This window comes from Pseudoalteromonas sp. SG43-4 (assembly GCF_014164325.1).
Taxonomy (GTDB): Bacteria; Pseudomonadota; Gammaproteobacteria; order Enterobacterales; family Alteromonadaceae; genus Pseudoalteromonas; species Pseudoalteromonas distincta.
In genome coordinates this window covers 1-57,671 of the sequence record NZ_JACJFB010000016.1, presented here as the reverse complement: position 1 = coordinate 57,671, position 57,671 = coordinate 1, and the positions used below count along the sequence as shown (strand labels likewise).

Genomic DNA, 57,671 nt, shown 5'->3' with positions numbered 1-57,671 from the left:
CCCATAGCTCATTCACATAATGTTGAAAATTAGCTTTAAATACGTCATCGGTTTGATAGCTGCCCTGCATATTGTCATTAATGGGCGTTACGTCTATTGAAACATAAATAGAATCTAGCTCGCCTTTGAGTAAGTTCCGACAAACGTGATCTGTTTTACCGCTATACACTAAACTTGTATTTAGCATGGCATCAAATTGGTTGGCTAGCACTTCAAGCGCAAAAGCAATGCCACCCGCTTTGGGTTTTAATAAGTGCTTAAAAGGACTTTGCTGCAGATTATGCTTAGCTGGCGTAAAGCGTGTGCCTTCAACAAAATTAACGATGGTAGTAGGATAGTGACGAAAATTGCGACAGCTGTGCTTTGTGCGCTCTACATCCAACCCTTTCAATTTTGGGTTTTTAGCAAGCTGTGCTTTGCTTACCCGTTTCATAAACGGCATACCCATAGCCCACGCACCAGTGCCAATAAAAGGCACGTATTTTAATTCATCTTTTAAAAAAAACTTAGGGGCTGGTAATGCATGTAATGAGCTAAGCACGGTTATATCTAACCAACTCGTGTGATTACATATAAGTAAATACCAACTTTTTGAATTTAAATCGCCAGTTATATCAACCACAATATTAGGACAACCTAGCCACAAGCCAAACCGATTGCCATTACACCACCCTCGATAAGCGCTGTGCAATAAAGAGTTAACAACAGACAAAGGCAGTAATAACTTAATAAGCCCTAGTACAAATACTAGCGAGCCAAAAAGCATTACATTAGAAAACAATACGCAGCCCACAATTAAGCCGTTAAGCCAATTTGGTAACCACTTTTTTAGCATAACTGTAAGCTCATATTTTTGCCTTTTATTTGGGGTGTTTTTCGAGCGATTGTAATGTTTGCTCTTTATTTTCCCATAAACGATTTAGCTCGCTTTGAAAGCGTACTCTAAATTCAGAATCGCCGGTGTAGTCACCAATAAGCTCTTCGCTTACAGGCCTTACATCCACGTGTACGTTGATATTTTTTACCTTACCACCTGCAAAATCCATGAATGTAGGAATGCCATCAGGGTAATGAATTGTAACGTTAACCACTTTAGTAATTTGCTCGCCCATCGCTTGCATTACAAAAGCGATACCGCCCGCTTTTGGTTTTAATAAATGTGGAAACGGGCTATTTTGGCGCGCGTGCTTTTGTGTAGTAAAACGAGTGCCTTCTACAAAGTTAACCACACTTACTGGCATCTCTTTAAATTTTTCGCAGGCTTTACGCGTGGTTTCTAAGTCTTTGCCTCGCAGCTTTGGATTCTTTTTTAATTGGCTTTTACTCGTGCGAGTCATAAACGGAAAATCAAGCGCCCACCAACACAAACCTAGAATAGGCACGTAAATAAGCTCTTTTTTCAAAAAGAAGTTTAAAAATGGAATTTTACGGTTAAACACGCGCTGCAATACTAAAATATCGACCCAGCTTTGGTGATTTGCAATTACTAGGTACCAATCCTTTAGCTTAAGGTCTTCAAGGCCAGTTACATTAAGTTTAGTTTGCGTAAATAACTTTTGATTTAAGCTATTAAAGGTTACCCAAATAGTTGCAAATTGCTTTGCAGCCCAGCTCATAACCTTTTGTAGAGGCTTAATAGGTATAAGCTTTATAAGCCCACAAATAAAAATAGGCACAAACCAAAAAAGTGTGTTTATTGTGTAAAAAATAATACTAAATACACCGCGAATAACTGACATTACTTCCATTCCTTTAAACATTGCGCAGCCACTAATACTGCGCTTTCAGTTGCTTACAAATTAATCTTCAAAATAGGTATAGCCTTCAAGGCCTGCATTAAGCTCAGCTAAATAACCTTCTTTACACTGCGCTGATACATCAAGTTTATTAACTTGGTACGCAAAGTTGTCAGCTAAAATGGCGCTATCATAGTCAACAAACTTTAATACATCCTTAACGCTATCACCTTTTATGGCATTGGTTAACACATAACCTTCATCGTTAAGCTCTACATGCACAGAATCAGTGTCACCAAATAGGTTATGTAAATCGCCTAAAATTTCTTGATATGCACCCACCATAAACATAGCAATGTGGTATTGCTCACCGTGTTTATATTCTGGTATTGGTAGGCTGGTTTCGATACCTGCGCCTTCAACGTATTCGCGGATTTGCCCGTCAGAGTCACAGGTAATATCTTGAATAATCGCGCGCTGAGTCAATGGTTGAGTTAAGTTTTCGATTGGCATAACCGGAAACAACTGCTGAATACCCCATACATCAGGCAATGACTGAAATAATGAAAAGTTAACAAAGAGTTTATCGGCAAGCTTTTCGTTTAAATCGTCGAGGACTTCACGGTGCGCGCGCGCATTATTACTAAGCGATGCACGTACACGATGTAAAATAGTAAAGTAAAGCTGCTCTATTTTCGCCCACTCTAGCATGCTTACTAAGCCATGCACGTACTGATCGTGCGCTTCGCTAAATAAGTGCATAGCGTCGTGATAAATCTCAAGTGCCATACGCGGGTTTAAACGCTGTAAACACTGCCACATTTCATCAAGCACTAACGCGCTATTTTCAAGCGGTGGCTCTGGATTTAAATGATTGGGCGCTTTTTCTACGTCAATTACATCGGTAATTAATACCGCATGGTGAGCGGTTAAAGCGCGCCCCGATTCGGTGATAATGGCCGGATGCGTAAGGTTATGCTGATCGCACACCTCTGCAAATGCATTCACTACATTACGCGCGTACTCTTCTACGGTGTAATTCATTGAACACGCACTGCGTGAGCCAGAGCCCTCGTAATCAACGCCTAAGCCGCCGCCTACATCAACGGTGTTTAACGGTACGTTTAATTGTGTAAGCTCAGCAAAGTGGCGTGCACATTCACGCAAAGCACGGTGAATATCACGAATGTTGGCAATTTGAGAGCCAATATGAAAATGCACCATTTGCATTAAGTGCAGCTTATTATGCTTTTTCAGCACTTCAACAGCACTTAGTACTTGGCCTGCCGTTAAACCAAACTTACCTTTTTCGCCGCCCGTGTTTTGCCACTTGCCTTTGCCTACTGAGTTTAGGCGAATGCGAATACCAATAGCAGGTTCTATGCCTAGGTTGTCTATTTCTTCAAGTAGTGTGGTCAGTTCTGAAAGCTTCTCTACCACAATTTTTACGCTGTGGCCCATTGCTTGACCAATACACGCTAGGCGTAAAAACTCACTGTCTTTATAGCCGTTACACACTATTGTAATTGGCTCTTTTGCTACACCCAAAATAGCCATAAGTTCTGGCTTTGAGCCGGCTTCTAGGCCAACAAGTCCGCTTGGATGCGCTAATAGTTTACTTACTACAGAACGTTGCTGATTTACTTTAATTGGATAAACACAGGTATATTTTCCGTTATATTCACGATTTGCTCGCGCTTGCGTAAACGCGTTAGTGAGCGTATCTACACGATTTTTTAAAATATCGGTAAAGCGCACTAAAACCGGCAATGTTAAACCTTGTTGTTTAAACTGCTCAGTTAATTGCGTTAAAGAAATGGCCGGTTTTGTTTGGTCGCCATCTGGGTAAGCCACCAGTTCGCCTTGTGCGTTAATATCAAAATAACCATCACTCCAATGAGCAACGTTATAAGTGGCGCGTGCTGTTTCTAAACCCCAGGTCATGGCAACTCTTCTTTAGTCAATTAGGTATAAAGGCGCATTTTAATACGTCACTATCCACTAGGCTAACAAAAATTGAACTTTCACTCACTCCTAACTAACTTTATTCGTCAAATCAGTTAAAATGTCATTGAGCAAAACGCCAAGCACTGGCAGAATTGCCCCTTTTTCATACTCAACCTAAAAAAGTGTAATAGTAACTATGGCAAATTTAGATCAAAGTAAGTGGTTTACTGAAATTAGCGACCGCGATGGCAGCGCATTTTCATTACGTATTAATAAAAAGTTAGATGAAAAACAGTCTCCTTTTCAAAAGGTAGAAATGTTTGAAACCACAGACTTTGGTAATTTAATGATCATCGACGGGTGTACTATGGTAACAACCCGCGAAAACTTCTTTTATCATGAGATGATCAGCCACCCTGCACTTTTAGCGCACCCAAACCCTAAAAACGTCGTTATCATTGGCGGCGGCGACTGCGGTACTTTACGCGAAGTATTAAAACACCCAGGCGTAGAAACTGTAACGCAAATAGATATAGACGAAGTAGTAACGCAAATGTCGTTAAAATACTTCCCAGAGCTTTGTGAATCTAACAACGACACCCGTGCAACGGTTATGTTTGACGACGGTATTAAATACATGCGCGAAGCTGCTGGCGAATCTATCGACGTGGTTATTGTTGATGGCACCGATCCGGTGGGTCCAGGTGAAGGTTTATTTAATCATGCGTTTTACACAAGCTGTTTAGATGCACTGCGCCCAGGTGGTATTTTAGTACAACAAAGCGAATCACCTCTTATGCATATGCCATTATTAGTTGAAATGCGCGAAGCAATGCTAAGCGTAGGCTTTAACGATTTACAAACACTGCCATTCCCGCAACCAATTTACCCAAGCGGTTTATGGTCGGTAACACTTGCACGTAAATCACAAGCATTTGACGGTTTTAGAGAAGACGGCGCAGCACAAATAGCTGAGCAAAGTGAATACTACAACAGCGGTATTCATCATGGTGCACTCGCTACACCTAACTACATGAAACGCGCTTTTGATAAAAAATAATACTAATTCACTTTAGGCTTTGTTGACTTCTCAAGGTTAAAATTGCATTAAAAAAGGGACTTTTAAAGTCCCTTTTTATATTTATAATGACTATTCAAACTGAACTCGAGCTAACAAACAACATAAGTACAGTTATATTTTAAAACCTTAAAGAGCTATCTAACCAAATAATCAGCTTATTTAAACTTTAAATCGATGTACTAAGTGATTTAGCTCATCAGTCAATTGTTCCATTTTTTTAGATACATCCTCAGTAGTTCGAGCAAGCGCCCCCCCTTCTAAAGTTTGATCGTTTAATGATGATAGGTTTTGACTTATTTCATCTGCAACCGTTGTCTGCTCTTCAGTCGCTTGCGCTGTTTGCATCGCCATATCATTTACTTTAGTAGACGAGCTTTGCATTGCATTAAGCACATCATTAGTTTGACTAAACGAGCCAACCGCATCATCTGCAAATTGCTTACCTTCATCTATCGCTTTAATTGATTGTTCTACGCTCGTTGCAAATTGCTCTATCATTTTTTGAATATCGTTTGTGCTTACTTGCGTGCGTGTAGCCAATGTTCTTACTTCATCTGCTACCACAGCAAAACCTCTGCCATATTCACCAGCTCGCGCGGCTTCAATAGCAGCATTAAGCGCCAGCAGATTTGTTTGCTCTGCAATTGCACGAATAACCTCAAGTACTTTGGCAATGTTATCAGAACTTTGTTGTAGTTCTGTAGAGCGCGCCATAGCTTGCTCCATATTTTGCGACAAAGAAATAATACGAGAACTAGAGTGCGCAACCGCTGTTAGTCCTTGCTGAGCTAAATTTAACGATTTATCAGCTTCTGTTGATGATTGCTGAGCAACACCTGCAACTTCTCTACTTGCTACACTCATCTCATGCACTGCACTTACTATTGACTCAGAGGCTTGGCTGAGCGTTTGATTTACAGCATTGTTTTTATTTGCAACCTGACTTAACTCACCTCCTAATTCACTTAGCTCTTTTGATTGCTCTAAAATATCGCGAATTAATTGCTGTAAGTTGTCGAGAAATCGATTGAACTGCGTTGCAAGTTCAGAAAACTCATCTTTAGACGTTATAGCGATCCTGCCAGTTAAATCGCCATCACCAGAGGCTATATCGTTAATACGAGAAGTTACATAGTTAATTTGCTGTGTTAATTGCTTAGGAATAAGGTAACTAAACCAACACGCCACTAATAAAATTAATATGACAAAAATAAGCATAGTTAACTTAGTTGAAGCAATTGTGTCTGATAGTTTTTGAACTTCTTCAACCGATGTTTGCTCTGCTAATTCACCAGCTTGATCAAGCGTAGCTCTTAATTCGTCAAATGCTTTTTCTGATTGAGACTGTTTTTTTAGATTTGTTTTATCATTCATATAGGCCAGTGAAGCGTTTAACCAAGTATTATAAGTATCATCAAAACCGCGAAGCCCATTTATAGCTTTTGGATAATCCGATAACAAAGCTAAGTACTGCTCTAACCTTTGCGTTACTTGCTCAGCATTTTCTTTATGCTCTTGCAAATAAGCTTCTTTATTGTCGTTATGTGCGACTAAATTTAACTCAGCAACCTTTGCTTGATACAAATCCCTGTCTGCACTCAAAGCAAGAGACACAGCCTTAATAAATTTATCGGATTGCACATCTAATGCATTTTTTTGTAAGTTAATTAAGTATGAATACCCAATAATTAACGACAAGATAGCAATACCTAAAATAACAATAGGAAAAGAGACTTTGACGCGGATACTATTCAAATTCATTACTTACTCCAAAAAAAACCATATTTAATACCTACCTTTTTGATAATAAATCTAGTTTATAAAACCTAAAATCGCCATTGAGCGTTTAGCATTATTTGCTGCTGCGAGATTCGTTCATTAAATCCAATTGGCTCTCTATTTTTTGCAACACTTTTAAGTGCAGAACCTTCAACCCCTATTTGTAGTTTATTAGTGAGCTGGTAGCGCCATGTTGCGGTTAAACCTTCCCCATTGCTTGCATTAGGATCAAACGCAGTAGTGTCGTTATCTGTCACTTTAAAGTAATCGTAGCGTACAGAAACTCGATGCTTGCCTTCTTTATGGCTTAACATTAAATAATGGCTGTAAAAGGCATTATCTATTAAAGCATTAGCGCCCATTTCGGTTTTACCATTAAGTACCTGTGCTATAAAGCGGGTTTTATTATTAAACTTATAAAGCCAAGCGGCGCTTGTAAAGCGAGTATCCCAAGCATACTGCCCTGTACTAATATTAAGTGTGGTTGGGTCACCGTTATTGTTGTAATAATAAATTCGAAATTGTGATTTTTTTAAGTAATCCCAGTGTACGCCAGCGTAATAGCCAAAACGTCCGTCTACTTCTTCAAACGGTAAAACCTGATTAGCTTGCCAGCGTAATTCATACGCATTTAATGCCGCTACAGGCGCAAATTTAACACTTTCGCTAAATGTAGTTTGCCTATCGTGTAATGCAAAACCACGCCAAGCAAGTAAAGTACCGGCAGGGTCATTGCCTTTAAATGTAGCACCTACAAAACTAAAGCTATGAGCGCTGTTAAAACGTTTTGCTGGGCGCTTAATAGTTATCTCTGCGCCAACAGTGCGTACTTCCTCGCCAATCCAGCTATTAATAGCTGAGTTTGTATAGTTATAAGGAGAAGTCCACCCTATATCAGGGTTTTCAAGCGACATAAGTGGATAAAAGCCCCCTACACGCACATGCCATTTATAGTTGCTGTTAGATAGCGGCTGATACTTTACATAAGCTTGCGTAAAACCAAGGCCAACGTCAGGATCTTGATTCGCATTTAACACCCCATGAGCCGACCAACTAGATGCTAAATCAACATTAAAATCTAAAATACCTTGGGATAAAATAAGTTCGTCGCTTTTAGTATCGTGTCGATATAGCCCAAGGCCGCCCTCTTGGAAGCTACGTGTATCGTCACCCTGCACGGCTCTAATTTGTATCAAGCCTTTTACTTGTGCATACAATGCATTACTAAAACATAAAGCACCGGCTAAAAATATCAGCCTCGTTAAGCGATTAATAGTCATCAAATTCATCCGTAGCAAAGTCAATTTGCTCTGCAATTTCCTGCTTTACCTTATAAGTGATCGGGTTAGTAGCCACAGTAACAGTTTGAGATTCAACCTTACTAATATCACTAAACCCAGAATGCCAAACACTTAATGTGTATTCGCCTACATTGGCATTTAAATCAACATGACCATTTTCATCAGTGATTGCAAAAATAGTACTATCGACCACCACAATATAACCTAACATCCAATCATGAATATTACAGCCAAGCTCAACAACCCCTGTTTGATCAAAAGTAATGGGCGCTTTTGGGTGCTCCTTATATAGCTTTAATTCAAATGTTTTAGCTTTAGAAAATGAATAAACATGATGCATGATTGAGTCCGCATTCGGAAACTCCACCTTTGCATTTTGTGGGACAACTAAAATACGCGGCTTAAATTCTCGATTTTGCTGGGTCATCGCATAAGGTGCTTCTGGAGGAATAATGCTAGAGGAGTCTCCTGCAGTTAGCCACACAACAGCATTAGGTAATGGGCTATTATTAGCATTTTTAATTGTTATATTTGCTGCAAAAACTCCAGTACTAACACTTAGTAAAAATACACAAAGTAAGCTTTTTATCATTTTCTTGTCGCTATTATCAATTTGTTTACATTATAGACCGATTAAACCACTAAATTCTTTCTATTTTTTAAAACATTGAATACGTATGTAGGCAGTCGTATTAATCATCAACAGTCATTATCCTTAAATGTCACCACCGACTCATCTAAGGACACACCATGAGAATCCCTGCACTTGTGCTTTTAGCCTTTGCTAGTAATAGCTACGGACAAACTGTAGAGCTAAAATCGCCAGACACACAAATAACAGTAAGCATCTCTGACGAAAACAACACGCCAAGCTACGCAATAAAATTTAAAAACAAAGCGGTTATAAACAAATCTTTACTGGGGTTTGAATTTAAAACACAAGCGGCCTTTAGCGACGGTTTTAAAATTAAAAGCATTGAACAACAAAGTGTTAATACACAGTGGCAACAACCTTGGGGCGAACGCCAAAACGTTGTTGACGAATATAACGAAGTAGCCGTTACCTTTACAAAAAACGAGCCAAATAAAGGTACCTACACTATTCGATTTAAAGCATTTGATAGTGGTGTTGGATTTAGATACGAAGTGCCACAACAAACCGGCTTCGAACATACAGAAATAACCAAAGAGCTGACTGAATTTGCAATAAACAATAGCCATGATGCAACAGCATGGTGGATACCTGCTCGTGGCTGGAACCGCTACGAATATGTTTACAACACTACTCCACTTAACGAAGCTCCACTAGCTCACACACCATTTACGTTTAAAACAAGTGACGGTACTCATATTAGTATTCATGAAGCCGCTCTTGTTGATTACGCGGGTATGGTGCTTAATCAGCGCCGTCCAGGCACATTTACAGCAGACTTAACCCCTTGGTCAGATGGTATTGCCGTTAAAAAGCAAGGCGCTTTTAAAACACCATGGCGCACCATTCAAATAGCCGACAGCGCTGTTGGCCTAGTTAATTCAGATATAATACTAAATTTAAACGAGCCTAATAAACTCGGTGACGTGTCGTGGGTTAAACCTGGCAAATACGTCGGTATTTGGTGGGGTATGCATATAAACACGCAAACTTGGGGTAGCGGTAAAAAACACGGCGCCACTACGCAAACCACAAAATACTATATGGATTTTGCAGCGCAGTATGGTTTTGATGGCGTACTCGTTGAAGGCTGGAATATTGGCTGGGATGGCGATTGGTACTTTAATGGCGATGTATTTAACTTTACCAAACCGTACGACGATTTTGATATAGCAGCGCTGACTCAATACGGCGAAGAAAAAGACGTACAGCTCATTGGCCATCACGAAACATCAGGCAATGTAAGCAACTACCGAGACCAAATGGAAGATGCCTTTACACTTTACGAAAAATCAAACGTCAGCCAAGTAAAAACAGGTTATGTAGCCGATGGCGGAAATATAAAACGTATAGACAAAAACGGTATTGCGCGCCATGAATGGCATGACGGCCAATTTATGGTTAACGAATACCTTCATAACGTAAAGCTTGCGGCTAAACATAAAATTAGCATCAATACGCACGAGCCAATTAAAGATACAGGCCTGCGCCGTACTTACCCAAACTGGATCGCGCGCGAAGGTGCACGCGGGCAAGAATATAATGCATGGGGTTCGCCTCCTAACCCCCCAGAACACGTACCAATGCTTGCCTTTACCCGCATGCTCTCTGGCCCTATGGACTTTACGCCAGGTATTTTTGATATGAGCTTTAATGGTTTAGGAGGCGATACAAACCGCCCACAAACTACACTTGCCAAACAACTTGCACTTTATGTTGTGTTGTATAGCCCAATTCAAATGGCTGCCGACTTACCTAAAAACTATTTGGCTAAGCCCGACGCATTTCAATTTATTCAAGACGTACCAACAGATTGGCAGCAAAGTATTGCCCTTGATGGCGAAGTAGGCGACTTTATTGTATTTGCCCGTAAAGAACGTAAAAGCACTAAATACTCAGGAAATGATTGGTACCTAGGTGCTGTTACTGACGAGAAAGCCAGAACAATTCAGGTAAAGCTCGACTTTTTAGAGCAAGGTAAAAAGTTTGAAGCGCAAATTTATCAAGACGGTAAAAACGCAGAGTGGAAAAACAATCCGTACGATATAGCTATCGAAAAACGTATTGTAACTGCAAACGATAAACTTACGCTTAAACTGGCCACCAGTGGCGGTACTGCTATTCGCTTTAAAGCACTTTAGTACAATAAAACCCCTGCATTTATTGTGCAGGGGTTGATACCTTGATTGGCAAATATACTTGTGCACTTAAACCGCCTTCTGGGCGGTTTTCTAGCTTTACTTTACCGTCGTGCATATCAACAATGCGTTTAATAATAGCAAGGCCTAAACCACTGCCTTCACTTCCGCGAGCTGCATCGCCTTGTTTAAAGGGCTCAAACACAGACTCTAGTTCGTTTTCAGGAATGCCGGGGCCATTATCGTTTACAGCGATAACTACATACTTTTTGTTTGAATTAAAGTAGCTAAGTACTTCAATATCGCCCTCAGAATAACGCAGCGCATTACCAATCATGTTGGTAATTACACGTTTAATAGCTACAGAGCTTAAGGGTATATTGCCTATATTTGGATTACTTTTAAACGTAATAGTACGTTGATGCTGAAGCTCAGAATTAACAACCTCGGCAACTAAAGCATTTATATCTTCGCAGCTTAGTTCTTCACGTTTATGGTGGCGTAAATACTCAATAAACTGATCGATAATCCCGTTCATATCTTCTATATCGTAAATAATACCTTCACGAAGATAGTCATCTTCATCAACCATCATTTCGGTGGCTAAACGGATACGCGTAAGCGGCGTACGTAAATCATGCGATACACCAGCCATTAGTAAACGGCGGTCGTTTTCAAGTGCGGCAATTCCGCGCGACATTTGATTAAACGCGCGCGTTACTTCTATTACTTCTGTTGAGCCTTCTTCTTCTAACTTGGTAGAAAAGTCGCCTTTACCTACTTTTACTGCAGCTTGTTGCAGTGCTTTTAATGGCCTATTAAGGTGCCTTGCAAACAACCACCCACCCAGCACACTTAAAAAGCCAATACTTGATAAGTAAAAAGTTAAAAACTCTAAGTTATTCTCTTTAAAACCTTTAAGCGGTACTTTTACCCAATAACCTGGCGCTTGTGGTGCTTCAACCCAATAAATCAATGGATCAGTTTGGCTAATACGTACACGAGAATAACCACCAAGTTGCTCAGTCATGCTACGCGATAGCATAGAATATTCGCGGCTTTGCCCAAGTCCTTGACGCATTGCTTCGCGCTGCGTCATCACTTCAATGCCGGTAATTTCAAAAAACTTTGCAGATACTTCGTCGTTTATTTCAACGCCATCTTCCCAGTCAATAAATACCGTTTTAATTTGCTTAGCAAGCATCAAGTTAACCTGCTCAATGGTTGGTTTTACAACATAAAAACTAACCGTAACATAAGACACTATTTGATTTATGAGTAGCAGAGCCGCCACTAAAAAAACAGTTTGTCCAAAAGCACTGCGCGGAAACATGCCCATAAATATTACTTTTCACCGTCGGGAACAAACACATACCCCAAACCCCAAACGGTTTGAATATAACGTGGATTAGCAGCATCTACTTCAATCATGCGTCGAAGTCGCGACACTTGCACATCAATACTTCGCTCAAGCGCACTGTAATCACGCCCACGCGCTAAGTTCATTAGCTTATCGCGGCTAAGTGGCTCACGCGGATGCGAAACAAGCGCTTTTAGCACTGCAAACTCACCACTGGTAAGCGATATTGTTTTATCCCCTTCACTCATTTCGCGCGTTGCTAAATTAAGCGTAAATTTACCAAAAGCGATTAAGTTTTCTTCAGCAGCAGGTGCGCCTGGCACTTCTTTTGCGCGGCGACGTAAAATTGCTTTTATGCGAGCGAGTAGCTCACGTGGATTAAATGGTTTTGGAATGTAATCGTCAGCGCCAAGTTCAAGGCCAATAATGCGGTCTACTTCGTCGCCCTTTGCAGTAAGCATAACAATAGGAATTTCATTTTCTTTTTGGCGTAGACGGCGGCAAATCGATAAGCCATCCTCGCCTGGGAGCATTAAATCGAGAACCATTAAGTGAAAGTTTTCGCGCTCTAGGAGTCTATCCATTTGCTCCGAGTTTCCTGCGGTTCTAACAATAAAGCCTTGCTCTACTAAGTAACGTTCAAGCAAACTGCGTAAGCGCATATCGTCATCAACAACTAATACTTTTGTGGTCTCGTGTCCCATAATCTCTTTCTTATTTTTATATCCAATTACTAGTTAATATAAATGAAAAACTTAATAATCAAAAACTAATTACTTGCTTAGATTGTTACTGAACATTTCAAAGCTTCCTTACTCGTACTTTATTAAATTTTACGCTCGACAAATTTTGGCAAATTTAATAACGTGCACACCATTAGAGTTAATAAAGAATTGGCCATGAAAACAAATTTAGTTACCCGCGAAGGTTACTTGCAATTACAACAAGAACACGATCAACTATGGAACGTAAAACGCCCAGAAGTAACAAAAATAGTAAGCTGGGCAGCCAGCCTCGGAGATCGCTCTGAGAACGCAGACTATCAATATAACAAGCGATTGCTGCGCCAAATTGACCGCCGGGTACGCTACTTACGCAAACGCATACCTGATTTAAAAATTATTGACTACTCTCCCGTGCAAGATGGAAAAGTATTTTTTGGTGCATGGGTTGAAATTGAAAACGAAGAAGGTGAAGTTAAAAAGTTCAGAATTGTAGGTCCTGATGAAATTTACGACCGTAAAGATTACATATCAATAGACTCACCTATGGCGCGTGCGTTGATTAAAAAACAAGTAGATGACGAATTTGAAGTGACCACACCTCAAGGAAAAAAGCAGTGGTATGTAAACAGTATCGATTACCAAAAAAAGAAATAAAAAGTTTTGATTCAGATCATGTTAACTTTTGATTGTGTAAATTAAAGCAATAAGCTATAACTGAATTATTCAAGTTGATTTGTTTAATTTGAAAGCAGTTAATTAAGGTCGTGATTATGTCAAACATGGTACAGCGCATATTTAGTAATGCCGTATTGTTTGCACTTTTAATGAGTGTAAGTTTGACGCTGCATGCCAGCAACACTGACGTAAACCTTGATAACGCTAAACTATCTAATCACTTTATTACTTGTGATATTCCTGACCAAGCAAACCTCGATTTTGACGTGGACTCTCACGTTAACACTATTACCTTTAGGTCGCCTCAACCACTTCCTAATGTCGTAGATTCTTTTTATAAGAGCACTAATCTAAACAGACCTTTTAGCACTGCATACCAACGCGGACCACCTAGCTATTTAATTTAATTCATTATTTTACAACTTAATTAAATTTTATAACTACTAAGGTGACTACTATGTCTAACTTTAAAGAATTACGTACCCAAAATATTTCTCATGGCGTTATTGCTAGCACATTTGCAGATGATCAACCATTAATCGATTTATCTTCTCCAGCGCTAAAAATGGTGAATAACTTTACTCAAAAAACACCTATTCGTGCAGAGCATGGAACAACGATTACAGAGGCACTTAAACAAGTAAGTGCACAACAATCTGACTTTGTTTTAGTAACAGACGAACACCAAAAATTAATTGGCCTAGTTTCTAGCGCCGATTTACAAAGCTCTAAAATTACTATTATTGCAGAGCGCTTAAATATGCAACGAAGCGAAGTAAGCTTACGTGACATTATGACACCAGTTAACCGCCTTACAGGTGTAAGTATGCAAAGCTTAAGCTACGCATGCATTGGTGATGCGCTGCAAACGATGGAGCATCAGGGCACAATGTTTTTATTAGTTACAACAGCGAGTAACGAAATTTGTGGTTTAATTTCAGCTCGCCAAATAGCTAAAACATTACATATTCCTGTACATATCTCACCTATTGCTCACTCTTTCAGTGAGGTATTAGAAAACATTGAGCACCCTCACTAGGGCGCTCTTTTAGTTGAATTGATTTGCTCCCGACCCAACCATCTTAAAGCAAGTAAAATAGCTTGCTTTAAGAGCTTTTCATTACTACCTCCTGTGATATTATTCAAGCAATTAACAGCGCCAGTAACACGCTTCTGGTCTTATTTTATTGTATAAAAAGGTTTTTGCATGAGCGATATCTCTGCACGTTTAGCCGGTGAGTTAAACGCACAGCAGCAACAGGTTGTTGCTGCAACAAAGTTACTTGATGAAGGCGCAACTGTTCCTTTTATTGCCCGCTACAGAAAAGAAGTTACAGGCGGCCTAGACGACACCCAATTACGCCTTTTAGAGCAGCGTTTATCGTATTTACGTGAACTAGAAGAGCGCCGTAGTTTTATTTTATCGACAATCGAATCGCAAAATAAATTAACGCCAGAGCTAAGTGCCGATATAACCAATGCACAAAGTAAAACAGAACTTGAAGATTTATACCTACCATATAAAGCTAAGCGCCGCACTAAAGGCCAAATAGCAATTGAAGCTGGTTTAGAGCCTCTTGCAGATGCACTATTTAAAGATGCTAACCTTGACCCAGAGCAACAAGCGGAACAGTTTGTAAGTGCTGAAAAAGGTTTTGCAGATACAAAAGCGGTACTTGAAGGCGCTAAATTCATCTTAATGGAACGCTTTGCTGAAGACGCAAAATTACTTGCTAAATTTAGAAGCCACATTAGCCAAAATGGCGCAATTGAAAGTACTGTGATTAAAGGCCAAGAGCAAGCCGGTGCAAAATACCGTGATTACTTTGAGCATCAAGAACTTCTTAAAAAAGTACCTTCTCACCGTGCGCTTGCAATGCTTAGAGCTCGAAATGAAGGTGTACTTCAGTTAAATATAAACCCAGAGCCTAGTGCAGAAAATTCAGCACAATTATGTGCAAACATGATTGCTGAGCATTACCGTTTAGATATTAAATATAAAGCGGCAAGTCCTTGGTTATTAAACGTTGTTCAATGGGCGTGGAAAGTTAAGCTAGGGTTACACCTAGAGAATGAGTTTTTTGCAGCAATGCGCGAAAAAGCTGAAGCCGGTGCAATAGATGTATTTGCTAAAAACTTAAAAGATTTATTAATGGCTGCACCTGCAGGCCCTCGTACTACTTTAGGTCTTGATCCAGGCCTTCGTACTGGCTGTAAGATTGCCGTTGTTGATAGCACAGGTAAATTACTAGCTACACAAACTATTTTCCCTCATGCACCACAAAATCATTGGGATAAATCAGTGCGTACGTTAGAGCAACTTTGCCGTCAGCATAAAGTTGAGCTAATTGCGATTGGTAACGGTACTGCATCACGCGAATCAGATAAGTTGGTTGCAGAGCTTATCAAAGCAAACAGCGAACTTAAACTTAGTAAAATTATGGTTAGCGAAGCAGGTGCATCGGTTTACTCAGCTTCTGAATTTGCAGCTAATGAATTTCCAGATTTAGATGTTTCTATACGAGGGGCTGTCTCTATTGCACGCCGCCTTCAAGATCCTCTTGCTGAACTTGTTAAAATTGAGCCAAAATCAATTGGTGTTGGCCAATACCAACATGATGTATCGCAAAGCCAATTAGGCCAGAGCCTTATTTCAGTAGTTGAAGACTGTGTAAACTCAGTAGGCGTAGATTTAAACATGGCCTCGGTACCCTTACTTACACGCGTATCTGGCTTAAACAAAACATTAGCGCAAAATATCGTTAATTATCGCGATGCTAACGGCACATTTACTAAACGTAGTGAGCTTAAAAAGGTTGAGCGTTTAGGGCCAAAAGCATTTGAACAAGCGGCTGGTTTTTTACGTATTAACAATGGTAGCGATCCACTAGATAACTCATCAGTACACCCTGAAGCTTATCCTGTTGTTAAACGCATTTGTGAACGCAATAGCTTAGATGTCAGTAACCTAATTGGTAACAGCGACTTTTTAACTAAACTTGCTGCTAACGATTACACTGACGAAAAGTTTGGCTTACCAACCGTTACCGACATTATTACTGAGCTTGATAAACCTGGTCGAGATCCTCGACCTGAATTTAAAACAGCTGAGTTTAAAGCCGGTGTTGAAAAAATTAGTGACCTAAAACCAGGTATGATTTTAGAAGGCGTGGTTTCAAACGTTGCTAATTTTGGTGCGTTTGTTGATGTAGGTGTTCACCAAGATGGTTTAGTGCATATTTCAGCAATCACGAATAAATTTATATCAGATCCGCGTGAAGTTGTTAAAGCTGGTGATATTGTAAAGGTTAAAGTTGTTGAAGTAGACGCTGCACGTAAACGCATAAGCTTTACTATGCGCTTAGATGACGATATTGACACAAGTAATAAGTCAGCAGCTCCAGCTACGCAAAAGCCACAAGCACGTGCTAATAATTCGCAACCTCGCGCTGCAAAGCCTAAACGTGACAACGGTAATGCGTTAATGGGCAATGCATTTGCCGATGCGTTCGCTAATGCTAAAGTAAAAAAATAATACTTGTACAACTAAGCTAAAACGAAAAAAACCGCGTAAGCGGTTTTTTTGTGGTTATGTTTTGCTAATTATTAACTTAACGCTGAAAAACTACTTTGGCTCGCTGGCGATGTAGCCATTTGATAAAAGTTAGCAATACGCCCCGCCCGTGCTTCAACATCGGCATCACGTGTTTGCTCGTCACTTTTAGCTGTTTTTGTATCGCTGCTTTCATCGCTAGAGAATGACGCTTCAAGTTTACTTTTTGCGTCTTCGTCGTCTTCTTTTTCAGGTTGTGCAAGCTCAGCTTGAGCCGCTGCTAGCTTTTGCGTAGCATCTGCAGCAATAGAGCGATCAGCTCCTGAAGGCTCTGCAGGCGCTAATGCGGCAGCGCGTACCGTTTGCATTTTGTCTATAGTCGCTTGCGGGTCACCCGGAATTTCTGATACATCTATTTGTACTTCTCCGCCAACTGCGTAGTTAGTACCATCTGGGCCACGTTGATACTCATAACTTGGCGAGCCAGCATATTGCCCGCCTACAGAAGCGTGTGCTTGTTCGTGTATTCGTACTTCAGTATCCCGTGCTTTTAGTTCTGTAATTTGTTGTTGTTCTTGTTCTAATTGCAGCTCTTCTTGCTCAGATTCTTTTTTCTCAATTGCTTCACTTTCTTGCTCAGTGCCCTCAGGGTTTTCTGAGTTTCCATCGCGCTGCTGAACTGACTTTTCGTCTGCTATTTTTCCCGTTGCGCTATACGTCGCACCATCGCTACTACCTGGCAATTTTGCTTTTTCAGCATCACTTTGCGCTTTGGTTTCTGTGTTGCTTGCGCTACTAGATGCGGGAGCCGGAATAACTTCGCGTAGTTGGTTGTCACGCCGTGCGGTTTCCGTATAAACATTTGCGGTGTTTATATTAATAGACGGAAATGGCGTGACAATATTCATAATACTAAACTTTAATATCGATTAACGTGCCAAGTACATCATCGGCCGTTTGAATTGATTGCGTATTTGCCTTGGCATTAAACTCTTCAACTTTTAAGTTAACAAGCGCTTCATCAACACGAGCTGGTTGTGCTACTGGTGCAGTAATCGCTTCTTCAGGGCGTGCTGCCGTAAGCTGACGTTGCTGCGCTAATTGCGCGTCATCTTGTTGTTCTATACTGGCACGGTTAATCTCAGCACTGGCTTTTTCAATACCTTGGCTAGCTCGGTTAAACCCTTCTATACCACTATTAAATACTGATCCGATTGGCATATTAAAACCTCCACCAAATAAACATTGTTTAATTATCGCTCAGGTTCTGCTCAAAATAAAGCTTTAAACAGCGCTATTCTTAGCTCTATTTTAAAGCATTGATTTAACGACAGATAAAAACTCACTTTTATGAGAAATAAATGGTGCATGAGATGCTTTATCTAGTACTTCATATTCAAACTCAGTATTTAGTGCTGACATTTTGCTAATTGCTTTATAAGGTACTAAAGCATCAAGCCGGCCAAATACTCCTCTAATAGGGACTGGGCAATGAGTAAATAAGTCACGTAAATCGTCGTTTTGTAAAATATCTAAACCAGCACTCAGGGCATCGCTTTGGGGTGCGCGGTACTGATTTAGCAATTGTTTAAGCTGCTTTATATCATCGCGCGCCGACTCGCTACCCATTGCTTGAATAGCTAAGAAGCGCTCTATTGTTTTTTCTCGATGATTAACTAACTGCTCTTTAAACTGCGCCAATACATTCGCTTTTATTCCAGGCCAGTTATCTGCCTCAGCAAAAAAAGGAGTCGATGCTATTAAAATAACCTTAGATACTTTTTCAGGCCAATGCTTAGCAATATAAAGTGTAAGTAAACCACCTAACGACCACCCCATTAAAATGCTCTTCGGCTTTAATTGCTTACTTAAAATTTCTGCTGCATCATGCAAAGTATAAGGGCTTGGGCATACATCGCTATTACCAAACCCAGGTAGGTCAAGGCTACGTACATTTCCTGAATATAAAAACTCAAGTTCTGGCTGTACTAACTGCCATACGCCCTGATTCATTCCCCAACCATGTAATAACACTAACTCATTTTGCATATTTGCTTAACCTTTACCAAACTTAGGCTCATCATAACGTTTAGAAAGGCGATTGCAATGCAAGGAGCGAGTCTGTGAAACAAGCCGTTTTAAATTGGTTATTTCCCTCTTATTGCGTGCAGTGTCAAAGCTCGATTACGACCTCTTTAGGGCTATGTGATTATTGCCTTGAAGATTTACCATTGTTTGATTTTAGTAAGCATACGAGTTTATTGCATCGACCTGATATTATTGAGATGTTTCCTAATTGCGAGTTTGATAAATTATTTGCATGCGCTTTTTATCAACCTCCCTTTGAGCATTGGCTTAAAAGGCTAAAATTTAATAATCAAATTCATTATAAAAAGGCATTGCAGCAAATTATACAAAAACAGTTAACGCAGTTTTTTGAGCAAAGCCCTAACTTGCCAGATACCTTTATTATTTTACCTCTTCATAAAAGCCGCTTTATTACTCGCGGATTTAATCAGGTAAGCCAAGTATGGCAACCCTGTTTAGCTAATTACGCCCCACTAAGTAATGTTCTTATTCGCGATAAAAAAACACAAGCTCAGTCGGAGCTATCCCAAGCAAAGCGTATAAGAAACTTAAAAAATGCCTTTATTTGTACACAAGACATGGCAGGTAAAACAGTCGCTATTGTTGATGATGTGATGACGACAGGGGCAACATTAAACGCAGCTACTAGTGCACTAAAACAAGCAGGCGCTAAACAAGTGTGGGCTTTTACAACTTGCTTAACGCCTATTTAATTATTAAAAAGTATTAAACCAATCCGCAATAATACTTAATCATTTTGCGGGGCTAAACGTGTCGCTACCTGTGTTAAAAAATTCTCATTTACGACTGCATGGATGCAGAAGGTAGAGCAATCCAGGAGCAATTGCCGAGAACAACTAATTAGCGAATTTTTTGCCTAGCTATCAACACGTTTTTCCATCCTCAAAGTAGATTACTTAATTAAGCGAATTGGTATTATTCGCCATTTGCACGAAACGTATGACCAAAAAATAACGCATTGCTTAGTAGTCGACTAGTCCCATACCAGTAACCCCTAAATACAGGATCGTCGGTCATGCCTATTACTGTACCTCGTCCATATGAGTGCGCAATTAAGCCAGCACCACCAGCAACTTGCTCAACATTCACAGCATCGGTAAAACCCGCTAACAATGGCTTTTTAGTATAGGTAAGTACATTTACAAACGGTGCATCGGAAGCTTCTAGCAACCAAGTACTGTTTTTGAATACGGGCAATGTATTGCGTTTAAGTGAAAATGTAAGTGGGTGAGTTAAATCTACATTAGTATTAAAAATAGCTCCTGCAATGCGTTGACGTCCTGCTAAATGGTCCTTATCGCCATAACTTAAACCTGTCGTTTTAAATGCACTCGCTACATCTTGTCTTGATAGATAGCTTGCTTTGAGTAATTGCTGATCAGCTAAAAATTTAGCTCCGCCTTTGTGACCCCAAATAACGCCGCCTTTTTTTACCCAGCTTTTTATAGCCACTTTGTCGGTATCAGATAAGCTGTTGTAGTTACCATGAGCAAGTACTATATGGCTGTAATTACTGAGTTCAATAGAGTTTAAACGCTCCATTTCAACAATTGTTGGCGCAACACCTACAAAGCGATCGAGGTAATACCATACTTCCCCAGCTTCGTACTGGCTTACGCCTTTACCACCTACCAATAATACTTTTGGCTCGCTAACAACCGCCATTGTACGAGACCCTAAATCGGCTCCTTTGCTTGTAAGACCTGAGTTAATAGGCTTGATTGCAATTCCAAACTCGTTTTGTGCTTTATTTAATATTCCAACCCAATCATTATTCGTTTGTAAGCCTGCTGGCACAATAATACTACCAGCATCAAAGCTTACTTCACTTGAGTTTGATTTGGCTGTTAATGGGCTTAGCGCTACACGCGCTTTAATACCTTGCTTTAAAAGGCTGTTTAGCATTTTAGGTGCTAGGTAATCATCCCACGAAAAGCCAAACGCATAGCCTTGCTCAAGTGAAGCAAAAGAAGGTTTTACCGCTTTTTGCCACGGTGTACTTGCAACCTCTAAACCCCAACTGCTTTTTACTTTTGCAAAAGGTAAGTTAAACGCATGCGCTAAAGTCCAGCCAGATACGTCATAAAAGGTGTTATCAGCAAAGTTTTTTTGCTCGCTAAAAATAGCTTTTATTAGGCGGTACTGTGGCTGGGCTAAGGGCACAAAGTAACTATTGGTTGTATAGTTGTTGCCATTTGCCTTGAGTGATTTAGTAAGCGAAAAAGCATCTATTTGATGTTGTTTCAACAACCCTAAAAAATCTTTAATACGAGTGTTGTCATCCGCGCCCTCAATTACATAACCTTCAAAGCTTTCATCACTGGCTAAATCAGTAGCTTGATTATAAAACTTAGCTTGGTAATCAAGTAATGCTTGGCGGTTATCAACAGCGGCTTTAAAGGTAGATAAACTCGTTAATAGTTGATTTTTAATAGTAAAGGGAAAGCTCAAAGGTCCATTTATAGTGTCTTGGATATGCCCGCGAGAACTTGCTTGCTCAAATAAAATACCTACACCACCATTTACGTCGGGATAAGTTGAGCCTTTACCGTAATAGAAGTCGTCAAAGCTTTCTTCGGTAAAGTACAGTGCGTTGTTTTCATCTAACGTTTTTGCGTGATAGTTAGCAATCGCTTTAGTTAACGTTACATTTTCATCCGGTGTTATTGGGTGTTTACGACTAGGGATACCTGGCTGAAAAAAGTAACTGCTGTTTGGTCCCATTTCATGAAAATCTGTTAAAACATTTGGTTTCCACTGATGAAATTTAGCAATACGCGCGCGCGATTCAGGATGTTGTAGTAATAACCAGTCACGATTTAAATCAAACCAGTAATGATTGGTACGACTGCTTGGCCAGTTTTCAACATGTTCACGAGTTTTAGGGTCGCTTGATAAATTCATACCTCGGTTACTGTTGGCCCAATTAGCAAAACGAGCAAGTCCGTCAGGATTAAGCGAAGGGTCGAGTAAAATAACCGTGTTATTTAATAACTCATCTATTTCAGCGCCTTGTGCAGCAGCTAAGTAATACGCCACCAGCAAAGATGAGTTACTACCTGATGACTCATTACCATGCACACTGTATCCCATCCATACAACGGCAGGCTGTTTTGTAGAATTAGCATCTGATCCATCGTTACTTAAGCGTGCTAAGTGAGCTTGGCGTGTCTGCTCTATGCTTGATAACTTATCAGCTGCTGTAATTGTTAGCATGACAAGGGGGCGTTGTTCATGTGTGCGGCCAATCACTTCAAAATTTATACGGTCGCTTTTATCAGCAAGTATTTCCATATAACGTACGAGCTGATCATGTCTCACGTGCCACTCTCCTACTTCGTAACCGAGTACTTGCTCAGGAGTAGGAATTGAAGGGTCAAATTTTACATCTTGTTCAAAATAATACGAAAGTGGCTTAGCTACACTTGAAAAGCTAAGCAACACCACCATTAATGTTAATACCAAACGCATATAAATCACTCAAAAAATGTTCGTTGTTTGCACGCTACCATTGCTTAAAATAGATGCCAACTTTTTACGCTCAACACTAGCCGCAACACGATGAGCGGAGTATGATACGCAGTATCCGAGTAATTTAGTCAAGTATAGATGGTTTTATGATTTCTATTTCCGAAACAGCGCAAGCGCATTTTGCTAAACTATTAGCAGATCAATCACAACAAACCAATATTCGTGTGTTTGTTGTAAACCCTGGTTCATCACAAGCGGAATGTGGTGTGTCTTATTGTCCAGAAGACGCTGTAGAAGCGAGCGATATTCGCCTAAACTTTAACGGTTTTGATGCCGTTGTAGATGCAGAAAGTGCTCCATTTTTAGAAGAAGCTGAAATCGATTTTGTTACCGACAAAATGGGTACTCAGTTAACGCTAAAAGCACCAAATGCAAAGGCGCGTAAAATAGGTGACGATGCATCGTTAAACGAACGTGTACAGCACATGCTAGAAACCGAAGTAAATCCACAACTTGCTAACCACGGTGGTCAAGTAAGCCTTGTTGAGATTACAGCTGCAGGTATAGCTATACTTCAGTTTGGTGGTGGTTGTAACGGTTGTTCTATGATCGATGTAACACTAAAAGAAGGCATTGAAAAAGAAATGATAGCTAAGTTTGAAGAAATCACCGGTGTTGCTGATATAACAGAGCACGAAGCGGGCGATCACTCTTACTATTAGGCCTTGTAAATGCTAAAGCAGCTTATCTATCGCTTAGGGAGCAATCCTAAGCTGAGCTTAAAGCGCTTTTTTCGCGGCTTAGCACTGTTTGTGCTAGCCGTGATATTCATATCTATTGGGTATTACACCCACTACAGCTTACAAATAATTGGCGTTATAATTTTACTCCCCGCATTATTTTTTGCTGGTTGGGGCTACTGCGGTATTTTTGCTAATCGTTTTTCACAAGTTTTAAAAGATATGGGCCCTAAACACCACGACCCCGATCTCTGGAAATAAACCATTTATTTAATCTAATAGCTGATTATTTATTTTTAAGTGGTGATATTTAATTATTAATGTAACCCCGCGCATTAACATAAAACAGCTCATAGCCAGCCATAACCCGTTATTTTGCAAGTCTATAAACACCCAAAACACACCAAAAAAGCCAACTCCAGCTGAAAGCATCATACTGTTACGCATGTTCTTTGCTCGCGTAAGCCCTACAAAAACACCATCAAACAAAAAGCAACTCATGGCCAAAATTGGTAATACTACTATCCATGGTAAATAATGCGTTGCCTCTTGAATAACCTCTGGCACATTGGTTAAAAGCTTGATTATGGTGTTGCCAAATAATGCAAAAAATAGGCTATATAACACACCAAAAAGCATACCCCAAAATACGCTTATTTTAACCCACAGCTCTATGTTTTTAACACTTCCTTGGCCTTTCGCTTGCCCTACTTTTGCCTCAGAGGCGTAAGCAACGCCATCAAGAGCAAAGCTCACCAACATTAAAAAATTAAGTAAGACAGCATTAGCAGCTAATGTAGTTTCGCCTATACGCGCCGCGTAAAATGTCATAAAACTAAAGCATAATTGCAGTATTAAAGAGCGAATAAATATATCTCTATTCAAACTCAATAATTCAGCCATTTTGCTAATACTCAACCAATTCGGTACATTTAGATCAATGTCTTGTTTTTTAGCTAGTTTAGCCACTAAAAACAGTGCAAATACTAGTGCTGTATAGTCAGCAATAAGTGACGCCCATGCAGCGCCTGCAACTGCCCAATCTAAATAAACAACAAAATAAATATCGAGCACTATATTAACGATATTAGTGACGAGTAATAAATAAAATGGACCTCGACCATAATGCACACCAAGCATCCAACCCAGTAACACTAAATTACATAATGCTGCTGGAGCACTAAAAATACGAATGCTAAAATACTGATAAGCTTGGTTAAGTACGTCGCTATTAGCTGCGGAGAGGTAAGCTATAGCGTGCTTTATTAATGGGGATAACACAATTAATAGCACGGCCACTGCGCTTGCAAGCAATAGGCTTCGTTTAAGTAAGGCGGCAAGTTGGGTTAAATCGTTTTTTCCGTATGCTTGTGCCACGAGTCCCGTGGTGCTCATTCTTAAAAAACCAGCAAGCCAAAATAAAATAGATATAACTGCAGAGCCAAGGGCAATTCCAGCTAAGTAATGAGCGCTTCCTAAGTGCCCAATTACAGCAGTATCAACAATTCCTAACAACGGCACTGTGATATTTGATAGTATCATCGGACCCGCTAACAACAGCAAGCTTTTATGGTGTGCCTTATTATGTATAAGAAATTGTTTCATTTAGTGTTATTTATCCTCATTAGTATATCTGTGCGGGCTCAAGCAGCCGTTATTTTACAGTATCATCATGTTAGTGAAACCCTACCCGCTGTCACGAGCGTTAGCGCAAATACATTTACGGAGCATTTAAGCTATTTAAAAGAGCACAACTTTAACGTTATTCCTCTTAATGAGTTAGTTAGCGCGCTTCAACAAGGTGAAACTTTACCTGATAAAACACTCGCCATCACCTTTGATGATGGTTATAACAATAACTATGAACAAGCCGCACCTATTTTAGAAAAGTTTGGCTACCCGTACACTATCTTTGTAAATCCTAAATTAATAGACGAAGGTATGAGTTACGTAATGGGGTGGGATAAGCTCAAAGAATTATCTAAAAAAGGGGCATTAATAGCCAATCATAGCGGACAACATGATTACTTACACCTTAAGCTTGAAAACGAAACCGATGCACAATGGCAATCACGTATTAAGCAAGATATTCTTAACTCTCAAAAGCGCATAAAAGAAGAAATAGGCCACAACTATAAATACTTAGCATACCCGTATGGTGAGTTTAATAACGAGCTGCAAGCACTCGTGACAGAGCTTGGCTTTGTAGGTATTGGCCAGCACTCAGGCGCTGTAAATAAAGATTCTAATTTTAGCCGCTTGCCGCGTTTTCCTGCATCAGGCTTTTACAGCAAGCTAGAAACCCTTATTACTAAGCTTAACTCACGCGCGTTTAATATCACCAATTTAACTTATCAAGATAGCGTTACACAGCAAAATCCACCCACGCTCACAATGGAATTTAAGATGGGTGATTTTCATAAGAGCCAATTTGCCTGTTATGTATCAAGCGTAGGCCAAGCAGATTTAAAATGGATAACTAAAAATACTGTCGAAATCACCTCACCAAAGGTGCTTAATAAAGGGCGTTCTCGTTTTAATTGCACGGCCCCTTCTATTTCAAGCCCTGGTGATTACTTTTGGTTTTCGCAGCCTTGGGTAATTGAAGCGCCTAAACCTTAACGGCCTGATGTAAAAGCCGCTGGGTTATTTTATCCAGCGCAACTATCTCGTCAGCTGCATTTAGCTCAGCAGCTGCTTTAGGCATACCCCATACCACAGACGAATACTCATCTTGAGCCAAGGTATGTGCTCCGTTTTGTTTTAGTGCAAGTAAACCTTTTGCGCCATCACTCCCCATTCCTGTTAGTATGGCTGCAACTACGTTTTTAGCCCCAGTTTCAACTAATGAGTTAAACAACACATCTACCGCAGGTTTATGTCTGTTCACCGGCTCGCCATCATCAAGCTGGCAATACAAGCTAACACCTCGTTTTTTAATACTTAAATGAACCCCACCCGGTGCTATATAAGCCCAGCCTGCGCTAAGCTTATCGCCATGTTCAGCTTCTTTCACATTTATCGTGCATGTACGATTCATTCGCTCAGCAAATGAAGCGCTAAACACAGGAGGAATATGCTGAGTAATTACAATTGGCGGGCAATTTTGTGGCATTTTAATAAGCACTTCTTTTATAGCCTCAGTCCCCCCCGTTGAAGCACCTATCGCTATTACTTTATTAAGTAAAAACTGAGAATGAGTATTAATAGGCTCATTTGTGACGACCGTTTTTTTATAGCTTCTTACTCTTGCTCCAGCAGCTATTCGCACCTTTTGTTGGACAAGTGATGCATATTGGCTCAATTGCTCTCTTACGTTATTAGTAGGCTTAGCTATAAAATCAACAGCCCCTAATTCGAGCGCTTCTAGTGTGATAGGAGAGCCTTTTTGTGTCAGTGTTGAAATCATCACTACTGGCATTGGTCTTAATCGCATTAAGTTTTTTAAAAAACTAATACCATCCATTTTTGGCATTTCTACGTCGAGCGTTAATACATCAGGACTGAGTTTTTTTATCATTTCGCGAGCTTCGTAGGGATCCTCAGCACTCCCCACTACTGTAATGTCTTTAGCTTGTTGTAATATTTCAGTGAGCAAACGCCTAATTAAAGGGGAGTCGTCAATTATTAATACTTTAATCATGCATACTCCTAAAACAGCTCTATATCGGTTACTACTTCTTGCTTTTTAAGGTTTTGTAAGTAACGGACTTCGCGTTTTTCAATCGTATTATTATGTAGGTTTTTAAGTTTTTTCATGTGAACTTTACCGGTGTTCGGATGAAAAAATATTTTTCGCGGCCACGGGCCCCCCATATCATGGGCAACTAGATTTAATGCCTCTTCTTTAATATACGCTGCTGCAAAACTAATATTACCCAGCCCTATATCAGTCATCGCACTAATAATTTTCCCCCCGCCAAAAAGTTTTACTTTTAGGTTACACCGAGACGCGCCATTTTTTAAAACTTCGTTTATAAGATACTCCATAGCCCAATTACCGTACCGACAACTTAAACTATGCGCATTTTTAAGTTCTACTCCCTTTTGAATTGGTAACATAAAGTGATTCATCCCGCCAATACCAAGTACTTCATCGTATACACAAGCCGCAATACACGAACCCAGAACTGTAGAGATCAGTTCATTATTTTTAGAAACATAAAACTCACCCGGAAGTACTTTAGCAACAACGCTACCTCGGCCCGAATCCCAATATCGTTTAATATGTTCAAAGTTAGGTAATACCGGCCTGAACTCAGCGTGCATTTTGTCCCTTTTGGTACATAGTTTTCCCTAAGTTTTTGAATTGCGAATGCTCTTTACCCATACTTTCTGAGTGACCTAAAAACAAATAACCTTGTTCATTTAATATATTGGCGTAACGCTTAAAAAGCTGATCTTTTGTTTCTTTATCAAAGTAAATAACAACATTACGACATAAAATAAGATCAAATGATCCTTTCATTGGCCAGTCTTGTAATAAGTTTAAACGCTTGAAAGAAATAGACTCTTTTAGTTTATCTCTAACTTTATAATTTTCACCGTCTTTGCTTTTTAAAAACCAACGCTTAAGTTGCACGTCATCTAAGCCATTAACATTCGCTGCGGTGTAAATACCTTTTTGTGCTTTTGCCAATACATTAGAATCTAAATCGGTTGCTAGTATTTTTACATCCCAATTGCTCGGAAATGCGTTATTTAAAGTCATCGCCAAACTGTAAGGCTCTTCCCCTGTGGAGCAACCTGCAGACCAGATTCTTACTCGCTTACTGTTTTTATTTGCCTTTAAAAGAGCAGGTACAAGCTCAGATTTTATAAATTCAAAGTGATGTATTTCACGAAAAAAAGACGTTAAGTTCGTTGTTATTGCATTAATAAAGGCATCAAACTCCTGATCTTTATGACTATTCAGATACTCTAAGTAAGCTTTAAAATCAGTTAATTTACGCTCCCTAATACGTCTTGCTAAGCGTGAATAAACCATCTCTCGCTTATGATCCCCTAATACAATTCCACATGCGCTGTAAACTAAACTGGCAATTTCCTTAAAGTCGCGGTCGGTACACAAAAACTCTTTCATTGTCCGCTCCCAATTAAACCTAATGCTAACAAGTAGTGCCTCGCTGTAACTATTTTATTAGACGAGGCATAAAAAGGCTAAATATTAAAACTCTTCCCACTCATCAGCTGAGTCTACAAAGTTATCGCCCCTTGGCTTATTACTCACAAAACGGCTTTGCGGCTTATGAGATAGTTCAGGAGTTCGCATAGTTGATGACATCATTGTCATCTCTTGCTGATCTACTGAGAAAAAGTTAAGTAATCGGCGCATCTCATTAGCTTGCTCAGCCATAGACTCACCAGCAGCAGAGGCTTGCTCTACTAGAGCGGCATTTTGTTGCGTCATTTCGTCCATTTGAGAAATAGCTTTGTTAACTTGCTCAATACCCGCACTTTGTTCTTCAGATGCCTCCGTAATATCAGAAATCATTTGCGTCACTCTTTGCACCGACACAACAATCTCTTTAAGTGTAGCGCCCGACTCATTAACTAATTGAGAACCATCAGCTACTTTGCCTACACTATCTCGTATTAACTCTTTAATTTCTTTCGCTGCGCCCGCAGAGCGCTGCGCTAAATTACGAACCTCACCTGCAACAACCGCAAAGCCTCGACCTTGCTCACCCGCTCTTGCTGCCTCTACAGCGGCATTAAGCGCTAATAAATTCGTTTGAAACGCGATTTCGTCTATTACACCGATAATATCTGCAATTTTTTTGCTCGACTCATTAATTGCCGACATGCTCGTAACTGCTCTATTAACAACTTCACCACCTTGAATCGCTTTTTCACAGGTTTCTTCTGCCAAGTCGTTTGCTACTTTTGCGTTATCAGCATTTTGACGAACGGTACTGGTCATTTCCTCCATACTTGAAGCTGTTTCTTCAAGTGACGAGGCTTGCTCTTCTGTACGTTGGCTTAAATCAGCATTACCTTGAGAAATTTCTTCTGCACCACTGGCTACTAACGTTGCCGATGAATTTATGCGATTAATCACTTCTGTTAATTTATCTGCCGTAGCATTTGCGTCGCGTTTAAGTTTATCAAATGAACCTTTGTATTCTTTTTCAATACGTTTTGATAAATCACCACTTGCCATCGCATCGAGCATATTGCCAGTGTCGGCAACGGCATCATCAACTATTTTAACTAAGCTATTTAATCCTTGAGCCAAACGTAAAAAGAACCCTTCCTTCCCGTCTTCTGCAACTCTTGTATCTAATTCGCCATTACCTGCAGCACCAATAAGCTCAGCGATTTCTTTTTCAAGCGCAACTTCATTGGTTCTATCTTCCCACTCAACAATGGTGCCTAAATGCTTTCCGTCTTGACTGATCCAAGGTGAAGCAATCAAGGTAAAAGTGACACCTGCTAACAGTAGCTCGGCTTTATAGGGCTTATCTAGGTTTTTTAATAAATCACGTTGATGATTAGGGTGCTTATGAAAATCATCAACACAGGTGCCAATTAAATTATCAACAGAAAAGCTTGGCAATACGGTTTGTAATTCTTTTTCGCGGACTTTTAGCATTTGCTGAACACGGTCGTTCACAAATACTATTTTAAGGTTTTCATCAGCAATCATTACGTTTGCTTGGCAAACTTTAAGCGCATTTGCTAAATCGGCTGCTTTGCGAGATGCCTTTTCAAGCTCTTTTTGTTCAGTTATATCAGATGCATATTTAATCACTTTAAACGGCTTGCCGTTCATATCATAAATTGGATTATAAGATGCTTGAATCCAAACCTCCTGACCCTGCTTTCCTATTCTTAAATATTCCCCTGAATCAAATTCACCGCGACCTAGTTTGGCCCAAAATTCTTTATATTCGATACTATTTGCATGTTCGGGATCAATAAAAAGCCTATGGTGCTGGCCTTTAATCTCGCTAAGTTGATAGCCAAGCGCATTTAAAAAGTTAGCATTGGCATCAATAATAGTGCCATCTAAATTAAATTCGATAACCGCTTGAGATTTACTTATAGCACTAATTTGCCCTGAAGCTTCTGCTGTTATTAACTTTTGCTCAGTCACGTCGGTGGCAAACTTAACTACTTTTAATACTTGCCCTTGCTCATCAACAATTGGGTTATAAGTTGCTTGGATCCATACCTCAGTTCCACCTTTAGCATTACGCTTAAACTCATCTGAGATAAACTCGCCATTACGCAGGCGTTGCCAAAAGTTTTTATAATCGTTGCCCTGAGCTTCATCTGGGTCAACAAACATCGAGTGATGCTGACCTTGAACCTCCTCAAGACGATAGCCCATCGCGTTTAGAAAATTCATATTTGCAGTAATTATTTTTCCGTTAGGTTCAAATTCAATCACCGCTAATGATTTATTCAATGCGTCTACAATTAAATCATTACTTGATTTTGACTGCTTTGGATTACTAAACCATCCCATGCTCATCACCACCTTTAAGTTTATTATTCATTTAGTTTCTATTTGCTAAATATTCATTGTTTTTTGCAGGTCAATTAGCGCTACCATTTTTTCACCAACATTCACCAACCCAGCTACATATTCACAATTACTCGATTCAGACAAACTAGGAACCGCTTTCGCATCTTGCTCCGCAATACTGTAAACATCAGAGACGGCATCAACAGCAACACCTATAATTTTACTACCTAGTTCAAATTCTATTTTGACAACGATAACCACCGTTAATGGTCCATAGTCGACACTTGGTAATCCAAAGCGCAACCGTAAATCAATAATTGGCACTATTGTTCCGCGTAAATTAATAACGCCTTTTACAAATTCAGGTGCATTGGGCAGTACTGTAATTTCTTCCCAACTGCGAATTTCTTGTACTGTTAAAATATCAACGCCATATTCTTCATCAGCCATAATAAAAGTTAAAAACTGTTTTACACCTTGCTGTTGCTGAAGATTTAATTGGTTACTTAACTGGCTTTGATCTGAGCTCATAACGCCTCCAAAGTGGCTTGCGTTTCAATAGTTAGTTCTTGGCTACCTGGCTTTTTTAAGCCTGAGAGCTTTATTAAGCCGCTAATGTCCACAATCAGCGATACACGCCCATCTCCTAAAATGGTAGCACCCGATACGCCATCCACTTTATGGTAGTTTGCCTCTAAACTTTTAATAACAACCTGCTGTTGAGACAGTAAATCATCAACTAATAAACCCACCTTTTGGTTATCTGTTTCTACAACAACAAGCAGCGTTTTATCGAGTGATTCAATAGCATTTTTATGATTAAAAATATCGTAGAGTCTTAATATAGGAATGTATTCGTCTCGAAGCCTCAATACATCAAGGCTTTTACCCACTCGACTCACTTTTGCAATATCAATTTGCAGTGACTCCACAATAGAAATGAGCGGAATAATATAAGTATGCTGAGCCACCTTAACTAATTGCCCATCTAAAATAGCGAGAGTAAGGGGTAATCTAATAGTAAACGTAGAACCAACACCGGGCGCTGAGGTTACTTCCACTGAGCCATTTAATGATTGGATATTTCGCTTAACAACATCCATCCCAACTCCACGACCAGATAAGTCACTTACCTCATCCATTGTCGAAAAGCCGGGCATAAAAATAAGCTCATTTATTTCATCGTCACTGAGATGGTTATCAGCTGAGATTAATTCGTTAGCGATGGCTTTTTCTTTTATTTTTTTTGTATTTAACCCTTGCCCATCATCCATTATTTCAATAACGATGTTTCCACCCTGATGAAATGCATTTAAGGTTACTGTGCCAACGGGATCTTTACCTGCCGCCAGTCTTTGCTCAACAGTCTCTAACCCATGATCAAGTGAGTTTCTTACTAAATGCACCATAGGGTCAGATATTTTTTCCATTACTGTTTTATCAAGCTCGGTTTGCTCTCCAATCAGCTTTAGCTCAACCTGCTTATTTAGCTTTTGCGCTATATCTCGCACTAATCGAGGAAAACGACTAAATACAAAATTAATTGGGAGCATACGAATACGCATCACATTTTCTTGTAAATCACGCGTATTATGTGCAAGTTGTGCTAAGCCTTCTTGTAGTAAAGTGATTGTGGCTGGTGTGATTTCTTGTTCGCTGAGTTGATTTAGCATGGCTTGTGTAATAACAAGTTCACCTACCATATTTATTAACGAATCAACTTTATCAATGCCAACACGTATAGAGGTAGATTCTGGTGCACTTGTAGGTTTTTTATCTTTATTAGCAACGGGTTGCTGTGGCTTACTTGGTAACTCAGCTACTTTTATTGAATCGGGTTCTTCAAGCTCAACAGCTTTAGGTATCTCATCTTGATTAGGTTGTATTGGCTCATCATTGCCAAATAAGCCGCCACATAATTCAACTTTTATATCGGCATCGTCTTCAACCCATTCAAACACTTCTTTTATGGCTTTTTCATCATGGCTAGTGCTTAAAAAAAAGCGCCAATGTAAAAAACATTCATCACTACTTAAATCGGTGATTTCTGGAACTTCATCGTAAAATACTGTGGTTTCTAACTCACCTAGCTCTTCAAGCTCACTGATCATATACAGTGGCTCGTTTCCTGTTTTAAATAAATGATGATGAGGTTTAAAGTCTATTTGATAGGTATTACTACTTGTTTGCTCGCCAAAGCTTTGAGGTTTATTTTCTTGTGTTTCGTTTTTCATTCCAAGTACATGTTCAAATTGTACTTTTAACAAATCTGCTTCGGTTAAATCTGGCTCTTGTTCACCTTGAAGTGCAGCAAGTAAAGCGCGTAAGCAATCCACAGCTTTGAGTAATAAATTAACATGCTCGGTACTAAGCTCTCGTTCACCTTGGCGAATTTGATCTAGTAATGTTTCAAGTACATGAGTAAAGTCAGCAACGGAGCTAAAACCAAATGTCCCACTGCCTCCTTTTATTGAGTGAGCAGCTCTAAAAATAGTGTTGATAGTTTCTAAATCTTCCTCACCTGGCACTAAGTTTAATAGCTCAGCCTCCATGGTATCTAGGCCTTCAAAACTCTCTTCAAAGAAAACTTCAAAAAATTGACTTAAATCTATACTCACACTGCGCTCCTTAGCGAATAACTTTTTTAATTACCGCTAGTAGCTGATCGGGATTAAATGGTTTAACAATCCAGCCTGTTGCCCCAGCAGCTTTACCTTCTACTTTTTTTTCTAAACCCGACTCAGTTGTAAGCATCAGTAATGGTGTAAATTTATAACTAGGCAAAGTACGCAGCTCTCGTATTAATGTAATTCCATCCATTATTGGCATGTTTACATCTGAGATCACGGCATCAAAGTCTTGCTGCTTGGCAATAGCGAGAGCTTCACTGCCATCTTTAGCTTCGGTTACATCAAACCCTGCGGTTTTTAATGTAAAGCTCACCATTTGACGCATCGATGCTGAGTCATCAACCGCTAAAATTCTTTTCATATATACCCCTAACTTTTACTTTCGGTTGTTAAGTATTGGCTTAAGCCAAGTTTATTGATTGTATGTGTTAAGGCCTCGCTACTGCCTACCCAAATGATTTTGTGCTGTATGGTAAGTAGGTGTTTTTGTAAGGCGCATAAAAGTTGAATTGAGGCAGTATCAGCAGAAATCACATCGTTAATATCAAGACAGATATCATCGTTGCTATTGAGTTCGTGCAGTAAATCTTGATGTAGTGTTTCAACTTGCGTAATAGCAAGTTCGCTTGGAAGTTTTAGCATTTAGTAGGTGCATTCCCTGTCAATTCAATTCATAACAAAAGCTTAGCCCTAGTTATTAAAATTGCCATAAAATGCTTAATTAAATTTAAATCGTCGTTAAAAAACAAAAAAAGGAGCCTAAAGCTCCTTTCAAATTAGTAAAAAGTAAAAACTAGTTTTTGTAGTAATCAGCTATTTTTTTAAACTCTTCAGTTAAAGTAGTCGCATTAATTAATGGCACACTACCTTGTTTAAATTCTGGTTTAAAAATAGCTCTAACGGCTCCATTTTGATCAACCATAGCGACCGAGGCACTATGATCAACAGCATATTCTGATTCACTACTATCGCTAATGGCGTAAATTAAACCAAGCTCTCTAACAACAGGAAAAAGGTGTTTATGTTCCCCTGATACAGCTAAAAAGTCAGGGTTAAAGTAATCTATGTATTGCTTTCGTTTAGCTGGCGTATCGCGTTTTGGATCAACCGATAAAAACCAAACTTGCAGCGGATAATCTGCTTGTAAATTTTTATAAACAGCATTTAACTTAGCAAGTGTTAATGGGCAAATATCTGGACAGCTTGTGTAGCCTAAAAATACTAAATTCCACTGTCCTACAAATTGTTGCTTAGTCACTAATTCGCCGCGCTGATCGTTTAACGTAAAATCAGACAATGGCTTTGCATTTTCGTAAACTAATGCATCTACATCTGGTGGACTATTTTCATTTGAACATGCTGATAAAAACAAAACAAAAACAACAATTAATCCAAGCCATAACTGCTTCATAAAGGGAGCCATTTATCTATAAATAAGATTACAAAGAGTACCATTAAATGAATAATCGAAAAACGAAATAAGTCCATTGCAGTCTCATCATTTCCAGCAATTTTTAATTTGACGGCTTTATATATAAACACTGCATTTAATACACACGCACCTATTAAATATATTAATCCAGACATACCAATTAAATAAGGTAATACGCAAACTACAGCGAGTAAAACGGAGTAGGCAACGACGCACGTTTTACAAAAGTCGATTCCATGGGTTACTGGTAACATAGGAATTTTAGCGCGTTCATAATCACTTTTTCGCGCTATAGCCAGCGCCCAAAAGTGTGGCGGAGTCCAGGTAAATATTATCATTACAAGTAACCAAGGGGCTGCTGCCATTTGGTTTGTTTCTGACACCCAACCTAATAATGGAGGCATTGCGCCAGCCAACCCACCTATAACAATATTTTGCGGTGTAGCACGCTTTAAAAATGATGTATAAACAAATGCATAACCTACCAATGCAAATAACGTTAATATAGCGGTTAAGGTATTAGCCCACACCATTAGCATAATAAAACCCGCAACCCCAATAACAGCTGCAAAACTAAGCGCATGTGTTTTACTTAAACGCCCTTTAGCCACAGGACGATGACGAGTCCTTGCCATTTTTGAGTCTATCTCACTATCAACCACATGATTAATAACCGCTGCAGCAGCAGAAAGTAGCCCTATACCTAACAAGCTAATAAACTGTACAGCCATACCGCGCCCTACATCAGGAGCCAGCGCTAAACCAACCCAAGCTGTTAGTACCAGCATGGCTACCACTTTAAATTTACTAATTGCTAAGTAGTCTTGCAGCAAATTATGAGTACGCGAAATTAGCGATTGAGTATTAACGGGTAGCAGTATTTTTTTATCAATTATAAGTGCCATTATATTTCCCCTTTATGTGCGTGATTTTAGGTAATAACACAACCTAACCATGCTTAATAATAGTATGGCAGCCATCAAGTTATGCGCCAGTGCAACTCCCAACGGAATATGCCAATGTACTAAAATAAGCCCTAAGCTAATTTGGCAAAGCAGGGTAAGCAATACGCTCACCACGCAATTTTTAATTTTTTTAGAGTACGCTTGGCTGTATATTTTCCACATAATTAGCGCCAGAACGATGCAAGTAACCAGTGCCCAAATGCGGTGTAATAAATGAATAGACATACGCGCTTGCTGCGATAACACACCAAATTCATAATTACTGTGCTCAAGTGGTAATTGAAATACGCTACTCAATGAAAACGGTTGTGCGTAATTACACAATGGCAAACCACTACAATGAGGAGCGGCGTAATTTGCAGCCAGCCAACCACCAAGTGCAATTTGGATAATCAATACACTGAGCGCAACTAAACTTAAACCAAAATAGCGTTTTGCGCCGCTATCGCCACCCATAATAGGTTTTGCGGTTAGCCGTAAATATAAAAGCGTTATAAGTGACAAAATACTAAAGCCACCTAATAAGTGGCCCATTACAATAAGCGGCTGAAGGTTCATGGTTACTGTCCACATACCAAGGGCAGCCTGAAACACCACTAGTAGAAGTAAAGCCAAAGGCAATTTAACTGGCGTAGTTGGATATTGGCGCTTTAAAAAAGCCAACACAAATAAACCTAAAATAAGTAAACCTAAAGCACCTGCAAAGTAGCGATGAATCATTTCTTTCCACGCTTTTGCGGTTTCGAACATCATATCGGGGTAGCTTTGAGCTGCTAAGGCTATGTCAGCCTCATGCTTAGGTACCGTTAAAAAGCCATAACAACCAGGCCAATCGGGGCACCCTAATCCTGCATCACTTAAGCGGGTGTACGCACCTAAAGCAACTACAATCAAAGCGAGTAATCCTGTTATTAATACTAAGTTTTTATAATTTTTATACATCAGATACTCCAACTTAAGCTCAACTTAATTAGCTAGAACGAGAATAGTTAAGTAATTTTTTTAGATCTTTTAATAACCCTTTTTGTACTAAACGGTTTTCTTGTGGCTCGACCTTAAAGGGATATTCAAGTACCACTAACCCCATATGATCAATTAAATATAAACTTGCAGGGTTTAAACTCTGTTGTTCGGTAATAATTTTCCATGGTAGATTTTTATTGTCGGGGCTTCCCATTACAGCCATATCAACCTTGCCTTGGTTTTTACCAAGTGCCACATATAAGTTATTAAGTGCATTGAGCTGTTCGCTGCATGGGGTGTTACATTCGTTTGAATAATTAAGTGCGATAGTCCATTGTTTGGGATTATTTTGCGGCCAATTTTTAAGTTTTATTTCTTGGCTTAAAAACTCGCCATTATTAGTAATTGCAGTAGGCAACCAATCAAACTTTAATGCGCCATATGCCAAAATTAATGGGATAGCGCAGCAACCCACAAACAACAAAAGGGGATTATTTTTCATTATGTGTCCTTTTTTTACTCGCAAAAATAGCCACAACAGCACATGCAACAGCAATTAAAAACCATTGCAAAGCGTAGGCATTATGCTTTTGAGGGCTCATAACAACGGCCTCATAATGAGGTGTTGCAATCTCATCACCAGTACCTTGTCTGTAAGCCATAAAATTAATTAATGATTGCTGGCTTTGAGTGCTCAGCATATTCAAGTCGATAGATTGGATTCTTGTAGGTAAGTCGTTATTTGTCGTTTTATCTTCAAGCGTAAAGCTACTTAAGTTATTTTCTTTTATTTGCGCTTTAAGAATAAAAACACCTGTAGGCAGAGTAACCTTTGGCAGTGCATCTCTAGATATAGGCGCTTTTACCCATCCTAAATTAACTAAAATCACTTTTTCTTCGGTGTCTGGCTTTAGTAAAGCAAGTAGGTCGTACCCTACTTGTCCGTTATAAACTTGATTATCTAAAAGCCAATATTGGTTTTGTACAAACCGCCCTTTTAACTCAACCAATACACCAGTTTTGTTCCAGCTATCAGGCAAGTTAAGTAATTGAGACCAGCTCATCACACCACGAGTCTGTTGCTTAGCAATGGCGGTTAGTTGTTGCTGCTTTTGCTCACCTCGCTCCAACTGCCAAAACCCCAATCGCACACACACAAGTACAACAACCACAACCATACAAAGTGTGATTAGTGAGCTAAGCTTTTGTTTGTGCCATAAAACTAACTGCATAAAGGGTCAACTCAGTGATTATTAAAATTATTATCGTACTGTTGTTAATATTTATACTTTTTAACTTATTTAGAGCATTGTTTATTATGGTGTCAGGGAAAACAGGGGGACGACCAATGTCTCACTTTTTAGGTCGTCGCGTATTGTTTTCGGTCGTTGTTTTAGTTGTCGTTATTGCAGCGCTTAAACTTGGTTTTATTAAAGCAAATAATTCGCCAATAAACGCTACAGCACATATACAAATACAAACAAACACAGCCACACCACATCAACAAAGTGCCAATACCAAGCAGCTGCTTGAAAAGCAAAGTGCTTATCTTTAGTAAAGTGCCCTTTTAATATCCGTAAAAATATTACAAATAAAAGTACGGTTCCTAGCGTTACATGCATGCCATGAAAACCAGTCAATAAAAAGAACGTATTACCGTAAATACCCGCATCTAGCGTTAGATTAAGGTCATTATATGCATGCATGTACTCCTCAACTTGCAGCCCTAAAAAGCAAACACCCAGTAAAATAGTAGCGCCTAAAAAAACCTTAAGTGGAGTACGTTTATTGTTTTCCATCGCTACGTGGGCAAAATGTAAAGTAACTGAGGAAGTAAGCAGTATTAAGGTATTTATAAGTGGTAAGCCTTGCCAGCCCATAGCCTGAGTAGTTTCGCCAGCAGGTGTTGAAACTAGCGGCCAAACAGCTTCAAAAGTTGGCCATAAAACCTCGTTAGTCATTGCATTATTGCCTGCACCTCCAAGCCAAGGTACCGACAATACCCGTGCATAAAAAAGCGCACCAAAAAAGGCCATAAAAAACATAACTTCAGAAAAAATAAACCAGCTCATACCTTGTCTAAAAGAGCGATCCATTTGTGCTGAGTACAAACCTTGGTCTGACTCACTAATTACATTTTTAAACCAGCTAAACAACATATACACAAGCACAGCAATACCGGCATAAAGCAGATAAACCCCGCTACCACCTTCTTTACCTACACTCATAACAGTCAAGCCTGCCCCTACTGCAATAAAAAACAATGCAACTGCACCTACAATAGGCCACGGGCTTTGCTCAGGTACGTAATAATGCTCATATTCTTGATTCATTTTATTTACTCCTAGTTTCACACTAGTTTAAAAAGCTAGTTATTACTTGCCACCAGCTGTTCACTAATATCAAATACGGTATAAGATAAAGTTAATTCTTCAATGTCGCTTGGCAATGCGGTATCAACATAAAAAAGTAATTTAAATTCAAGCTCTTCCCCTGCTTTTAGAGGTTGCTGATCAAAGCAAAAACAAGCTATTTTATGTAAATACTTTGCCGCTTTACCTGGCGAGACTGATGGTACAGCCTGCATTACTTTATCTAGATTGCTGTTATTTTTAGCACTAAACATTACTTCACGCATTGCACCGGGTTTTACCACTACACTGTATTCTTTTGATTTAACTTTAAACGGTGCACCACTTTGTGCGTGAGTAGTAAAGCTAACGCCAACTTCTCGGTTTTGTACTATTTGTGTACTTTGCTCTGCTTGCTCAAGCGAAGGCTTTCCATTAAGCCCTGTTACATCACAAAACACGTCATACAAAGGTACTAAAGCAAAGGCAAAGGCAAACATGCCTATGCAAATAAGTACCAAACGTTTGAGTAGCGGTGCATGTGTCATTACTTAATAACCGGCGGCGTAGAAAAAGTATGATATGGCGCTGGAGAGTCAACTTCCCACTCAAGGCCTTCTGCCCCTTCCCATACTTTTGCAGGCACTTTATCACCGCCACGCGCGCATTTAATTACCACAGCTACAAACAACAATTGCGATAAACCAAAGGCAAACCCACCAATACTTATGATTGCGTTAAAGTCGGCAAATTGAAGAGCGTAATCGGGAATTCGACGCGGCATACCAGCAAGCCCTACAAAATGCATAGGAAAAAACAGTACGTTCACGCTCACCAGCGATAGCCAAAAATGCCATTTAGCTAACGTGATATTAAACATATTGCCCGTCCACTTAGGCAGCCAGTAATAAGCCCCTGCCATTATCGAAAATACAGCCCCTGTTACTAATACATAATGAAAATGCGCTACTACAAAATAAGTATCGTGATATTGAAAATCAGCAGGTGTAATTGCCAGCATCAATCCCGAAAAACCACCCAAGGTAAACAGCACAATAAACGCAATACTAAAAAGCATTGGCACTTCAAAAGTTATTGAGCCTTTCCACATTGTGGCAACCCAATTAAATACTTTTACTCCTGTAGGTACCGATATAAGCATGGTCGCGTACATAAAAAACAACTCGCCAGCGACCGGCATCCCAGTGGTAAACATATGATGAGCCCATACAATAAAGCTCAATAGTGCTATGGAGGATGTGGCGTATACCATTGAGGCATAGCCAAAAAGTTTTTTACGAGAAAAGGTAGGTACTATTGTAGATATAATGCCAAAGGCAGGAAGAATCATAATGTATACTTCGGGGTGACCAAAAAACCAAAAAATGTGTTGGAACATCACCGGGTCGCCACCGCCTGCGGCATCAAAAAAGCTGGTCGCAAAATACTTATCGGTAAGTACCATAGTGACAGCCCCTGCAAGCACTGGCATTACGGCTATTAATAAAAAGGCAGTAATTAACCACGTCCATACAAATAAGGGCAACTTCATCCATGTCATGCCTGGGGCACGTAAGTTCACTATGGTTACAATCACATTGATTGCGCCCATTATTGAGCTAATTCCCATAATATGTACGGCAAATACAAACAATGCAGTATTATCATTACTGTATGTTGTGGACAGTGGTGCATAAAAAGTCCAACCAAATGCAGGCCCCCCACCAGGCATAAATAACGATGCCAATAGGATTAGAAACGCAAACGGTAAAATCCAAAAGCTCCAGTTATTCATTCTTGGCAATGCCATATCTGGCGCGCCAATCATGAGTGGTATCATCCAGTTAGCAAGGCCTGTAAAGGCGGGCATAACCGCACCAAACACCATAATTAAACCATGCACTGTGGTCATTTGATTAAAAAAGTGAGGGTCGACCAACTGCAAACCTGGTTGAAATAATTCAGCTCTGATCACCATGGCCATTGCGCCACCAATTAAGAACATGGTCAGCGAAAAAATTAAATATAAACTACCTATATCTTTATGATTAGTTGTGTAAAGCCAGCGTTTAAAACCTTTAGCTGGGTGATGAGCATGATGAGCTTCATTGGCGTTAGGTTGTTCTACTATGCTACTCATTAGTTCGCCTCCACTTTGGCATCAAGTGCCGTCTGTATTTGACTCGGTTGAATAACATCACCCGTATCATTACCCCACGCATTACGTTTATAAGTAATAACCGCAGCTAATTGCTTTATAGATAACTGCTTGGCAAAAGCTTGCATTGCCGTACCGGGTCGTCCATGGATAACTACATCAATGTGATCTTTTATATCGCCAAGCACTATCGGGCTGCCTTTAAGTGCAGGAAATACGCCCGGTAACCCCATGCCAGTAGGTTGATGACATGCAGCACAATTAGCCATATATACTTGTTCGCCTAAAGTCATTAATTCTTCTTTTGGGAGGGTTTTATCAAGTAATGCGGCATCTGCTAATGCTGCTTTTTGTTTAGCCTGCTTTGCATCTGTAAGCCATGTTTTAAAATCAGCCTCAGATTTAGCGACCACCACAACGGGCATAAAGCCATGGTCTTTACCACACAACTCAGCACATTGGCCTCGGTAAGTACCTTCTTCGTTTATGTTCGTCCATGTTTCGTTTATAAAGCCGGGGTTCGCATCTTTTTTAACTGCAAAATCAGGTACCCACCAAGAGTGAATAACATCGTCAGAAGTCATTAAAAATCGTACTTTTTGATTTATTGGCAGTACAAGAGGCTTATCAACCTCAAGTAAGTAGTTAGGATTTTTATCTGCAAGATTCGCGATTTCATCTTGCGGGGTAGATAAAATAGAGTAGAACTCTACATCTTCGCCCATATATTCATAATGCCATTTCCATTGCGAACCCGTAATTTTAATAGTGAGATCAGCTTTGCTGGCATCTTCCATTGCAATTAGGGTTTTAGTGGCTGGTACTGCCATAGCAATTAAAATAACAAACGGAATTGCAGTCCAAAGTATTTCTACTTTAGTGCTTTCGTGAAATTGGGCAGGTACAGCCCCTTTAGATTTACGGTGATGAATAAGTGCCCAAAACATAATTGCGAACACTATCACCCCAATCACACAACATATTATAAATATGGTCATGTGCAGCTGATATACATTATTGCTTATATCGGTTACGCCTTTGCGCATATTGTATTGGCTGTTAGCCAAAACTGGGTGCGAAAAAACACATAATATAAGCCACAAGGTAGAGGTCAGTTTACCCATGTGACGGCTCCTTTGATGCTATTGCGAATGCAAAGCGAAGAGGCATACGGCTTAAACGCCAATTCGTTATTTTTATTTTTTTAGCCAATCTTATTTAATATTGATTGGTTTTGCTGCGCCAACAACGAGTTTGTGTATATTGTGTGTTCTCAAAACTAAAAAGCTGTGAGTTATTATTAGCTCAGCACATTAACAATTAGCTAAAAAACGAACAACAAGCAAGTTTTAGTATAAAAAACAATCAGGTGATATTGAATAATTAATAAAAATCGGTAATCAACTGGGCAACAGGAAGTTCAAAATATGAGCAAAACAAAGGGGTTTAACGCATTCGGAGGGGGAAAATATAAGTGCAAAAAAGTTTACAGCTTAAATAGTCAGTGGGCTGTTTACGCCCTATTTTTAGTACAAATTTTAAAACAAAAATGCGTACTAATTAGTACGCATTTATAAAACTGCTTCTTTAAAAGCTATTTTTAAAGTCACATCCAATCAGCGTTTCTTATAACGCCAACGGCTAAGCCTTCAATATTAAAAGACTCATTCTCAAGATCTACTTCAATAGAGTCAAAATCGTCGTTTTCAGCATGAAGTAATACTTTACGACCCGCTTTCTCAAGACGTTTTACAGTTACGTCTTCGTCTAGGCGGGCAACAACAACTTGTCCGTTTTCAGCGGTTTGAGTACGATGTACAGCAAGTAAATCACCATCCATAATACCAATATCTTTCATGCTCATACCGTTAACGCGTAGTAAAAAATCTGCAGCCGGTTTAAACATTAATGGATCGATTTTGCAGTGACTTTCAACGTGCTCTTGCGCCAAAATAGGTGAACCAGCAGCAACACGCCCTATAAGCGGTAAACCTAATTGTTCTGGCTCTTCTTCTTCAATTAATTGAATACCACGGCTTGCACCTGGTTTCATTTTAATTGCGCCTTTTTTAGCAAGTGCTTTTAAATGTTCTTCAGCAGCATTGGCACTTTTAAAACCTAATGTTTGCGCTATTTCAGCACGTGTAGGAGGCATACCAGTGTCTTTAATAAAAACTTTAATTAGTTCGAGTATTTGAGCTTGGCGGTTCGTTAATGGTCGCATACAACTGGTTTTCCATACAGTACATTTAACTGTGAGTATATACAGTTAAATAAAAATCGCAAATTTAAATTAAGCCTTAAAATAGCTAAAGTAATTTCACTTGTGTACATTTCAAGGATATAACTAAAGCTAAGTTTATAAATGATTAAAAATGCAAAGGAGACATTATGAGTATTTGGTACCAGCCCATCACCTTAGAGCTGTGCAAGCAGTTAGAGCAAGGCGTTAATGGCCAAGGAACATTAATGAAAACTATGGGGATAGAAGTCACAGAAATTGGCGATGATTATTTGGTTGCCACAATGCCGGCAATTCCTGAGCATCATAACCCGATGGGGATGGTACACGGCGGTGCTAACGTTGTACTTGCCGAAACAGTTGCCAGCTATGCCGCTAACTTTGTTGTCGATTTTACTAAATTTTACTGTGTAGGGCAGGAGATTAGCGCAAGTCATTTAAAAGCATCTCGCAACGGCACTTTAACAGCCACGGCTAGAGCATTTCATATAGGTAAACGTAGTTCAGTATGGGAAATAAAAATTACAAATAGCCGCAATGAGCTGTGCTGCGTATCAAAAATGACCGCAGCAGTCGTAGAGCGAAGATAGTTACTTTTCGATTGGGTAAATGGTAATTTCCATACCCGCACCAATCGCAGATATACGCAATAATGTATCTGCATCTAAGGCTTGATTAAAGCACTTAGGAGAAGTCCCTGATTCAAAACCAATATCAAACGTTCTACGTGAACAGCTTAACCATTGCTTTAGCGCGTTACGCGAACACGATTCAATAAGCTCACATATATGGTTTATGGCTTTATCAGGTGTGCTCACCTCACCTGTAGCTTCAATACGCGCTAGTTGACGGTATTCGTCTTTGTCATAATGTAAAATCGTCGCGACTTTTTTCAAGTCCGCCACTAGCAAACTAATATCTTGCTTTGATTCAAGCTCAAGATCTACATTTAAAAATTGAATTTCCGACATCGTTTCGTATTTATCCTCTAATAATTTCATTGCAAACTTTAACGCAGTTTTACCGTTATACCAAATCAACTATGCTCTATTAACCACTTTATATGGATATTTCGCAGCTTTTAAGTATTTTTTAGCATTTAAAGCTAGCTGGATATCAAATATTCAGCTCAATTAAACAGATAAGTCATGTTAGGAATTTAAGTGTAATCTTTTTTATTTTTAACTGATTACAGTAAGCTATAGTTTAAACTGCGACAAAATGTCGCAGTAACTTATCCTATTAATGTAATAAACTAGCCTCTAAAAATAATAAGACTAAAACATGAATAAAAAAATATTTAAACATGCTCGCAAGTTACATAAATGGTTAGGTTATTTATTAGCACTACAAATTTTAGCATGGTTACTAGGTGGTTTAATTATGAGTGCAATCCCTCTTGATAAAGTTCATGGGGAGCATCTTGCAACACGTACTCTTAATAACCCATTTACGCAGGCTGATTATGTTGCCTCCCTTGACGATATTGCCTCTCAGGTGGTTAATCCAACACAAATAATTTTTGAGAACTTCTTAACTACACCACTTATTACTGTGTTTAGTAATAACGAGCAGCAAAGCTTCAATGGAATAACAGGCCGACCATTTGAACCGCCAACTAAAATACAAATTACCGCAAATGCTAAAGCACACTTACTTATTGACGCTCAAGTAACAAGCGCTGTACTACTAAAGCAAGGTATGCGAGAAGTTGGATATAAAACCAATGTTTGGCAGGTACAATTTGACGACACATTTAACACAACACTGTACTTGTCAGAAAATAACGGCAAAGTTGTTACCGTTCGCAGCACGCTATGGCGAATATTCGACTTTTTTTGGATGTTACATATTATGGATTACGATGAGCGAGAGAATTTTAATAATCCACTGCTTATTAGCTTTTCAGCAACCAGTGTACTTTTTTGTTTAAGTGGAATATTACTACTTATACAAAATATACGACTAAAACGATTTATCCGAATTAAAAATAAGAATAAATCAAAGTAGTCATATTGGTTTTTGAGAGCTAGCGCCCACTTATCAAAGAGTAAATAAGCCTAGGGCTTATTTTATTCCAAGTGCTTAAATCGACTCAAATGTCGCTTTAACATTTCGTTTTCGAAAATCAACTCATCACGCTCATCCAGCAATTGTAAAACTAAAGCTATTGCCGACCAATCTAACGAAAAGTCATGTTGGATACGGGCCGCTTTTTTAACTAAGGTCACTGCAGATACCGTAAATTGCCACTGCGTAACATGATCCCCCTCAATTGGAACCGCAATATTATGCTCAACTAGCTCATATAAAATTGCTTCACTAATATCACTGCTCAAACATAGCTCTTTGCTAGTAAGTAAATCGTCTTTTTGTGTCACGATAATTTGCATTATGGCTTGCTCCAGTTATTACGGGGATCAAAGTGAGCTTTTTTGGCTAATTCTTCCCACAGTTTTTTACTGGCATCATCAACAGATGTTGGATTAACAATTTTAAGCACAGCAAATAAATCACCTTTAGCTTTTTTACTCATTAATCCCTTACCTTTAGTACGCAAGCGTTGACCAGACTGACTATTAGAAGGAATAGTTAATTGGATGTTTCCTGTCAACGTAGGTAAATTTAGCTTTGTACCAAGAGCCGCTTCCCATGGTGCAAGAGGGACAACTATATTTAGGTTATGACCCTCAATATCAAATAATGGGTGAGGCACTAAACTAATTTGTAAATACAAGTCGCCATTTTGCCCATTCGCTGACCCTAACCCGCCTTGCCCTTTTAGTCGAATTCGCTCGCCATTTACTGAGCCTGCAGGAATTTTCACTTTAAGTGATTTTTTAATTTCAGTAACACGGCCACTGCTGTCTCGCTGTGGTAACATAAACTCAACAGGCTTCACGGTATCAACTAAAGTCTCTTCAAGAAAAATTGGGAACTCTATTTCCACATCTTGTCCTTTTTGCGCGCGAGCGGCGTTACTTCTGCTCTGCTCGGAACGATCGAATCCACCAGCTCCGCCAAACATTGAATTAATAAAGTCAGAAAACTCTTGGTCGGTTTGAGGATCGCTTTGCTGATAATTACTTTGCGAAGAGGCATTGTTACCACCATAATGGCCTTGCTGTTGACGAGCACGATTTTGTTGGTGACGACGTAACTCGTCGTATTTAGTGCGTTCTTCTTTGTTATGGATGACTTCGTAAGCTTCTGCTATTTCTTTAAACTTATCTTCTGCTTGAGGCTCTTTGCTTACATCTGGGTGATATTTTCTGGCTAACTTTTTATAAGCTACTTTAACCGCTTTATCATCTGCATCAGGCGATATTCCAAGCACTGCATAATAATCAACAAATTTCATTTGCAATCCAAATCCTCATATTGATTAAGCTTTAAGCATACTCCTTAACGGGTAACCTTGTGTGGTTAAAATACGATAAATAGTGAGAAATAAATGAATAGTGAAAATAACTTTGAGTAAAAAATTAATCAGGCACTTTTTATTAATATAAGCGTAGGCCTTAAGTTAACTTTATCTTTTATCTTCAAGGCTTTAAACTGCCTATTCCTGTAGTTCACATTTGTGATGGATATGACTCGATTTATTCTGGCCTTATTGGCTTGTTGTGTGTGCGTTTCGGTATCAGCCGAACAATTTACCCGTTTTTCAACGGCTAAAAGACATTTAATTAAAACCCTACCTGACAACGCCAAAAGCATTTACTGCGGTTGCGACATTAAAAAAGAAGGCAAAAAACTCGTTCCTGACCCGTCTAACTGTGGTTACATTCCTCGAAATACCCTTACCCGCTCAGGTAAAGTAAATGTGCGAGCACTACGCATTGAGTGGGAGCACATTGTTCCGGCGTGGGAATTTGGTCACCAGCTACAATGCTGGCAAGATGGCGGGCGTAAAAACTGCCGTAAAGTAAGTGCTAAATTTAGAAAAATGGAAGCTGATATAAATAACTTAGCGCCAGCTATTGGCGAAATTAATGCCGATCGCTCTAATTATCGTTTTGGTATGCTTAGCGAAAACGCCACACAATATGGTCGTTGCGAAGTAAAAGTAAACTTTAAGCAACGTGTAGTTGAACCGCCTGTTTATGCACGAAAACGTATAGCTGACACCTACGCTTACATGCAAAAAACATACGGTTTAAAAATCTCTGATAAACAGCAAAAGTTATTTAATGCATGGCAAAAGCAAGCATTCGCAGATACAAGTAGTGCGAGCAAGCTCTAAGCTTTAACACTCATTTACATAAATCAAAGTTATAAATGTTGAATAAACGAGCGAGTGTTGTAATATTTTAAACAACTTATTTACAAAAAAGCCCTTAACTATGTTTAAAAATAATAAAACCTCGCTTGCCATTTTCACTGCATTTGCGGGCTTTGCTTTGACCGGTTGTGGCGGCGGCGGTAGCGGTATCGACTCAGCCCCTGTAGTTACAACACCTGTTAGTAGCAGTCCAACATGGACTGCGGGTGTATTTGAACCCTCTAACGATTTAAAAAACTTTTGCGAAACCCCGCGTACGGGTAACGATCCCTTTAATAACAACGAGCCTTACCCAGATCAAGCCGGTTCTGCCCTTTACGAAAAACTCTGGCTTCGTTCTTGGAGCGACGAAACCTACCTTTGGTATGATGAGATTGCCGATAACGATCCTGAAAGCTTTGCCACAGTAGCCGATTATTTTGCCCAATTAAAAACAGAGCAGCTTACCGACTCAGGAGCAAAAAAAGATAACTTTCATTTTTCAGAACCTACTAAAGATTACTTTCAAGAAGCGCAATCGGGCGTTACTTCTGGTTACGGTATAAATTGGGCGTTTATTGGCGATACAGCCGACCGTATTTTACGCGTCGCTTATCTTGAAGATGATTCACCTGCAAGCCAAATAGGCTTTCAACGTGGTGATACTGTACTTTCAGTTGACGGTGTTAGCATTAATACCAATACACAGTCGGGTGTAGATACGCTTAACGAAGGTTTATTTAGTCCTACTAACGGCGACTCACATACTATTGTTGTACGCAGTAACGATGGCGCCGAAAAAACATTTAATGTAACCGCTGGCAATATTGAACAAACACCGGTTCAAAATGTTAAAACGATTACAACCGCAAATGGTTCAAGCGTGGGTTACATGCAATTTAATAGCCATATAAGCATTGCCCAAGAAGGGCTTATTGATGCAGTAAATAAGTTTAAAACCGATGGTATTGATGAGCTTGTAATCGACTTTAGATATAACGGTGGTGGTTTATTAGCACTGTCGGCACAATTAGCTTATATGGTTGCCGGTAATGCCAACGTTAACAACCGCTTTTATTATCAAACTCAACAAAACGATAAACAACCCGTTGATTCACCTTTTCCATTTATTGGTGAAGAAATAGATTACTCTACTTTTTTTAGCACAGGTGAAAACCTACCTGATTTAAACTTATCGAAGGTTTATGTATTAAGCACATCAGGCACCTGTTCGGCATCAGAAGCTTTTATTAATGGTTTAAAAGGTATAGACGCAGAAGTTATTTTAATTGGCGATACAACCTGCGGTAAGCCCTATGGCTTTACCCCAACTCATAACTGCGCAACAACCTATTACACTATTCAATTTAGTGGGGTAAATAGCAAAGGATTTGGCGAATACGCTGCGGGTTTTACACCAACCCCTACGCCACAATTTGATGCTGATGTTCAAGGTTGTGAAATTGAGGACGACTTTGATCATCAGTTAGGCGACAGTGACGAGGCCGTTTTAGCCACCGCATTGTTTCATGTTGAAAATGGCAATTGCCCAATTAGAACGGCTGCTGCAAAAGCAGAGCCAGCTAATTTTTCAAGCTCTCGTGAATCTCTCATTCCTTTAAATATGCCTGAGCAATTTACCCAGCGTAATATGGACTTAACTTGGCCAACACTGAGTGAGGAAAGGTAATGGCTAAATTAGTACTCCCATTAGCTACCTTATTCGCTTTAGGTGGATGCCAAAGTGTAAATAGTGATCCCGCTAAACCCGCTATATTAACGAGCGTTAATCCTAGCGTTATTGCAACACTACAACAGGCAATTCAACAAGCTAAGGGAGGCGCATTAGTAACACTTTCCGATTCCGTATTTACTAAACGTAGCGAACTGCTAATTGATCATGCAATGAGTAAAGGGTCTGATGGCAGAGTAATTATGGGCGCGCATAATATAAAATCTGAGAAGTTTATTTTGCAACTACGTAATAACCAATGCGAGCTTTACTATCCTAAAAAAGAGCTTACTACAGTACTTGAAGGTGTGACCTGTAAAGAGTTATAAGGCACTTTATTAGCGTTTATAAAAAGGCGCGCAGCACATCGCTGTACGCCTTTTTCTATTTTAAAGCGTTATTACAAGTCTTCATGCGGACCAAACACTTCATAATGAATCTGCTCGTTTTTAACACCTAGTTCAAGTAACTGCTTTTTTATAAATGCCATAAAACCGGCAGGACCACATAAGTAAAAGTCGCCATTACTCAATGGTAGCTGTGCTTGTACTGCATTTAGGTTCATTAACCCAGTAAAGTCAGCGCCCTCTGTCGCTTGGTTAAACCACGTTATTGTTTTCAAGTGGTTATTCTGCGCTGTTAGATCATATAAATATTTTGAAAACGAATGTTGCTGAGTATTTTCGCAAGCATGTAAATACATAATCTCTTGATTAGAATTGTCACTTAATAACGTTTCAAGCATAGCCAGCATTGGCGTTTGCCCAACACCTGCTGAAATGAGAACCACTGGACTTGTGTTATTGCGTAAAAAGAAGTCTCCTGCCGGCGGGTATAACTCAACAATAGTGCCTTGCTCTAATGAGTGTAAATAATTAGACACCATGCCAGGCTTTGGCTGTAGCTCTTTTTTAACACTAATACGGTAGTTTTTAGCGTTACTTTTTTGTGAAATAGAATACTGGCGAATTTCCTCATATTCAGCGCCCTCTGGCTTAACTTTAATACCTAAATACTGCCCTGGTTTATGTGTAATAACAGCTTCGCCATCAACTGGCGTAAGTGTAAAACTCGTTACTAGTTCTGATTCGGCCTGTTTGTTGGTTATTTCAAATTGCCGAGTTCCCGCCCAACCACCGTGTTTATTTTTACTGTGCTCATACAAAGCAGCTTCTTCGGTTATACAAATATCAGCAAGTACGCCGTAAGCTTCGCGCCAAGCGTATTCAACATCGGGAGTAAATTGCTCAGGAAGAAGCTCTTTAAGCGTACCAATTAAGTGTGCACCTACAATAGGGTAATGCTCAGGTAAAATACTCAAGCTTGTATGCTTATGATTAATACGTGTTAGCGCTTCTTTTAATACGGCTAAATTATCAATATTTTGTGCATACGCAGCCAATGCATTAAAAAGTGCAAATTGCTGACGACCTGTATCTTGGTTCGCCATATTAAAAATATTTTTAAGCTCAGGATTATGACTAAATAAACGCTTATAAAAATGATCGGTAACAACCGTACCCGCCTGCGCTAATAGCGGAACTGTGCTTTTTACAATCTCAATGGTTTTATCAGATAACATATGTGTTTCCTATGGGTAAACTAACCACGACGCCCATCAACACGACGCCGCGTTAATATAGGTGTGCAGTGAATTAAAAATAATGAAAAAGCCACTAACCACAGCAAAGCACTTATTTGCCAAGCAAGGTGAGGCCCAATAATAAAAGGGAGTAATGAACGAGTAATAGCGGCCACAAGCAAAAACGTAAAAGCAACAGCCATGTAATGAGGAATAGCGAGTGTCCGCCCTGTATGACCATGTGATACACGCGTCATCATTGCTAAAATCATCATACCTATTGTGCCAATAGTGATTAAGTGCAGCGCATCTTTAAATTGTATTGCACTGCTATAAAAGCTAAATGCAACCATCATTAACCCTACGCCTAACGCTAAGTAGGAAAAATGTAAAGACCATAACAACGGCACTCTCAATACCTTGCTATCCCACCAACAACCAGCCCTAAGCAGGTGAAGCGCAGCAACAATTGCAACAACTAACGCAGGATTAATCGTGTTCAAAAACAACTTGTTGATGAAAAATAAAGTGATAGCCACAATAGATAAATACATAACAGCTTTATCTATTTTAGGAGTGCGAACTTGTGCGGCTAACCCCAGACCTTTAGCGGTAAAAAATGGTAAAACGCGGCCCGCAACAATGCCAACTAGTAAAGTAATAACCAGCACTGCGGTATCAACCACACCAAGTGCAAGCTGCATGTTTTGTTGTAAAACAAGTATTAAATACAATACATTGAGCCCACAAAGCACAGCTAAAATAGCTAAAAACGGATAGTTACTTTTGCTATTGGCTTTTAATAACATATTAGCCAACGCGGTTATGGCGCCTAGCCACCAAATAACTTGTAATGTAAGTGCAGCATATAAATTAAAATGAGCAATATCTGGCAGTACTACAAAAAATGCTAAGCGCGCTGCAAGCCATATAAGCGTAAGCCACATAAGGGCTTTGCCACTTATGCTCGGCACGCCTGTCCACGTTTGTGCTGCGGTAAGTAAAAAGCCAACAGCTACAACTCCTGCAAAGCCAAACAGCATTTCGTGCGCGTGCCATAATGTCGCAGGTATCGATAAGTGCCAACTTGCATGGCCTGTTAAAATAAGTAGCCAATACCCCACTGACAAAAATGCCAATAAGCCACCGCCTAAAAAGAAAGGCCTAAAAGCTAGCATCCATAACGGCCATTGAGATACTTGATGAATAGCAACGCGTGCTGGCATTGGCTCAGTTAAGTTTATAGGGCGCATTATTTTATTTCCTGCCCTACACCATACTGAGCAAAAAAGTATTCAGCGCACGCTAGTGCCCCATGCAGTGAACTAAACTGTGTTTGATTATTTAAATTATTCAGCATTAGTGTGTTCATAGCGATCTCTGTAACTAACTACGTTACTTAGCTATTACACATACTGTGCCAACAAGTTTAATTAATTAAATTCAACAAGTTAAATTAAATCACTTTACAGTGTGAGTCTTTATGACCTACTATAAATTAACTCATAAAAACACAAATAGGTCATTTTGACGTGAACCAGCAATTCAACCTTACACAAGTTGCTCTAGAGCTTGCTCAGAGTACACTACACGAGCATAGCTTTGATCAATTACTAGCAACGGTTGAGCGGGTTATTCCAAGTGATGCAAGTGCGTTATTAGTGCTTCAGGGCGAACAATTAAAACCACTGGCAATTAAAGGATTAATGCCCGACAGTTTAGGCAGACGATTTAAAATAGTAGAACACCCTCGCCTAGAAGCTATTTGCAAAAGCGCACTCGCGCTTCAATTTGCGCACGACTGCCCACTACCCGATCCATACGACGGATTACTATTAGCTAAAACCGGCGACATACCGGTACATGCATGTTTAGGTTTACCTCTTTATGATAAAAACGCGCTACTTGGCGTACTTACGTTTGATAGCCTTAACGCCAATGCATTTAACAGCATAAGCGCTGATACACTCAATACCTTACAAACGCTGTGTAGCGCGCACTTTAAAACGGCCTTAGAACTTGCCCATTACAAACAGCATGCACAGCACTCAAGTGCATTAGTACAAGAACTAAATCGTGAAGCATTAACACGTGACGGCGGTGAAATTATTGGTCAAAGTCCACTAATGCAAACACTTAAAAACGAAATTAAACTCGTTGCAGCATCTAACTTTAGCGTGCTTATATTAGGTGAAACAGGGGTAGGGAAAGAGCTTGTTGCGCGTAACATTCACTTAAATTCAGCTCGAAAAGATCAACCGCTTATTCACTTAAATTGTGCATCGCTTCCCGAAAACCTCGCCGAAAGTGAATTTTTTGGTCATTCTAAAGGGGCTTTTACAGGCGCACTAAATTCGCGCCAAGGTAAATTTCAATTAGCTGATGGCGGCACGTTATTTTTAGATGAAATAGGCGAACTGCCCCTGGGCATGCAAAGTAAACTATTACGAGTGCTACAAAGTGGCGAAATACAAACGGTAGGAGAAGACACGCCAAAGTACGTAGATGTACGCGTCGTTGCTGCAACCAACAGAAATTTAAAAGAAGAAGTAGCTCAAGGTCGCTTTAGAGCCGATTTATACCATCGCCTCAGTGTCTACCCTATTACTGTGCCACCACTTAGTAAACGCGAGCACGACATAACACTCTTAGCTGGTTATTTTATCGAGCAAACAGCCCGTAAATTAGGGATAAAACAATTAAAACTAAGCCCTGAAGCGCAAGTATTGCTTAATCAGTACAACTGGCCAGGTAACGTTCGCGAGCTTGAACACGTCATTAGCCGCAGCGCCCTTAAAGAAAAACAAAGCCAATGGCAAAATCCGATAATAACCATTACAAGCGAGCACTGTGACTTAACACCGAGTGCGCCGCAAAACTCTCTAGTAGCAAGCCAAAGTACAACCAACACCTTAATCAACCAACCTTTAAAGCAAGCTGTAGAATCGTTGCAATACAACGTAATTACCGAGCAATTAAAGAAGCATAACTACAACTGGTCAGCAGCAGCAAGAGTACTTGAATTAGATAGAGCAAACTTAGTACGCTTGGCTAAACGCCTAGGGATAGAAGTAAAAAAAATACTATAATCATTTAAAATACAGCTAAAACGCTGCTAAAACTATTGGTTAGCAGCTAACTTACTAAAGTGTGTTTTTAGCAACCCTGCAAAAGCTTGTACTTTAGCAGTGCGATGCACTAAGTGATGTGTGACTAACCATACATCGGTAGGCCAGCTTAACTCACTGTGTAATATAGGCACTAAATCAGGATATTGCGCCGCTACGTCATGTTGTAATCCGCCAATGCCTAGCCCTTTAATGATTGCACGAGTCGCTTCTGCAGTTTCAGATACTCGCAGCTTTATTTGCGATGCAGGAATGTGCTCATCAGCCCATGCAAAATAAGGCACGCGGGCATTAAAACCAGCCACGCCCGATACAAAGTTATGTTGTTGTAAATCACTTAATAATTTAGGCATACCGTATTTATTAATGTAACGTTTATTAGCGTATAAACCCGATGAAAGCTGCGCCAAATGCTGAGCAATATAATCGCCTTCATCAGGCCTTGGGCCTGCACGCACTGCAATATGTGCTTGTCCGTGATCGAGCCTTAGCCTTTTTTGTTCTAAAATAACCTCAAGCTGCACTTGTGGATGTAGCGCCTGAAATTGCTCACATACATCACCAAGGACATCCATGAAGCCACTTACCGTCGTTAGCAACAAACTACCTCTAAGGGTGCTATCGGCCGCTACTATATCGTTATGTAACTGCTCTAAGGAGCTATGGATTGTTTGTGCTGTTGCAAATAACTTGGTGCCAATTTCAGTAACCTTGTAGCCACGAGCATGGCGATGAAAAAGCCGTGCATTTAAGTTTTTTTCAAGATTATTAATTCGCCTAAGCACTGTGCTGTGGTGCACATTAAGCTCCTCGGCCGCTGCTGTTAGCGTGCCTAACCGTGCTACTTCGAACGCAACTTTAACGTCTTGCCAATCTTCAAATTTTATCGCCATGCTGCCTACCTTTTACTTATGTGCATATACGCACATAAGTGTTGCGTTTATTAGGGTTTTCTACAAGTGAAATTTTGCTACATTAGTCATGTAACTTAAAACATTAAAAGGCCACTACCATGTCAGCACCAAAAATTATCGCCCTAGCTGGAAGCCTTCGCCAAGAAAGCTTTAATCAAAAAATTATTAATGAGGCAGCACGTTTTGCTCTACAAACAGGTGCTGAAGTAGAAGTAATAAAACTAAATGAATTAAACATCCCACTATTTAACGAAGATATTGAAGCGCAAGGTACACCAAGCGATGTACAGCTTTTAAAAGACAAGCTACGTACAGCCGACGGTATTTTACTAGCAAGCCCAGAGTACAACGGCTCTATTACCGCAGCGCTAAAAAATGCGATTGATTGGGCATCGCGCACAGAGCAAGGTGCTGTTCCTGCTTTTCGTAATAAAGTGGTTGCTTTATTTGCAGCATCGCCTGGTGGGCTTGGCGGCTTACGCGGTTTAAATCATGTCCGTGATATATTAAGCGGCATTGGATCGTTAGTACTTGCCGATCAACTTGCAGTACCCGCTGTGCACACACTGTTTAATGAGAATGGGCAAATAAATGAACCTGTAACGGCTGAAAAAGTATCAGCCCTCGCTCATCAGTTAGTAAGCGTTGCAAGTAAGTTAAGATAACTTGCACGCCTAAATAACTAATTACTTTGTCGCTGCTATTTTGGCGGCGATAAAGTCGGTATGCGTTACATATAAAAGCCCTGCTACTTTACGTATAACGTAGTCTTCTTGGGGATCTATTTCTCCATCGGCATACGCTAAGCGCCATAATAACTCTATTATTTCTATTCGCTGCTCCGCGCTACAATGCTCATTAATCTGTTTTGAAAACTGAAAGTAATCTATCGAATCATCTAAGCTACTTGCCGCATTATTAGTAAGCTCATTAACCTCAGTGTCTGTTAAATTAAAGTACTTTTTTAAGGTTACAGTCAGGGTTCGTTGTTCATCATGTTCAAGCTTGGTATCTGCGCGCATAACTTCAATTAATAATGCAGCAACCGCTGTTTTTAAGTCGTGCTCTTGCATACTTGGCTGCTGTTCATCGAATACAGCAAAAAGTTGTTTTATTTGTTTGAACATCACACTTTCCCTTTTTGGGTGTTAGACTAATACGTAAAGAAATCGACCTTATTACTCTTATTAATGGGTATAAAGTTCGCAAATTAAAGGATACATTTTATGAAAGGAATAAACACACCACGCTTATTTATAGGCGCTACGCTGGTGGCCCTTTCGAGTGCAAATACTGCACTTGCTGAAAAAGCCGAAACCGAGAAGTTCTACGACTTTGATAACAAAGTACATTACTACCAAACACAAATTGGCGAAGACAACTATAAAATAGAAATCCAGTCAGACGATTACAAACACTTTACCAATCAAAGTGTATTTTTGTTACGTCATGCTGACCGTCTATGCCGCGGCAATACCTTTATGTTGAAAGTACTTGAAGGCGTGCAAGAGTACGAACGCTTTCCAACAAAACCACGCGCTTACCAACCAGATTTAAGTGTTTTACTCCAATGCGAAACTAAAGAAGATACAAGTAAAGGTAAGTAACCTTAGTCTTTATAACCCCAAGGTGCTGATGGTGGAATAATCGGTTTAGTTAAATCAAAATCCACCTTAAACTCACGTCCTTGACGAATTAATCGATAAGTAAATACTTCTGGGTAAATATACATTTGCCATGTATTACCTACAGACTGCGCAAGACCTTGTTTTACAAATAACTCTTTAGAGTATTGGTCTGCTGGAAACGACTGCATTTGCGCAAACCCTGCATCAAGCGTATGGCCACCATACATAGTTGATGCGTCGTCTGTTTCATCTCTATGACGATGATCGTGCTTTAAACTCAAGCCGCTACCCGTTTTAGTTATGATCCACGTACGTGATGCATCGTCTCCTACATGAAACGGTACTTGTAACTCAGTCTCACTACATTTACGTACATGCATAACCAGTTTTTTATCTGTAAATGAGCTTGGGCCTTTCGCGTTATCTACCGCTACTTCACCTTCAAAAGCTTTACCGCAATGCGCTGCAATACTATTAAAAAAGGCATCATGAGTAGGAATAGACACTAACGGTGCAGGGCGTGCAAAAGCTGTCGATGAAGCAACTATTAAAGTTGCTACAGTTAATAATTTCATTTGTTTCTCGTTATAGTTATTTTAAAACACCTGTAATAGTACAGTTTTCTTAAGTACTTTATTAGAAGTATCTATATAAAAATGAGAGCGGGACAACTAGATAAAATTTTAAGTAATGATTAACGACTAAAAACCTCTGCACTCATTAACAATCCTACTTTTATAAATATTAATTGCACACTTCTAGATGTGATTTTAACGTCGGGAGTCGCTACGCTCGCCCGGCCTACGAGATGGGTGTTGCTGTGAGTGGATGATAATTGCGCACATTTTACTTTTCTGCAGACGTAAAAAAGCCCGACTATTTCTAGTCGGGCTCTCTACAATTTGAAGCCTGGTAATGTCCTACTTTCACATAGCAAATGC

General features: G+C 39.6%; 58 protein-coding genes (1 of these 58 running past the window's edge). 19 read left to right on the top strand and 39 right to left on the bottom strand.

Translation table 11 applies throughout. From position 1 onward, the window contains the following. The 3 genes in view from H5160_RS15225 to speA are tightly spaced (at most 60 nt apart) and all read right to left on the bottom strand, a layout consistent with a single transcriptional unit that may run on beyond the window. Positions 1-835 carry the 5' portion of an acetyltransferase gene (locus tag H5160_RS15225; RefSeq protein WP_182737898.1) on the bottom strand. It extends 86 nt beyond the left edge of the window, so the window shows 835 of its 921 coding nt (coding positions 1-835); it begins with the start codon at positions 833-835; its stop codon lies beyond the left edge, outside the window. Positions 836-860: 25 nt separating this feature from the next. After that, complete coding sequence (locus tag H5160_RS15220) at positions 861-1,739, bottom strand: acyltransferase (RefSeq protein ID WP_024596785.1); 879 nt, start codon at positions 1,737-1,739, stop codon at positions 861-863. Positions 1,740-1,799: 60 nt separating this feature from the next. Beyond that, positions 1,800-3,680: a biosynthetic arginine decarboxylase gene (gene speA, locus H5160_RS15215; protein ID WP_002959544.1), complete on the bottom strand. Its 1,881-nt coding sequence runs from the start codon at positions 3,678-3,680 to the stop codon at positions 1,800-1,802. Between the two features lie 199 nt (positions 3,681-3,879). On the opposite strand from speA, the gene speE reads away from it, so the two are divergent. After that, the gene (gene speE, locus H5160_RS15210) at positions 3,880-4,743 is read left to right on the top strand and encodes a polyamine aminopropyltransferase (protein WP_182737896.1); all 864 of its coding nucleotides are present in this window, start codon (positions 3,880-3,882) and stop codon (positions 4,741-4,743) included. Between the two features lie 180 nt (positions 4,744-4,923). Here the strand turns inward: speE and H5160_RS15205 are convergent, their stop codons facing one another. The 3 genes from H5160_RS15205 to H5160_RS15195 form a co-directional block, all read right to left on the bottom strand. Further along, positions 4,924-6,525 (bottom strand): methyl-accepting chemotaxis protein, encoded by a 1,602-nt coding sequence (locus H5160_RS15205; RefSeq protein WP_182720101.1) that lies wholly within the window; start codon positions 6,523-6,525, stop codon positions 4,924-4,926. Positions 6,526-6,590: 65 nt separating this feature from the next. Continuing rightward, entirely contained in the window at positions 6,591-7,823 is a 1,233-nt protein-coding gene (locus H5160_RS15200; RefSeq protein ID WP_182720102.1) for a hypothetical protein, read from the bottom strand. Then, on the bottom strand, positions 7,813-8,436 hold the full coding sequence (locus H5160_RS15195; RefSeq protein ID WP_182737894.1) for a methylamine utilization protein: 624 nt from the start codon (positions 8,434-8,436) through the stop codon (positions 7,813-7,815). The genes H5160_RS15200 and H5160_RS15195 overlap by 11 nt, the downstream gene beginning before the upstream one ends. A gap of 158 nt (positions 8,437-8,594) precedes the next feature. Here H5160_RS15195 and H5160_RS15190 point away from each other — a divergent pair, with 158 nt between their 5' ends. Then, positions 8,595-10,637, top strand: a complete 2,043-nt coding sequence (locus tag H5160_RS15190; RefSeq protein WP_182737892.1) for a glycoside hydrolase family 97 protein — start codon at positions 8,595-8,597, stop codon at positions 10,635-10,637. Positions 10,638-10,656: 19 nt separating this feature from the next. On the opposite strand, the gene envZ is transcribed toward H5160_RS15190, so the two are convergent. Both envZ and ompR read right to left on the bottom strand, forming a co-directional pair. Continuing rightward, the gene (envZ, locus tag H5160_RS15185) at positions 10,657-11,973 is read right to left on the bottom strand and encodes a two-component system sensor histidine kinase EnvZ (RefSeq protein ID WP_149603333.1); all 1,317 of its coding nucleotides are present in this window, start codon (positions 11,971-11,973) and stop codon (positions 10,657-10,659) included. A gap of 5 nt (positions 11,974-11,978) precedes the next feature. Beyond that, positions 11,979-12,698 (bottom strand): two-component system response regulator OmpR, encoded by a 720-nt coding sequence (gene ompR / locus H5160_RS15180; protein WP_002959552.1) that lies wholly within the window; start codon positions 12,696-12,698, stop codon positions 11,979-11,981. Positions 12,699-12,893: 195 nt separating this feature from the next. Between ompR and greB the strand changes: the two genes are divergently transcribed. The 4 genes from greB to H5160_RS15160 all read left to right on the top strand — a co-directional run bounded on the left by greB (position 12,894) and on the right by H5160_RS15160 (position 16,929). Next, complete coding sequence (gene greB / locus H5160_RS15175; RefSeq protein WP_002959554.1) at positions 12,894-13,373, top strand: transcription elongation factor GreB; 480 nt, start codon at positions 12,894-12,896, stop codon at positions 13,371-13,373. A 116-nt stretch (positions 13,374-13,489) separates the two neighbouring features. Beyond that, on the top strand, positions 13,490-13,801 hold the full coding sequence (locus tag H5160_RS15170) for a hypothetical protein (protein ID WP_138489777.1): 312 nt from the start codon (positions 13,490-13,492) through the stop codon (positions 13,799-13,801). A 50-nt stretch (positions 13,802-13,851) separates the two neighbouring features. Then, positions 13,852-14,433 (top strand): CBS domain-containing protein, encoded by a 582-nt coding sequence (locus tag H5160_RS15165; RefSeq protein ID WP_002959556.1) that lies wholly within the window; start codon positions 13,852-13,854, stop codon positions 14,431-14,433. Positions 14,434-14,601: 168 nt separating this feature from the next. After that, positions 14,602-16,929: a Tex family protein gene (locus tag H5160_RS15160; protein ID WP_182675475.1), complete on the top strand. Its 2,328-nt coding sequence runs from the start codon at positions 14,602-14,604 to the stop codon at positions 16,927-16,929. 71 nt (positions 16,930-17,000) lie between these two features. Here the strand turns inward: H5160_RS15160 and H5160_RS15155 are convergent, their stop codons facing one another. The 3 genes from H5160_RS15155 to bioH all read right to left on the bottom strand — a co-directional run bounded on the left by H5160_RS15155 (position 17,001) and on the right by bioH (position 18,996). Continuing rightward, positions 17,001-17,855: a putative metalloprotease CJM1_0395 family protein gene (locus H5160_RS15155; protein WP_182737890.1), complete on the bottom strand. Its 855-nt coding sequence runs from the start codon at positions 17,853-17,855 to the stop codon at positions 17,001-17,003. 4 nt (positions 17,856-17,859) lie between these two features. Further along, positions 17,860-18,168 (bottom strand): hypothetical protein, encoded by a 309-nt coding sequence (locus H5160_RS15150; protein WP_002959563.1) that lies wholly within the window; start codon positions 18,166-18,168, stop codon positions 17,860-17,862. A 90-nt stretch (positions 18,169-18,258) separates the two neighbouring features. Further along, positions 18,259-18,996 (bottom strand): pimeloyl-ACP methyl ester esterase BioH, encoded by a 738-nt coding sequence (gene bioH, locus H5160_RS15145; protein ID WP_182737888.1) that lies wholly within the window; start codon positions 18,994-18,996, stop codon positions 18,259-18,261. A 74-nt stretch (positions 18,997-19,070) separates the two neighbouring features. Here bioH and H5160_RS15140 point away from each other — a divergent pair, with 74 nt between their 5' ends. Next, positions 19,071-19,748 (top strand): ComF family protein, encoded by a 678-nt coding sequence (locus tag H5160_RS15140; RefSeq protein ID WP_154904136.1) that lies wholly within the window; start codon positions 19,071-19,073, stop codon positions 19,746-19,748. 223 nt (positions 19,749-19,971) lie between these two features. Here the strand turns inward: H5160_RS15140 and H5160_RS15135 are convergent, their stop codons facing one another. Further along, complete coding sequence (locus tag H5160_RS15135; protein ID WP_182737887.1) at positions 19,972-22,527, bottom strand: M14 family zinc carboxypeptidase; 2,556 nt, start codon at positions 22,525-22,527, stop codon at positions 19,972-19,974. A gap of 146 nt (positions 22,528-22,673) precedes the next feature. Between H5160_RS15135 and nfuA the strand changes: the two genes are divergently transcribed. Then, complete coding sequence (gene nfuA, locus H5160_RS15130) at positions 22,674-23,249, top strand: Fe-S biogenesis protein NfuA (protein ID WP_002959571.1); 576 nt, start codon at positions 22,674-22,676, stop codon at positions 23,247-23,249. Between the two features lie 9 nt (positions 23,250-23,258). Next, positions 23,259-23,528 carry a hypothetical protein gene (locus tag H5160_RS15125; RefSeq protein WP_002959572.1) on the top strand — a complete coding sequence of 90 codons (270 nt, stop codon included), beginning with the start codon at positions 23,259-23,261 and terminating at the stop codon, positions 23,526-23,528. A gap of 9 nt (positions 23,529-23,537) precedes the next feature. Here the strand turns inward: H5160_RS15125 and dinF are convergent, their stop codons facing one another. Further along, positions 23,538-24,872, bottom strand: coding sequence for an MATE family efflux transporter DinF (dinF, locus tag H5160_RS15120; RefSeq protein ID WP_182737885.1), 1,335 nt, complete (start codon positions 24,870-24,872; stop codon positions 23,538-23,540). On the opposite strand from dinF, the gene H5160_RS15115 reads away from it, so the two are divergent. Next, the gene (locus H5160_RS15115) at positions 24,852-25,889 is read left to right on the top strand and encodes a polysaccharide deacetylase family protein (protein ID WP_182737883.1); all 1,038 of its coding nucleotides are present in this window, start codon (positions 24,852-24,854) and stop codon (positions 25,887-25,889) included. The genes dinF and H5160_RS15115 overlap by 21 nt on opposite strands. Here the strand turns inward: H5160_RS15115 and H5160_RS15110 are convergent. From H5160_RS15110 to H5160_RS15050, 13 genes are all read right to left on the bottom strand, one after another. After that, positions 25,879-26,910, bottom strand: coding sequence for a chemotaxis response regulator protein-glutamate methylesterase (locus H5160_RS15110; RefSeq protein WP_182737881.1), 1,032 nt, complete (start codon positions 26,908-26,910; stop codon positions 25,879-25,881). The two genes, H5160_RS15115 and H5160_RS15110, sit on opposite strands and share 11 nt — an antisense overlap. Before the next feature lie 8 nt (positions 26,911-26,918). Beyond that, positions 26,919-27,536, bottom strand: coding sequence for a chemoreceptor glutamine deamidase CheD (gene cheD, locus H5160_RS15105; protein WP_039489124.1), 618 nt, complete (start codon positions 27,534-27,536; stop codon positions 26,919-26,921). Then, positions 27,526-28,350 (bottom strand): protein-glutamate O-methyltransferase CheR, encoded by an 825-nt coding sequence (locus H5160_RS15100; RefSeq protein WP_033020851.1) that lies wholly within the window; start codon positions 28,348-28,350, stop codon positions 27,526-27,528. The genes cheD and H5160_RS15100 overlap by 11 nt, the downstream gene beginning before the upstream one ends. Positions 28,351-28,434: 84 nt before the next feature. Then, entirely contained in the window at positions 28,435-30,741 is a 2,307-nt protein-coding gene (locus tag H5160_RS15095) for a methyl-accepting chemotaxis protein (protein WP_182695874.1), read from the bottom strand. A 45-nt stretch (positions 30,742-30,786) separates the two neighbouring features. Continuing rightward, positions 30,787-31,272 carry a chemotaxis protein CheW gene (locus tag H5160_RS15090; protein WP_002959588.1) on the bottom strand — a complete coding sequence of 162 codons (486 nt, stop codon included), beginning with the start codon at positions 31,270-31,272 and terminating at the stop codon, positions 30,787-30,789. Next, a complete protein-coding gene (locus H5160_RS15085; RefSeq protein ID WP_182737880.1) occupies positions 31,269-33,359 on the bottom strand; it encodes a chemotaxis protein CheA in 2,091 nt (696 codons plus the stop codon). Before H5160_RS15085 ends, H5160_RS15090 begins: the two co-directional genes overlap by 4 nt. 10 nt (positions 33,360-33,369) lie before the next feature. Continuing rightward, positions 33,370-33,732, bottom strand: coding sequence for a response regulator (locus tag H5160_RS15080; protein ID WP_002959593.1), 363 nt, complete (start codon positions 33,730-33,732; stop codon positions 33,370-33,372). Between the two features lie 8 nt (positions 33,733-33,740). Further along, on the bottom strand, positions 33,741-34,013 hold the full coding sequence (locus tag H5160_RS15075) for an STAS domain-containing protein (protein WP_002959595.1): 273 nt from the start codon (positions 34,011-34,013) through the stop codon (positions 33,741-33,743). 151 nt (positions 34,014-34,164) lie between these two features. Beyond that, positions 34,165-34,782: an SCO family protein gene (locus tag H5160_RS15070; protein WP_182720113.1), complete on the bottom strand. Its 618-nt coding sequence runs from the start codon at positions 34,780-34,782 to the stop codon at positions 34,165-34,167. Next, positions 34,779-35,708 (bottom strand): heme o synthase, encoded by a 930-nt coding sequence (gene cyoE / locus H5160_RS15065; RefSeq protein ID WP_138489788.1) that lies wholly within the window; start codon positions 35,706-35,708, stop codon positions 34,779-34,781. Before cyoE ends, H5160_RS15070 begins: the two co-directional genes overlap by 4 nt. Positions 35,709-35,720: 12 nt before the next feature. Beyond that, positions 35,721-36,710, bottom strand: a complete 990-nt coding sequence (locus tag H5160_RS15060; RefSeq protein WP_024595086.1) for a heme A synthase — start codon at positions 36,708-36,710, stop codon at positions 35,721-35,723. Positions 36,711-36,738: 28 nt separating this feature from the next. Continuing rightward, positions 36,739-37,233, bottom strand: coding sequence for a hypothetical protein (locus H5160_RS15055; protein ID WP_024595087.1), 495 nt, complete (start codon positions 37,231-37,233; stop codon positions 36,739-36,741). After that, the gene (locus tag H5160_RS15050) at positions 37,223-37,963 is read right to left on the bottom strand and encodes an SURF1 family protein (protein WP_182720115.1); all 741 of its coding nucleotides are present in this window, start codon (positions 37,961-37,963) and stop codon (positions 37,223-37,225) included. Before H5160_RS15050 ends, H5160_RS15055 begins: the two co-directional genes overlap by 11 nt. A gap of 14 nt (positions 37,964-37,977) precedes the next feature. On the opposite strand from H5160_RS15050, the gene H5160_RS20590 reads away from it, so the two are divergent. After that, positions 37,978-38,286, top strand: a complete 309-nt coding sequence (locus H5160_RS20590) for a DUF2909 family protein (RefSeq protein WP_076915320.1) — start codon at positions 37,978-37,980, stop codon at positions 38,284-38,286. On the opposite strand, the gene H5160_RS15040 is transcribed toward H5160_RS20590, so the two are convergent. From H5160_RS15040 to lexA, 5 genes are all read right to left on the bottom strand, one after another. Then, positions 38,189-39,064, bottom strand: a complete 876-nt coding sequence (locus tag H5160_RS15040; protein ID WP_002959610.1) for a cytochrome c oxidase subunit 3 — start codon at positions 39,062-39,064, stop codon at positions 38,189-38,191. The genes H5160_RS20590 and H5160_RS15040 overlap by 98 nt on opposite strands. Positions 39,065-39,099: 35 nt before the next feature. After that, a complete protein-coding gene (locus H5160_RS15035; protein WP_182693454.1) occupies positions 39,100-39,630 on the bottom strand; it encodes a cytochrome c oxidase assembly protein in 531 nt (176 codons plus the stop codon). Further along, positions 39,630-41,222, bottom strand: a complete 1,593-nt coding sequence (ctaD, locus tag H5160_RS15030) for a cytochrome c oxidase subunit I (RefSeq protein ID WP_002959615.1) — start codon at positions 41,220-41,222, stop codon at positions 39,630-39,632. Before ctaD ends, H5160_RS15035 begins: the two co-directional genes overlap by 1 nt. Then, positions 41,222-42,364, bottom strand: coding sequence for a cytochrome c oxidase subunit II (gene coxB / locus H5160_RS15025; protein WP_182693453.1), 1,143 nt, complete (start codon positions 42,362-42,364; stop codon positions 41,222-41,224). Before coxB ends, ctaD begins: the two co-directional genes overlap by 1 nt. A 482-nt stretch (positions 42,365-42,846) precedes the next feature. Next, positions 42,847-43,464: a transcriptional repressor LexA gene (gene lexA, locus H5160_RS15020; protein ID WP_024595093.1), complete on the bottom strand. Its 618-nt coding sequence runs from the start codon at positions 43,462-43,464 to the stop codon at positions 42,847-42,849. Positions 43,465-43,631: 167 nt separating this feature from the next. Here lexA and H5160_RS15015 point away from each other — a divergent pair, with 167 nt between their 5' ends. Further along, positions 43,632-44,072, top strand: a complete 441-nt coding sequence (locus H5160_RS15015; RefSeq protein WP_002959621.1) for a PaaI family thioesterase — start codon at positions 43,632-43,634, stop codon at positions 44,070-44,072. Here H5160_RS15015 and H5160_RS15010 read toward each other — a convergent pair whose 3' ends face one another. Further along, on the bottom strand, positions 44,073-44,453 hold the full coding sequence (locus H5160_RS15010; RefSeq protein ID WP_024595094.1) for a hypothetical protein: 381 nt from the start codon (positions 44,451-44,453) through the stop codon (positions 44,073-44,075). A gap of 313 nt (positions 44,454-44,766) precedes the next feature. Here H5160_RS15010 and H5160_RS15005 point away from each other — a divergent pair, with 313 nt between their 5' ends. After that, positions 44,767-45,492, top strand: a complete 726-nt coding sequence (locus H5160_RS15005) for a hypothetical protein (RefSeq protein ID WP_182720118.1) — start codon at positions 44,767-44,769, stop codon at positions 45,490-45,492. A 62-nt stretch (positions 45,493-45,554) separates the two neighbouring features. On the opposite strand, the gene H5160_RS15000 is transcribed toward H5160_RS15005, so the two are convergent. Then, a complete protein-coding gene (locus H5160_RS15000) occupies positions 45,555-45,875 on the bottom strand; it encodes a chaperone modulator CbpM (RefSeq protein ID WP_024599636.1) in 321 nt (106 codons plus the stop codon). Then, positions 45,875-46,843, bottom strand: a complete 969-nt coding sequence (locus H5160_RS14995; protein WP_182737878.1) for a DnaJ C-terminal domain-containing protein — start codon at positions 46,841-46,843, stop codon at positions 45,875-45,877. The genes H5160_RS15000 and H5160_RS14995 overlap by 1 nt, the downstream gene beginning before the upstream one ends. Before the next feature lie 231 nt (positions 46,844-47,074). Here H5160_RS14995 and H5160_RS14990 point away from each other — a divergent pair, with 231 nt between their 5' ends. The 3 genes from H5160_RS14990 to H5160_RS14980 all read left to right on the top strand — a co-directional run bounded on the left by H5160_RS14990 (position 47,075) and on the right by H5160_RS14980 (position 49,807). Further along, positions 47,075-47,728 carry an endonuclease gene (locus tag H5160_RS14990; RefSeq protein WP_149603346.1) on the top strand — a complete coding sequence of 218 codons (654 nt, stop codon included), beginning with the start codon at positions 47,075-47,077 and terminating at the stop codon, positions 47,726-47,728. Between the two features lie 100 nt (positions 47,729-47,828). Then, positions 47,829-49,436 carry a S41 family peptidase gene (locus tag H5160_RS14985; protein ID WP_182737876.1) on the top strand — a complete coding sequence of 536 codons (1,608 nt, stop codon included), beginning with the start codon at positions 47,829-47,831 and terminating at the stop codon, positions 49,434-49,436. Continuing rightward, positions 49,436-49,807, top strand: a complete 372-nt coding sequence (locus H5160_RS14980; protein ID WP_024605009.1) for a hypothetical protein — start codon at positions 49,436-49,438, stop codon at positions 49,805-49,807. Before H5160_RS14985 ends, H5160_RS14980 begins: the two co-directional genes overlap by 1 nt. Before the next feature lie 71 nt (positions 49,808-49,878). Here H5160_RS14980 and hmpA read toward each other — a convergent pair whose 3' ends face one another. Next, positions 49,879-51,060 (bottom strand): NO-inducible flavohemoprotein, encoded by a 1,182-nt coding sequence (hmpA, locus tag H5160_RS14975; protein WP_182720120.1) that lies wholly within the window; start codon positions 51,058-51,060, stop codon positions 49,879-49,881. A 20-nt stretch (positions 51,061-51,080) separates the two neighbouring features. Beyond that, positions 51,081-52,313 carry an NnrS family protein gene (locus H5160_RS14970; protein WP_182720121.1) on the bottom strand — a complete coding sequence of 411 codons (1,233 nt, stop codon included), beginning with the start codon at positions 52,311-52,313 and terminating at the stop codon, positions 51,081-51,083. Between the two features lie 279 nt (positions 52,314-52,592). Between H5160_RS14970 and norR the strand changes: the two genes are divergently transcribed. Continuing rightward, a complete protein-coding gene (gene norR / locus H5160_RS14965) occupies positions 52,593-54,149 on the top strand; it encodes a nitric oxide reductase transcriptional regulator NorR (protein WP_182737874.1) in 1,557 nt (518 codons plus the stop codon). Positions 54,150-54,181: 32 nt separating this feature from the next. Here the strand turns inward: norR and H5160_RS14960 are convergent, their stop codons facing one another. Next, the gene (locus H5160_RS14960; RefSeq protein WP_154904117.1) at positions 54,182-55,081 is read right to left on the bottom strand and encodes a LysR family transcriptional regulator; all 900 of its coding nucleotides are present in this window, start codon (positions 55,079-55,081) and stop codon (positions 54,182-54,184) included. 119 nt (positions 55,082-55,200) lie between these two features. Between H5160_RS14960 and H5160_RS14955 the strand changes: the two genes are divergently transcribed. Continuing rightward, on the top strand, positions 55,201-55,767 hold the full coding sequence (locus H5160_RS14955; RefSeq protein WP_008138682.1) for an NADPH-dependent FMN reductase: 567 nt from the start codon (positions 55,201-55,203) through the stop codon (positions 55,765-55,767). Positions 55,768-55,788: 21 nt separating this feature from the next. On the opposite strand, the gene H5160_RS14950 is transcribed toward H5160_RS14955, so the two are convergent. Next, a complete protein-coding gene (locus H5160_RS14950; protein ID WP_154904115.1) occupies positions 55,789-56,229 on the bottom strand; it encodes a TerB family tellurite resistance protein in 441 nt (146 codons plus the stop codon). Positions 56,230-56,328: 99 nt separating this feature from the next. Between H5160_RS14950 and H5160_RS14945 the strand changes: the two genes are divergently transcribed. Continuing rightward, a complete protein-coding gene (locus H5160_RS14945) occupies positions 56,329-56,709 on the top strand; it encodes a hypothetical protein (protein WP_182737873.1) in 381 nt (126 codons plus the stop codon). Positions 56,710-56,711: 2 nt separating this feature from the next. On the opposite strand, the gene H5160_RS14940 is transcribed toward H5160_RS14945, so the two are convergent. Continuing rightward, positions 56,712-57,305: a hypothetical protein gene (locus H5160_RS14940; RefSeq protein ID WP_182737871.1), complete on the bottom strand. Its 594-nt coding sequence runs from the start codon at positions 57,303-57,305 to the stop codon at positions 56,712-56,714. Positions 57,306-57,671: the final 366 nt, after the last annotated feature.

Coding starts and splice junctions, on each gene's coding strand:
- ctaD (WP_002959615.1), bottom strand. CDS start 41,222: ATGAGTAGCATAGTAGAACAACCTAACGCCAATGAAGCTCATCATGCT.
- H5160_RS15115 (WP_182737883.1), top strand. CDS start 24,852: ATGTATAAGAAATTGTTTCATTTAGTGTTATTTATCCTCATTAGTATA.
- H5160_RS15165 (WP_002959556.1), top strand. CDS start 13,852: ATGTCTAACTTTAAAGAATTACGTACCCAAAATATTTCTCATGGCGTT.
- H5160_RS14950 (WP_154904115.1), bottom strand. CDS start 56,229: ATGTTCAAACAAATAAAACAACTTTTTGCTGTATTCGATGAACAGCAG.
- lexA (WP_024595093.1), bottom strand. CDS start 43,464: ATGCGACCATTAACGAACCGCCAAGCTCAAATACTCGAACTAATTAAA.
- H5160_RS15125 (WP_002959572.1), top strand. CDS start 23,259: ATGCTAAAGCAGCTTATCTATCGCTTAGGGAGCAATCCTAAGCTGAGC.
- ompR (WP_002959552.1), bottom strand. CDS start 12,698: ATGGGACACGAGACCACAAAAGTATTAGTTGTTGATGACGATATGCGC.
- hmpA (WP_182720120.1), bottom strand. CDS start 51,060: ATGTTATCTGATAAAACCATTGAGATTGTAAAAAGCACAGTTCCGCTA.
- H5160_RS15100 (WP_033020851.1), bottom strand. CDS start 28,350: ATGAAAGAGTTTTTGTGTACCGACCGCGACTTTAAGGAAATTGCCAGT.
- H5160_RS15220 (WP_024596785.1), bottom strand. CDS start 1,739: ATGTCAGTTATTCGCGGTGTATTTAGTATTATTTTTTACACAATAAAC.
- H5160_RS15015 (WP_002959621.1), top strand. CDS start 43,632: ATGAGTATTTGGTACCAGCCCATCACCTTAGAGCTGTGCAAGCAGTTA.
- H5160_RS14970 (WP_182720121.1), bottom strand. CDS start 52,313: ATGCGCCCTATAAACTTAACTGAGCCAATGCCAGCACGCGTTGCTATT.
- H5160_RS15135 (WP_182737887.1), bottom strand. CDS start 22,527: ATGCGTTTGGTATTAACATTAATGGTGGTGTTGCTTAGCTTTTCAAGT.
- H5160_RS15070 (WP_182720113.1), bottom strand. CDS start 34,782: ATGAAGCAGTTATGGCTTGGATTAATTGTTGTTTTTGTTTTGTTTTTA.
- H5160_RS15150 (WP_002959563.1), bottom strand. CDS start 18,168: ATGCCAATCGGATCAGTATTTAATAGTGGTATAGAAGGGTTTAACCGA.
- dinF (WP_182737885.1), bottom strand. CDS start 24,872: ATGAAACAATTTCTTATACATAATAAGGCACACCATAAAAGCTTGCTG.
- nfuA (WP_002959571.1), top strand. CDS start 22,674: ATGATTTCTATTTCCGAAACAGCGCAAGCGCATTTTGCTAAACTATTA.
- H5160_RS15190 (WP_182737892.1), top strand. CDS start 8,595: ATGAGAATCCCTGCACTTGTGCTTTTAGCCTTTGCTAGTAATAGCTAC.
- H5160_RS15050 (WP_182720115.1), bottom strand. CDS start 37,963: ATGCAGTTAGTTTTATGGCACAAACAAAAGCTTAGCTCACTAATCACA.
- greB (WP_002959554.1), top strand. CDS start 12,894: ATGAAAACAAATTTAGTTACCCGCGAAGGTTACTTGCAATTACAACAA.
- H5160_RS15160 (WP_182675475.1), top strand. CDS start 14,602: ATGAGCGATATCTCTGCACGTTTAGCCGGTGAGTTAAACGCACAGCAG.
- H5160_RS14945 (WP_182737873.1), top strand. CDS start 56,329: ATGAAAGGAATAAACACACCACGCTTATTTATAGGCGCTACGCTGGTG.
- cheD (WP_039489124.1), bottom strand. CDS start 27,536: ATGCACGCTGAGTTCAGGCCGGTATTACCTAACTTTGAACATATTAAA.
- H5160_RS15075 (WP_002959595.1), bottom strand. CDS start 34,013: ATGCTAAAACTTCCAAGCGAACTTGCTATTACGCAAGTTGAAACACTA.
- H5160_RS15195 (WP_182737894.1), bottom strand. CDS start 8,436: ATGATAAAAAGCTTACTTTGTGTATTTTTACTAAGTGTTAGTACTGGA.
- H5160_RS15090 (WP_002959588.1), bottom strand. CDS start 31,272: ATGAGCTCAGATCAAAGCCAGTTAAGTAACCAATTAAATCTTCAGCAA.
- H5160_RS15010 (WP_024595094.1), bottom strand. CDS start 44,453: ATGTCGGAAATTCAATTTTTAAATGTAGATCTTGAGCTTGAATCAAAG.
- H5160_RS15060 (WP_024595086.1), bottom strand. CDS start 36,710: ATGTATAAAAATTATAAAAACTTAGTATTAATAACAGGATTACTCGCT.
- coxB (WP_182693453.1), bottom strand. CDS start 42,364: ATGGGTAAACTGACCTCTACCTTGTGGCTTATATTATGTGTTTTTTCG.
- envZ (WP_149603333.1), bottom strand. CDS start 11,973: ATGGGCATGTTTCCGCGCAGTGCTTTTGGACAAACTGTTTTTTTAGTG.
- H5160_RS15080 (WP_002959593.1), bottom strand. CDS start 33,732: ATGAAAAGAATTTTAGCGGTTGATGACTCAGCATCGATGCGTCAAATG.
- H5160_RS15205 (WP_182720101.1), bottom strand. CDS start 6,525: ATGAATTTGAATAGTATCCGCGTCAAAGTCTCTTTTCCTATTGTTATT.
- H5160_RS15155 (WP_182737890.1), bottom strand. CDS start 17,855: ATGAATATTGTCACGCCATTTCCGTCTATTAATATAAACACCGCAAAT.
- H5160_RS15005 (WP_182720118.1), top strand. CDS start 44,767: ATGAATAAAAAAATATTTAAACATGCTCGCAAGTTACATAAATGGTTA.
- H5160_RS14985 (WP_182737876.1), top strand. CDS start 47,829: ATGTTTAAAAATAATAAAACCTCGCTTGCCATTTTCACTGCATTTGCG.
- H5160_RS15035 (WP_182693454.1), bottom strand. CDS start 39,630: ATGACACATGCACCGCTACTCAAACGTTTGGTACTTATTTGCATAGGC.
- H5160_RS15200 (WP_182720102.1), bottom strand. CDS start 7,823: ATGACTATTAATCGCTTAACGAGGCTGATATTTTTAGCCGGTGCTTTA.
- bioH (WP_182737888.1), bottom strand. CDS start 18,996: ATGCAAAATGAGTTAGTGTTATTACATGGTTGGGGAATGAATCAGGGC.
- H5160_RS14980 (WP_024605009.1), top strand. CDS start 49,436: ATGGCTAAATTAGTACTCCCATTAGCTACCTTATTCGCTTTAGGTGGA.
- H5160_RS15110 (WP_182737881.1), bottom strand. CDS start 26,910: ATGATTAAAGTATTAATAATTGACGACTCCCCTTTAATTAGGCGTTTG.
- H5160_RS15170 (WP_138489777.1), top strand. CDS start 13,490: ATGTCAAACATGGTACAGCGCATATTTAGTAATGCCGTATTGTTTGCA.
- H5160_RS14940 (WP_182737871.1), bottom strand. CDS start 57,305: ATGAAATTATTAACTGTAGCAACTTTAATAGTTGCTTCATCGACAGCT.
- cyoE (WP_138489788.1), bottom strand. CDS start 35,708: ATGGCACTTATAATTGATAAAAAAATACTGCTACCCGTTAATACTCAA.
- H5160_RS15095 (WP_182695874.1), bottom strand. CDS start 30,741: ATGGGATGGTTTAGTAATCCAAAGCAGTCAAAATCAAGTAATGATTTA.
- H5160_RS15055 (WP_024595087.1), bottom strand. CDS start 37,233: ATGAAAAATAATCCCCTTTTGTTGTTTGTGGGTTGCTGCGCTATCCCA.
- H5160_RS15040 (WP_002959610.1), bottom strand. CDS start 39,064: ATGAATCAAGAATATGAGCATTATTACGTACCTGAGCAAAGCCCGTGG.
- H5160_RS15000 (WP_024599636.1), bottom strand. CDS start 45,875: ATGCAAATTATCGTGACACAAAAAGACGATTTACTTACTAGCAAAGAG.
- H5160_RS14955 (WP_008138682.1), top strand. CDS start 55,201: ATGTCAGCACCAAAAATTATCGCCCTAGCTGGAAGCCTTCGCCAAGAA.
- H5160_RS14995 (WP_182737878.1), bottom strand. CDS start 46,843: ATGAAATTTGTTGATTATTATGCAGTGCTTGGAATATCGCCTGATGCA.
- speE (WP_182737896.1), top strand. CDS start 3,880: ATGGCAAATTTAGATCAAAGTAAGTGGTTTACTGAAATTAGCGACCGC.
- speA (WP_002959544.1), bottom strand. CDS start 3,680: ATGACCTGGGGTTTAGAAACAGCACGCGCCACTTATAACGTTGCTCAT.
- H5160_RS14990 (WP_149603346.1), top strand. CDS start 47,075: ATGACTCGATTTATTCTGGCCTTATTGGCTTGTTGTGTGTGCGTTTCG.
- H5160_RS14960 (WP_154904117.1), bottom strand. CDS start 55,081: ATGGCGATAAAATTTGAAGATTGGCAAGACGTTAAAGTTGCGTTCGAA.